This is a genomic window from Amycolatopsis sp. NPDC114505 (genome assembly GCF_055633615.1).
The window spans coordinates 393,624-451,294 of the sequence record NZ_JBVKDV010000006.1 but is presented as its reverse complement, the minus strand read 5'-3'; the positions used below and the strand labels follow the sequence as shown (position 1 = coordinate 451,294).

Here is a 57,671-nt window from a genome sequence, read left to right as displayed (position 1 = left end):
CGAAGGGTGATGTCGGCGCCGGGAGCGATGCCCAGTAGCGCGAACACGCGGCGCTGCTCGGCCGTCAGGGAGCGCAGGGACCAGGAAAGCACGTCGGGCAGGCTGGCCGTGGGGTCGGTGTCGCCCAGCGCGTCCAGGCCGGCGTCGGCGAGTTCGCCGACGAACTCGCCGACGCCGATCTCGGCGTTGAGCTGCGCGCGGCTGGCCACCACCGATAAGGCCAGCGGGTAGTGCCCGCACGAACGTATCAGCGCAGTGGTCGCTTCCGGCTCGGCCGCCAGCCGTTCCTGACCGAGCCTGTGTGCAAGCAGGGCGTGGGCCTCGTCCTCGGCCAAGATTCCCAGCCGCACGTGGCGGGCGCCGTGACGGTGCAACAACGCGCTCGGCACCAGCCTGCTCGTGATCAGCACGGTGCACCCGACCGTCCCCGGCAGCAGCGGCGTCACCTGGCCGGCATCGGCCGCGTTGTCCAGCACGATCAGCAGCCGCCTGCCCGAAACCCAGCTGCGGTACAGCGCGGCGAGCTCGTCCAGGTCCCCGGTCGCCTCCGCGGGGGCCACCCCGAGCGCGGCGAGGAACCTGCGTACCGCGGCTGTGGGGTCGACCGGATCGCTGTCCGGGCTGAAGCCCCGCAGATCGACGAATAGCTGCCCGTCCGGGAATCGGTCCAGATGATCGTGCGCCCATCGCAGCGCCAGCCAGGTCTTGCCGATGCCGCCGGCACCCCCGATCACGGTGATCGAGCCACTCCGCCCGGCACCGGTGTCCGCGAGCCGTTCGAGGGCGGCCAGTTCACCGGCCCGCCCGGCGAACCCGCGTGGCGCGGAAGGCAGTTGCCGGGGCACCAGCGGCGCCGCCGCACCCAGCGTCGTCAGCAGGTCGTCACGGTCGTCCGTCGAAAGCCCGAGCGCCTCCGCCAACTGCACCAGCGAGGCGAGCTGCGGATTACGCCGATTCCCGGTTTCGATCCGCCGAATGGTCCGGACCGACACGCCAGACCGTTCCGCCAGCCCCTCCTGTGTAAAGCCGGCCCGCAATCGCAGGCGCCGCACCACCGAGCCAGTGTCGTGCCCCATCCTCGTCCCCTCGACGGATCCACGCGCTCCCTCCCCTCGACGGTAGCGCACAACCGGTCACAGATGACCGGTCGATGACCTGGCTTCGGTGAATGACCGGACAACATCATGGACGCGCGATTCCGCGTGCTGACGCGGGAGCACGAGACGAGAGAGGGGATCGGAGATGTTCGGAAGCAATCGCGTGACGGCGGTCGCCGGAGCGGTGTTGTGCGCGCTGGCCGCAGGGGGTACCGGCACGCACGCCGACGCAAGCGCCCGCACGGGCGCGGTGGCCCAGGCCGCGCACGTCCGGCCGGCGGGCGAAGCCGCCACCGCGAGTATCGTCTGGAAATACGACGGGATGTTCCGCATTCACAACAGCGCTAACGGAAAATGCCTCGACGCCGACGAAGGCACTCTCGGCAGCAACGGCACCAAGGTACAGCTGTGGAATTGCGGCAACAATTCCGACACGAACCAGCTGTGGTACGTGCTCGAGTCCACCGACAACGTGTACGAGGCCTTCCAGAACGTTGCCAGTGGCCAGTGGCTGGACGCCGACTCGATCACCCTCGACCGGGATGGCACCAAGGTCCAACTGTGGGAAGAACTCAACGTGTGGAACCAGATATGGCGGAAGGACTGCGGCGCATACTGCCGCTTCGCCACCGCCGACGCCCGCGGCGGAAACCGCATCCTGGACGCCGACGCGAACTTCATCGACCAGAACGGCGTCAAGGTTCAGCTGTGGCGGGACCTCGGTGGCTCGAACCAGCACTGGCACTTCGAGCTGGTGCAGGCGCCGTAGCGAGGTGGTGCCCTCCTGAGAAATCGAACGGAAAGGAACATCGGTATGCGCAAACGGAGATTCCTATTCACCCTCGCCGCGCTCGTTTTCGGGGCCGGCATGCTGTCCGCGCCGGCTGCGAATGCAGCGAACAGCTCGTCGGCCTTGGTCAGCAGCCCCGCCAAGACGACCAAGATCGCCTGGGTGCACCAGTGCGCAGCGATGCACTGCGGGTACCATGAGATCGAGGCTGGCCAGTACGTCTTCACCTACTGCGCGGCGAACAACGAAGGTATCCTGTGGAACCTCATCGTCGCCCCGAGCCCGTGGAACCGATCCATCACCATCGCGGGCTACGTTTCCACCGACGCACTGGACAACCCGGAATCGAGTACCCGGTGCGGCAACTACCTCGGGAACCCGGCGCGGATCGAGTACTGGGCGCACAGCTGCCCGATGCCGAGCTGCGGCTACGGCGTGATCAGACAGGGTGACAGCTACAAGCGCCTCGACTCGGTGACCGCGCCGTCCGGCGAGGTCTGGAGCTTGGCCATCGATCTCAGCTCCTCGAACTACCTGCTCGCCGGGTACATCTACCCGTAGGTCGTCTGATCGGGCTGCTCCTCGTGGGGCAGCCCGATCGCGGCGCGGGCGTTGTGACCAAGGCGACCTGCCGTCTACCCATCAAGTGACCACCTTCGTCGGTGACCACAGCACCGGGCTGCTTCGCTCAGCCGTGGACGAGGAGGAAATACCCGACACCACAGCCAGCCGGAACCTGGTTTCGTCCTCGGTGCCCGGGAGCCGCGGCGAGAACGACGTTCTTGTGTTCGGCGTCACCGTCGGTCAGGACGTCGCAGTCCACAGCGAACGGTCTGGTCGCGGGATGGTGGACGATCTTGCGCTCTTCCCGGTCGGCGCCGATCACGCCGGAAGCCGACAGTTCGGCGAAGCGCGGCTTCCCGTCGTAAGGTTCCGGACCAGGCCATCCAGGCGGCCGTTTCCGGGGAACTGTCCCGTGGCGCAGCGCAGGTCGGCCACGATGGAAGCCTCGCGCACCCGCCAGATCGATCTCCCCGCCGATGGACAGCACCAGCGCGCCATCGACGCGTCTGCTCGACACAGAGACGCTCGCTGACGACGCGGCAGGAAGCCCCATCCGCCCGGACTCGGAGAAGCTCACCCACCCATCATGTCCCAGCCCACCTGCCGACGGCCGACCTCGATGGCGGATCGTAGCGACTACCTCTAGTAACTATTCACGGTCTGGCGGTTACCCGAGGTCCTCCGCGTCGCGCCCCGCCGACTTGAACAATCCCGCATGCGGTCAGCGTCCCAATGCATTCTGCAGCACACCACGGTCAAGGATCTGGAGTGCATTTCCATCCCGGCTGCGCCCACGCAGCTGGCCTTGTTGCACGGACAGCTCGGCGGGTGGGCCGGCCGCGCCGGGCTGACCCCGCCACGTCCCACCTGTGACGCGTTGTGACGCCGAAGCGCAGTCATCCCACTCGGTCTAGGAACCAGCTGTGTCGCAGCCGGAGTGCGCGCTCCATGCTGGCCAGCACTGTGCCGACGGTGAGCGAAGTGTTGAGCCACACCGGAAGCGCGACGGGTGAGACGAAGGTCCCGAAGCGCTCCGCGACCGGCGGAATCTTGAAAGCGACCTCGATGAGCTGCGGGATGAGCAGCAGCACCGAAACCACCAGCAGCGCGACCGACGTGACACCGATGACTCGGCTCGCCACGGGATGACTGCGGGCGAAGTGCGCCCGCCGCCCTTCGGCCGAGGTGCGATCCGGGACCAGCTGGCATTCTTCCCCTTCGTCGGTGACGTAGTGGCAGCGCTTCAGCCCGAACGGCGAATCGGCGACTTCGATCGTGCCGCCCGGAACAGGAAAGGCCGCGGGAAGCTTGGATTCGGCGTGATGCCGTCCGTCGAGGTAGAGGTCGGCCGTGCCCCTGCCGTCTTCGGAGAAGAATCGACGGCTATGGCGGACGTCGACGGTGTACAACTGCCGACCGAGGTCGATCGAGTACAGCGAGCGCGCGAAGGGCTGCCACCAGCGGAACGGCCGCAGTTCCCGTCCGGTGCCGGGCTTGACCCGCTTGGCCGCGCGACGTCGGCGCCACTCCCCCATGGTCAGACTCCCAGCACGCGAGGTACGAGGAAGTAGATCTCGAGGGCCTCGTACGCCGCGCCGATGACGAACAGCGCGAGTGCCGGCAGCCAGAGCGGGGCGAGCAGGTGCAGGCCTCGCCGATATCCCTGCCGGTGCGTGGTCACCTCGACCGTCGCCGGGCGGAGCCAGGACCGGCCGAGGAGGTACGCGCCGAACATCACGAGCACGTAAGCCTGGAACTCGATGAGCAGCGTCAGCGAATGCGGTATCAAGGTGAGCCTGCTCGTCCGGTCGACTGGAGCGAGTGTGATGCCCAGGTCGATCGCCTTGACCGCGAAGACCGCGAGCCCCGCGAAGGGGACCACGAGCGACGGCAGGGTGATCAACAGCAACGCGGTCGGAAACACGTTGACCAGGAAGATGACCACGGCGAACAGCCAGCCGTTGCCGACGACCGCGTCGACGAGCGCCCCCTGCGCACCGTCGGCGAACGACGCGGTTCGCGCGGCGTGCAGGTCCGGGAAGAGCACACCCAGCGCCATGCCGAGCAGGAACACTCCATTGACCAATAGGTTGACGAGAAGGTACGCGCGGCGGTCGGCGCGGATGATTTGAAACGGCCTTCGGAGGTGGTCCATGGATGTCACGTCCACTTCGTTTGTCGAGGTAGAAGCACTAACACACTGTGTTAGAAATGGTCGGCCGCGACTGTAGCACAGCGTGCTAGTACGGTGTGCGATAGGAGGTGGGGCCATGACGCAGGAGACCGGCAGCCGGGACAGGATCATCCAGGCGGCACTGGCGATGTTCGCGGAGAATCCGGCGGCGAAGCTCAGCGTCCGGGCGGTCGCGGCGCGGGCCGGGGTGAGCACCGGCTCCCTCAGGTACCACTTCCCGACGCAGCGGATCCTGCAGGACACCGTCCTCGCCGGCATCTACGACGCGATCATCCCCGGAGACCTGATCCACGACCGGTCCGCACCGGCCTCGGAACGACTACTCGGCTGCCTCCGCCAAGTGCTCGCGGCCGCAGGAGTGGGTGAACAGGCGCGAGCGGGCTGGAGTGAGATCTTCAAGACCTACATCGAGTCCGAACCGACTGAGGAAAACCGCGCCGCGTACTTCGCCATCGACCAGGAAGCGCACCGCCGCGTCGAGTACTGGCTGACCGTCCTCAACGACGAGGGCGCCCTCACCGCGGGAGACAACGCCCGGCGGGCTCGATACCTCGTTACCATCCTCAACGGACTCTCGATCGCGCGGGCCCTCCCCTCGGGCGAATCGATCCTGACCACCGAGACAGAGATCCTGCGGGAGGCCGTCGACCACGTCCTCGACCAGCGCTCCTGACGACAGGGCACGACCAATTCGACGCGATGGCGGCAGATCCAGCCCGCTGGGCTCCTGCCGTTCCCCGCTGGCCCCCACCGACGCCGATGGCACAGGTAGTCAGCACCAAGGCCCGACATCCGGCCGGCGGTGCCGGAGTACTGCCGCTGCACCCCGGCCGAGCGCGTGCCTTTTCTTCGGGAACCGGGGGGTCGTCCACGATCAGCACCCCGCCCAGCTCGCCGAGATGCTCGGTCACACAGTCCCGCACGTCGTCGCGGACGCCGTCGATGTCCCAGTCCGCCCAACGCAGCAGCCGCCCCGGCCGGGCCTGAACGCTAACGCCTTCGCCATGGTCGTACTCGCGCAGGCGAGGTTGGCCCACAGCCCGACCTCTATACCCGCCGTATCGGTTCACCCCCAGCGGGGCAACCCTCAACCGAGCCAGCTGCTCCATTCGGGGTAACTTCGGCCGGAAGTGAAACATACGCCCACCGAAAGCTGACTGTGCCTGCAACAGGGAGGAGGCAAGATCATTGAGACTCGCCGAGAACGTCGACACGTCCGTCTGGGTAAAGTCCACACGCAACGAGACAGAGTTTTCACCGGCTGGGTTCCGCCTTTTCAGCACCTGGGCAACGCCCAATCGACTGTCGCCCTCCTCGTCGATCAGCGGGTCTCTGCCAAGGTCACAGCTCGAGTTGCTCACGAGCTGGCCGACGGGGTAGCCGGTTTCCGCGTTCTCGCCTGTTGATTGGCAAGCATGCATGAAATCGGGAACGCGAGCCCGGCCTCCTGCTGTCGGCCACCGTGTCCGAACGGCGGCGCAAAGAAATGCCGACGGCCTACGACAGCGGCAATCGCATTTGCACTGGCGCCAGCAGTGCTCAGGGACAACGAACCGATGTTCATATTCGGCGTCGGCGTCGTCTGTTCTCCGGGTTTATCAGCGCCCGATACCCATGACCAGAAGCACACGATCACGCGGGGCACACCGTACGACACGTAGGAGTCAAAGTTGGCCAACGACGCCGGACACAATGCGGCATCCCCGCACGCCCGGCGGCTCGCCACTCTCGCCCTCGAGTACCTGCGCGCCCACCCTACGGCCAGCCTCGACGAGCTGCTCACGGCGGTCATGCGCCGTTTTGTTGGCCAACGCCGCGGGCGCTTGGTCGCACTACTCGACGAGGCCGTGGCTGCCGATCTTCTCCACCGCGACAGCTCCGGACGCATCAGCGCTCCTGGTGGCGCGACCGCCCAGGTCGACAGTTCACCCACTCACGATCCAACTGCCGACGCCACCACCGGCGTCACCATCTCCGGTCCGGCCGTCACCGCCTCAGCAGCAAGGACCACGCCCCTGCGCGCGCCCGACGGTCCGGCCGAGCAGCCGCTCGCAAACCCCCCGGCGGCCGCGGAAGCGCTCGGCGCCGCCGTGCGCGCCGTCCTAGTCGACCTCGAGTCCGTCGTCCACACCATCACCAGCGACCCGTACACCGACAAGCGGATATACCAGATTGGCGCCGTCCGGCTCAGTAACGACAGCGCCTGGGTTGCGGAGCAGCCGCGGTTCAGCTCCTACGTCGAACTGCCCGACGACACCTGGACCATCCGCTCCAAGCGCGTTCGCGAGGCGCACGCCGCAGCGGCCGTCAGCCCAAGGCAGGCGCTAGAGGACTTTTACGCCTATACCGAAGGCGCCGATCTGATCGTCACCTACAACGGCACTCAAGCCGACTTCCCGCTGCTGAGCGCCACTGCCGCCCGTGAGGACATGCCGGACCTGCGGGGCACCTACGTCGACGCCTTCTACCTCACCCTCGCGCTCTATCCGACCGCCACCCGGCACGCGCTCGCGCCGCTAGCTGACGACCTCGGCATCGACCGCGCAGGGCTGGGCTGGCACGACGCTGTCGACGACAGCGAGCTGCTCGCCCGCGTCCTACAGCGATGCGCACAGACATTCGCCGCGATGCCCTCCGACGTTCAAGACCTGCTCGCCAGCCTGACTGCCGACTCCCCCGCCTGGATGCTCGTGCGCTCGCTTGCCGCCAGGCACGCCGGCGCGCCGCAGAATGAGCTGCTCGGCGACGAGCGCGTCCACACCACCGCAGAGGTCGCCGGCGTCCTGAACTCCGGTCTGGCCGGGCACGCCCCGCGGCGGAGCCCCACCGGACCGGTCGGACGCTCGGCGGTCAGCGTCAGCGCGAGCCTGCGCGGAACCGACGGCAAGGTCGACGTCACCGCCCTTGCCCGCGCTGTCCGCCCCGGCGCCGCACTGCGCGAGCCGCAGACGCAGATGACCCAGCAGATGCACAGCTGGGTCGACGAGGCCAGCTCCGGCCTGGTCGAAGCGCCCACCGGCACCGGTAAGAGCTTCGCCGTGCTCGCCGTCGCCTTGGACTGGCTCACTGGCGCCCCCGATCGCACCGCGATCATCACCACCGCTACCAAGCAGCTGCAGGCGCAGCTGGCCGCCGACGTGGCGCGCCTCGAAGCGGCAATCCCAGGGCTGCTCAACGCCTCCGATGTCGTCAAAGGCAAAGCCAACCGGCTGTCGCTGCGCGCGCTGACGCTGTCGCTAGCTGACGCAACCGCGCTGCTCGCCACGCCGACCGCCCCACGGCGTAGCCGCAGCACCGGTCGCAACCGCTTTCTCGAGCGCGTCATCTTCCGCGAGCTGCTCGCCTACCTGATGCTGCGCTTGATCGCTTCCACTACCGTCGAGCAGTCCTGGACCGCCCACTCGGTTGACGCTGTTGACGTGCCACTGTTCTTCACCGACTACAGCAACAACACCGTCAGCATCTGGCTCGAGTCGCTGTCCCAGGCCACCACTGGCGAGTACGACGCGGCTGCCCTCACACCGCTGGCCGTCCACACCGACGGCGTCAAGGAGGCATTGCTCGGCCATCGGCTCATCCTGGCTAACCACGCGTTGCTGCTCGCCCACCTCGACGAGCTGTCCGACCTTGGCTCGAACACCCTGCTCATCCTCGACGAGGCCCACCAGCTCGAAGACAGCGCCACCAGCGCCTTGACCACCACACTGGACTACCGCCTAGTGGAAGATCTGTACAGCGAGCTCGACAGCTGGACCCGCGACGCTCGGTCCGGCGTCGAACGCGACCAGGCCGTAGAAGGAGTGCGCAACCTCGGCCTGCTACTCGACCACGAGACGCTGCCCAAAGTCGCAGGGCAGGCGTTCGATGCGCGCGGCACCGGCGTCGGCACTCTCGTCGGCTCACGCACCGTCACCTTGGCCAGCCCATACAGCGGCGCCAGCGGCACCGGACAGGTCCGCTACCTGATGGGCCTGTTGCTGCGCCTGTCTGGCATTTGCGAAGTGCTCGTCGGCACCCTGTCGGCCTACCGCGGCGCGCACGCCGCCACCTTGAGCTTCTACGACCTCGAACGGCTCAATTCCCTTGTCGTTGGCGCGGCCGAGATCAGCGCGACCGCTCAAAGGATCGTCGGCGACACCAACGCCGCCCTCGGCCTACCCGCCACTGGCACCCCCGACACCGTCCAAAGCAGCACGCCCGGTGGCAACCCCAGCACGGACGACACCGGCGACGGCGGCACCGAAAGAGGCACCGCAATCGACGCCGCCACAGATGATCAGGACGGCGACACGGACGAGACGCTGCCACTCGACGCGACCGACCCCGATGGCGAACCCGATTTTGACGACCTCGATCCCGCCGCAGCCGAAGGCCCCATCGGCAGGGTCGACGGCGACCTGACCGATCACGGCCTGATCGGCGAGAGGGCGACACCGGCGCTGGGTGCGTTGCCGCCCGGCACCACCAACCAGGCCGTCTACGCCGAGGAGGTCGAAGCGCTGAGCGCCGAGCTGCGCCGCTATCGCTTCCGCATCAGCACCAGCCCGATCGAGCTGCCCGCCGACGGCACCTGGCAGCAGTTCCTGGCCACCTTCGACCGTACCTACTATGTGTCCGCCACGCTGCGCGTCGCTGCGCAGTGGACCTTCATTCGAACCCGGCTTGGGTTGCGCAGCACCGTCCCGACCCTGCACCTGCCGACACCGTTCGACATGAAGAAACAGGCCGAGCTCGTCTGCCTGGCCGACTTCCCCTCGTGGGCCGAGCAGAGCGACGGCGCCATGCGCACTGTTGCCCACCAGCTCACCGGCTACACCCGAGAGATGATCCAGCCGGTCCTGGACGAGGCTGACGAACCCCAGGACTACAACACCCGCGGCGGCTACGACAGCGGCGCGATGGTCCTCACGACCGCCAAGAGCACCGCCGCCGGCATCAGCCAGCACCTGGCCGAGGGCCTGCGACGCTGCGGCGACACCACCCCGGTGCACAGTGCCGTCCTGCTCGGCAACCCCCGCGCCGTCCGACAGTTCGACAGCCACACCGACGGCGGCGGCATTTTGGTCGGCACCAAGGGCCTGTGGCAAGGCGTCGACATCGCCGACTCCAATAGGCTGCGCCTCGTCTGGATCAACAAGCTGCCGTTCGCACCGTTCGCGGCTCCCGTGATCGAAGCGCGCCGCGCCGCCGTGGTCGCTCGCGCCGACGCCGCCCACGCCGAGGACCCCGACGCGGTCGCCACTGAGACGTACTATCTGCCGCTGGCCGCGCTACAGCTGCGGCAGGCCGTCGGTCGACTCATCCGCTCCGAGCAGCACCGCGGCGTCATCATCATCAGCGACCGCAAGCTCGCCGGACACACTGTTCTGCGACGTGCCTACCGCGAGACGTTTCTGGGCAGCCTCGATGCCGACCTGCTGCGCCCCGACCCGGTGACCGGCGAGCGCACCGGCGGCAACGTCATGTCGATGGCCGACGCCTGGGCACGGATCTGGGACTTCTACGCCCGCAACGGCCTGCTCGACCCGGCGCGCGCCAGCGAGCTGTCCACGCCGCAGGCTCTGCTCGAGCACACCGTCCTGCCGCAGACCCGCCGCATCCGTGAGCTAGCGCTGACCGCCCAGGAGGTCTCGCAGCACCAGACGAGCGGCACACTCGTCGCCGAGGTGCTCGACCGGTGTGCCCAGGTCGGTGGGCTGCTTAAGCTGTCCGACGCTCCCACCGAGCTCAAGAGCTCCCAGCAGGCTGTCATCACGGCTGTTGCCGAGGGCCGCAACGTCCTCGGATTGCTGCCGACCGGCTTCGGCAAGAGTTACTGTTTCCAGCTGCCCGCGCTCGTCCTGCCCGGCGTCACCCTGATCATCAGCCCGCTCGTGGCCCTCATGCACGACCAAGCGCTCGAGCTCAACGCCAGCATCGGCGGAGCCGTTCGGGCCCTGGTCGCTCCGCTGCGCGAAAGCAGCAGCCGCGCCGGCAAGACCGAGATCGCCGATCAGCTACTCGGCCGCGCTGAACACCACATCAAGCTCATTTACGCCAGTCCCGAGCGCCTGGGACAGCGGCGCTTCCGGCAGATCGTCGCTGAAGCGGTTCGAACCGGCATCATCAGCCGCATCGTCATTGACGAGGCGCACACGGTCGTGCAGTGGGACGACTTCCGCCCGTCTATGCGCCGTGCGACGCAGTTTCTGACCCGGCTGCTTGCCGACTACGGGCTAGCCGTCACCGCGCTGACCGCCACTGCCAATCGCACCGTCCATGCCGGACTGCGCACCCAGGTGTTCGGCCTTGCCCCCGACATCCCCACAGCCAGCAGCTCCGAGGCACTCGCCGAGGCCAGCGCGGCCGGGCCGACCGGACTGGTCACTGTCCGGGAAAACCCGATCCGGCCTGAGCTGGCGCTGTTCCGCCGCTCGATCAGCCCCGCCGGGCCGGCCGTCAATGCTGGACTGGCCGAGGAGGTCGTCGACCACCTGGAGGACCACGCGATCTTCTACTGCCTCACCGTGCGAGACGTAGTCGCGCTGCACGCCCACCTGCGCGACTACGTGGGTGACGGCAACGTGCGGGTCCGGCGCTTCCACGGCCGGCTCACCGAGGCCGAAAAGCATGCTGTCATGACCGAGTTCCGCGAGGCGCCGCGGCGCGAAGACGACGGGTTCGCACCGATGCTCATCGTCGCGACCAGTGCCTTCGGGCTCGGCATCAACCGGCCCGACATTCGCACCGTGTTCTGCGTCAGTACCCCCACTGACCTGTCGCAGCTATACCAGCAGGTCGGACGAGCCGGCCGTGACGTCGCCGGAGCCGGCAGTGTGGGAGATACCGTAGCGGCAGCCGCGCCGCCGGCGAACGTCGGACTGGCCTTGCTCACACCGCGTGGACTGCGCACCGCCCGTTTTATGACCACCAGCGACCTGCCCGCGTCATTGCTCGCGCGGATGGGAAAAGCCGTCCTAGCCGTCCGTAACGGCGTCCTGGACGCGGGCACCATCGCCGACCGGCTCATTGCCGAAGACGTTGACGCCGGCCGGCTCAGTCAGGACGACGCCGCCAAGTCTCGCACCAGCGAGCAGTACACGTCCGGCGTTATGCGCGCGTTCGCCGCCTTGTCGGAGTTGGGCGTCGTCGACGACCTCGGCGACTTCCCACCGCTGTGCACCATAAAGCCTGGCGAGCTGCGCAACAGCTGCGACCAGGACAGCGACCCGACCGAGCAAGCCGTCGTCGACGCGATCCTGGCGCTGCCGGGCCGCACCGACGAACGCAGCGACCTACACCGGGCCCGGCTGCACGTCCCAAGCGTGCACCGGTACCTGAGTGCGACCGTCAAGCGCTATGCCGACCTCGCCGACGATCCGCCCAGCACATGGCAGCTGCTGGCAGATCTGCACGACCGAGGCCAGCTCGACGTGTCCGCAGCACCCAGTCGCAAGCTCGTCACCGGAATCGCGGTGCACACCCCGACGCTGCCTGCCGGGTACGCCGGTGCGCTAGCCGGCAAGTCTGCGCGCGCTGCCGAGGAGATCCGCCTCCTGCACGACTTCTTCACCGACCGCAATAGGTGCGCCAACCGCAAGTTCGCCGACTACTTCGGCGTCGACGCCCTACCCGACGGATGCTGCAGCACCGCCGCGAACCGATGCTCGGCCTGCTGGGACAACGACACCACGATCCCCATCGAGCAGAAGCCACCCGCCGCTGGTGACGCGCTCAACATGCCCAAGCCGCGGCTGGCTGGCGCCCGCACCGACAGCAGCGTCCGACAGAAGCGTCTCGACGAGCAGGTGTACCGGCTGGTCTGGGCCGACTACCGCGGCGTGCACGCGCGCGACGTGTACCGGGCGCTGCGCGGCGAGGACTCTTACTACCACCCAATCCGTCGACGTCGGGTACGCCTTCGACGTAACCTCGTCGTGTCGCGTTACTTCGGCGCCCAGCACATGGTGAAGCTTGACCAGATCGAGGACAGCTTTGCCCGGCTGGAAACCGACGGTCGGGTCGTACCGCTCGGACACGGAATGTGGCGCGAGCGCGGGCACGCCGACCGGGCCACTGCAGCAGCCGCCCGCGCCGCCGCGGCCGTCGTCACGCCGGTCCCCGCTGGGACGGCTCCGTGACAACCACTGTCCCGCCTAACAGCAGCACCACCACCCGCCCGGACGCTTTCGCGCAGCAGCTCGCACCGGCCGGACCCGAATCGGCGCAGCTCGCCGCTGCTCGCCCGTGGCGCCCGCACACCAACGACCCGTTGCTGACCCCGGCGATGACGTTGGGGCCTGAGCGCGTTCCGGCCAGCCAGATGCAGGTGCTGTGCCGCTACCTCGGCGCGCTCGTCGCCGCCCGCAGCACCCCAGTCCACGTCAACGTCGCCTTCAACGCCTGCTACTTCGGGTACGACCTGACCACAGGCTATGCCGGCGCCGCTGTGGACCCGGCCAGCTTCCCCACCGTCGCGCTCGGCGAGACGATCGACGCGCTGCCCGTTGGGGCTCTGATCAACGTGGCGTCCGGCGGCGACCCCATCTGGGCAGAAGTCGTCTATAAGGAGGGCGCACACGCCGAGCTCGGTGAAGACGGCGCCGTCCCATCCTGGCTGTCCGGCGCCCCCGCGGGCGCCACCGGCCCAGCGCAGACCGACCTGCACAGCCGGCCAATTTTGCACGAACGGCTCGTTCTCGACCTCAACGTGTTTGGGCTTGCGCCGACCGCCGCACAGATCGCCCGCCTCACCCGGCGCGGCCGCCTCGACGAGCTCGGCCACCTACTCGTCGGCTCCCGCTACGCCACCGCCGAACTCGCCGAGCTCGACGACGCCGGCTTCTACCGGCACTACCTGCTTGGCCCTGGCCGCGACCTACTGTTCAGCACCGCCGCCGTCGCGCCGCTGCCGCTGCTCCTCACCGAGGATGCCGGAACCGAACAGCACCAGGCAGCGCTCGACGGGCTGTTCGCGACCGTGACCGCCGCGCTCCACGAGCTCGACACCGTCCGCATGTGGCAGCCCTACGCCGTCTCCCGAGCCAGCCTGTCCACCCGGTTACGCAGTTGCGATGCGCTGGGCGCTGATGACATCGCTTCCCTGGCGAACTCCACCGCGCGCAGCGCACTTCCTGACCAGAGTCGCCGGCTTGGCACGGCCCGACAGGTGACATACACAGCGCTCGGGCCACGGCTGCGCTGCGTGGACGGCAGCGCCACCCCAATGCACGGGACCGGATACGCCAACGTCGTCCTGCACGCGAACCTCATCTTCGCCGACTACGTGCGCGGTGATGCCGAGGATGGACTGCTGTTCGACCAGGTGCACCTACGTCTGGACGACTACTGGCAAGGCGGTGGGCTCTGGCGAGCCGAAGCACCCGGCAGCGCCCATGCGCTGCTCGACCCGACCGTGCCCCGCGGCTTCGGCTGGGCCGAGACGCTCGCCCCGTCCTTGCCACCTGCCGCCACCGAACCGGCCGCTTTGGAGCCGGAGCCTGAGGATGGGTACGACGACGAGCTCGATGTCAGCGACTCGCAGATCAGCTGGACCGTCGCGCTGCGCGCCGCACACATCGACGCCGGACGGCTCACGTTGCCCCAACAAGCCGCACACGTTCTGATCAGCGACCGGCGCAACGGCACACGCATGCGCCTGCTGCTCAACCACGACGGCTACCAGCTCGACGTCACCGACGCTACCCAGATGGCCACCGCCGACCTGCACGGCTCACCGGCGGTGCTGACCGGCGTGTCCTGGCCGATGGACTACTTCCCCGGCATCCTGCTCACCGTCACCTGGCCACGCAACACCGCCACGCTGCGGATCACCAGCACGCTGCTGGACATGCCCGTCACCATCGACGACGAGCTCGACATCGAGCACTGTTATGACCCGCGCATCGTCACCCGAGACGCCCTCGACAGGACTGGCAGCACCAGCGCCCCCCTTGCGCAGCGCATCCTTCGCGCCGTCCGGCGCCTCGGCCTACTCGATCCCGACGGCGTCGCCCGCCTGGCACGTGACCAGCTGACCCAAGAGATATACGGCAGCAGCACCGAGCAAACAGAACAAGCCCTCGACACGGCCGTCGCCCAGCTTTTGGAGCGCGGCGCTCTGACCCAGGACACCGGCTCTCGTACTGCCGAGGGAATCACGTTCCCGGCCGTCGCCAGACAGCCGATCGTGTCGTTGCTCTGCTACACACCCGCCGTAGTCGCTGGCCCGCCCCGGCCACGCCGGTTCCAACGCCTGGACACACGGTTCGTCAGCAAACACGTCGTCGCCGGCTTCCTGCGCCGCATCGACCACCTAGGTAAAAGCGCCACCCCGCGTGCCCGTGCCGACTACCGGGAATACCGGGCGCAGCACGGGCTGACGGGTCCCGCCGAGCTGCCCGATGGCTGGACGTTCGTGCGTCCGCACGAGCGCGGTAGCTGAGTCCCGACGTGAGTTGACCGCAACATCCGACCGCACTCCTGGTCCTGCGGCTGGGACAGAATGCCCCGATTGACCACGAGCTGTCAGACCCGTGCGAGGTGCTCGCCGCCCGCATCCGACTTCCTACTCACCCATTACCCGCGGCGAACCACCGAGGAGATCCATGGCTCGCACTCGATCAGGCTGCCCCGACGATGCCTACACCGGCTACATCGTCCAGCCGCTCACCCGTGACATCAGCGACGAGCTGCGCGCCGCGCTCGATCAGCTGGCCAAGGTGCTCAACACAGTCGACAGACCGATCGGCGACGTCGTTGAGGAGCTGACCACCCGAGACGTCCTCAACGCCCTGTCAAGCCTGCCAATCCGCGCCCGGCAGCACGCTCTTGAGCCACTCGGCATCCACCTCACCCCCAAAACGCTGTCGCAGGGGCTGTGCCGCGACGTAGTTGGCAGGCTTCGGCGCGCCGAAGAATCAACAGCTTGGCACGCGGCGTTCCACCTGACCGCCGGAGCGCTCTACGGCAGCCTGCGCACCCATGCCGTGCGATCCGTGGCCACCACCACCGGCGGACCCGACGAGCGCAGCGCCGACCAGCTCCTCGACAAGTTTGAGAGCCGCTGGACGCCCGCCCTGTTGCGCCTGGCGCTTTGGTCCCCCATCGTCCAGGACGAGATGTCAGCCCGCGTGTGGGCTTGGGCGGTCGAACGGCCCTGGTTTGTCCACGGCGCGATCGACAGCTCCACAGCCGCGAAGATTCGCACGGCGGCCGAGCAGGTCATCGCCCACTCCACTCACCCCGAAGCCGTCGTCGAGGTCCGCGACGACGCACCCAACGACCAGCCTGCCGCCTCCGATTCGTCCAGCCAGCCGGTCACGACGCCAGATTATTGCGAAATCTTGTCCAACTCCCGTATCTCCCCAACCAGCATGCCCGTAGCCAGCATCGTCCGGCCCGCAGACCAGCGGACCTCACCTGCGGCAGATCCGGATGCTCCAGCCGACGCCACGCAGGCATTGCACGCCGCCCGCCAGTGCTTCGCATTGGCCGTCGTCTCCGCTGAGCAGATCCTGGCCGACCTGCGGGCCGGCCGTGGGCCCGCTGCCGACGACATCTCTGCCGTGCGCGCCGCCCAAAGCACCTACAACCACGTCTGCTCCGCTGTCCTGGAGGCAGGCGAGGAGGACCCGCGCGCCGCGTCCGATGAGCGGCCGACGCTGGACGAGATCGCTCGGCTGCTCACTCTGCGCGCCGCGCGTGATGCTGACGCACCGCTGCGCCAGAACATCGCCGCAGCGGTCGGCATTTCCAGCGACGCCCCTGGCATCTCCGAGCATGTCGCGCAGCTGCGGACTCTAACCGCGGAGCTGCTGGCAGCGCACGACTGGACCGACACTGAGCGCACGCTGGCACTCGCGATCGCCGCACTGGTCGACCTCGTCCGCACCCCACAGGCAGCGCCAGAGAGCCGACTGGAGCTGCAGGCCCGCGTCAGCGGAGCAGTGGCTTCGCTGCCTGCCCTCGCCGTCCTCAGCATGCTCGCCAGCCAGCTAATGCTCGAAGCCCCCTTCAGTGGCACAGCTTCGCCGCCTACCGGTCAGGCCCCCCAACCGCCTACCGGACAGGAGTCGACTGCCGCCGTCGCCACACCGCCGCCCGTAGTCGCAGCCGATGTGTCGGCGCGGCAGGCCCCAGCCGCCACTGTCACCGGGCACACTGCCGACGTCAGCGTGCCGACCGAAGCCTCGGAACCGACCCCTCAGTTGCCTGACCTGCACCCGGCTCGTGACGTCTCGGAGGCGGGGGCCGACCCAGCTGTCCAGGTCCCCGGCCAACCCGTAGGTACCGCGAACCTCGCCGTGCCTCAGGAGGCCATGCCGGCCTCGACCACTGCGCAGACCAACAGCGTCCCGACGCGACCCACCGGTACAACGGCCGTCTCGGGCAGCGCCACCGAGCGCAGCGCAAATCAGAGCGACACCGAGCACGCGCCCACTCCTAGTGACGTCCAGCGGGCCGTCACCACGCTGCTGTCCACCTGCCGCTACGGGATGGCCTCTCATCTGGCCGCCCGAGCTGAGTGGGACGACACCCGCATCCGAACCTTCCGGATGGCTGGGCTGGCCCAAGCTGTCCGCAGCGACACGGGCCCCTGCGGCGCGATGCTCCGCCAAGAGCTGGCCGACCTGGACAGCAATCAAGTCGCCGAGGACAACGTCAGTCTGCTCACCGCCGTGAGCAGCCTCGTGCGGGTCGCGCTCGTTACCGGCGAGCCCGCAGCCGGCGCGCTGCTAGGCGAGCTCAGCATCAGGCTCGACCCCCACCTGGCGACTATCGCCGACGAGATCGGCAGGCGCGCGCTGCGCGGCGTCCTGAACGCCACTCCGGCCCTCAACGTCCTTGCCGACGTCAGCGACGCTGAGCGTGACCTGGAGCTCATCATCGAGCAGGCCAGCGCGGCCCGACGGCCACGGACCCTGCGTTTCAAGCGGGGCAGCGACATCGCCAAGCGCTGGCTCGACAGCAATGGCGCTCTCGGCCGGCTGCTTGACATCGTCGTCGCCAACGACGCTGACCGCCTCGTCGAAGTGCAGACCGAGGTCCAGCACCTGTCCGACGCCTCGGTCCGCGAGCGGCAGATCGACGAGCTCGACGCCTACTTCCGCGGGCATAGCGGCAAGCCGATCGAAGGATCCGGGCGGCAGGACCTGCACGCGCTGATCCTTGAGACATTGCGGCCCGTCCGCACCTGGATCGAGTTGACCAGTGCTCTGACCCGCGGCCGCATCGGACGCGACGAGTGGACCACAGGCGAGGTCGCCGACATGCGCAGCGCTGTGCTCGCCCAACGCAACGCCGCCTTGGCCGGCCTGCTGGCGCAGACCCAAACCGCCGACTCACTGCTGGTCGCCGCTGCACAGGCCGCACACGACAGCCTGCGGCATACCTTCACCATGCTCGACGGGATTGAGCCGCTGCAGGCCGGCGAGCCACGCGTCACGGTCGCGCTGGACCTCGAGCTGCTTAAGGCTGAGGATGTCTTCGTCACCGACACCGGTACCCTTCAGCTCCGCAGCACCGACCCGCTTCCCGCGCTCATCGCTGCTGTCCCGCGCGGCTGGGCCGAAGCGTTCACGTTGCAGCTGGAGCGTGAGAACTATCCCGCTGCGTCGTACATGCTCAAGATGCAGGACGTCGGCATCCTGGCCCACGACGCCCTCGGCAACGATGCCCGCACGCGCTACACCATGGCGTTGGAGCGCAGCCGCGCCGAAATGGTCGCCGAACGTAATACCGTCGACACTGACCTGCGTCGCGCCCGCCGCAGCAACGTCGTTACCGAGGAGGCAGACGGCGAGCTCACCGCGCTGCTGGCCAGCGCCGACCCCACCCACGACCACCTCGGCCAAGTCCGCGCCACCCTTGCCAAGATCAGCAAACTGCTGCCGGCTTACCGCGAACAGGCCGCGCAGCGCCTGCGCGACCGGCTTGCCGCGCTGAGCATCGACGACGAAGAGCGGGCCCGCATCAGCGACCCGATCGAGAAGGGCGACCTACTCACCGCCGAGGAGCTGTTGTACTTCCAAGACGTCGGCGAGCCGGTTCCCCGTACTGACCACAGCCGCCGTGACCTTCGCGCGTTCTTCCCTGTTATCCCGGACATACTGCCCAAGGGCATCACCACCGAGCTGGTCACCGCAGTCCGCAAGCGGACGAGCTACGCGGGCAGCGACGTGCTCGACTACAGCCACCTGTCACCCGACGCCGCCGAGCAGATCGCCGAGGCGCTCGGCGCCTGGCGTCAAGCCGCGACCGCGCCGGTGACCGGCCGACGCAGCCTCACCGAACGCGATCTGCTGTTGCCGGCGATCCGCCTCATGGGCTACGAGTGCTCCAAGATCCGGCGCCTGGACGACATGCCCAAGAGTGGCGAGCGCCGGTTCATCGAGATCACCGACGTCCGCCCCAACAGGGACGCGCAGATCCCGGCGTTCGGCAGCAAGCTTGGCGGACGACTGCGCGTCCTGCTCGTGTGGGGCCAGCCCACCGAGGACTTGCTGATGACCTACGCCGACCACGACCAGTCCGGTGACAGCCTGCTCATCGCGCACTTCGGCACCATGAGCGCCGCCGCGCGGGCGAAGTTCGCCGCCCGCGTCGAGCGCACCGGCGGTCCTGTTGCGATCCTCGACGACGCCGCCCTGGCCTACCTTGCTGCCCGCGGCAACCGTCAGCTCGGTGTGGCCATGTCGATCCTCATGCCGTTCGCCGCCGTCAACCCCTACATCCGGATGAAGCGCGGCGCGGTCGCCGAGGAAATGTTCTACGGCCGCGACCTTGAGCGCGTGCAGGTCATCGACCCTGACGGCACGCAGGTGCTCTACGGCGGTCGCGGCCTGGGCAAGTCCGCGCTGCTGCGCTACGCCGCCGAGAAGTTCGAGTCCTCCGCCGAGCCCGGACAGCGCGTCGCGGTCTACCTGAGCCTGGACTCGGTCGCTGCCGGTGCCGCGTTCAGCAAGGACGCCCTGTGGGTCGGGCTGCGCAACGAGCTGACCAAGCGCGAGGTGCTGCCTGTCCCGACCGGCAAGGCGAAGAAGACCGGCGACGTGTACGACCAGGTCCGCGCCGGGATGCTCGACTGGCGCAATAAGGACAGTCGCAACCGGCTGCTCATCCTGCTCGACGAGTCCGACCAGTTCTTCGAGGCCGACGCACCGGCGTTCCTGGACACCAAGCGGCTGCGCGACATCGGTGTGGTGACCGACAACAACATCAAGGTCGTTTTCGCCGGTCTCCACTCGGTGCAGCGGTACGCCAAGAGCGCTCGCAACGGTCCGTTCAGCCATCTCGCGCAGCGCCCCACCGTCATCGGGCCGTTGCGCCCGCAGTTTGCCGCCGACCTGTTGACCGTGCCTTTGGGTGTGCTCGGATACGAGTTCGCCGACGACAATCTCGTCAACCGGGTCCTGGGCTACTGTTCTTACCAGCCGTTCTTGCTCCAAATGTTCGGCCATCGGCTAGTCGAAGCGTTGCACGCCAAGCGGCGCGACGGCCTGGCTGTCGACCAGCCGCCGTACATGATCAGCGACGACGACGTCGCCGTGGTCGAGCGCAACCGTGACCTGCGCGCCGACATCACCTCGGCGTTCCAGGACACTCTGAACCTGGACCCTCGGTACAACGTCATCGCCAACGTGCTGGCCGACCACGCTTTCCGGTTCGGCTTCGACGCACGCCTACAAGACGCAGAACTGCGCGAGGAGTGTCTGAGCTGGTGGCGTGCGGGCTTCGAGTCGCTCGACAGCGAGAGCTTCCGCGCCTACCTCAACGAGATGGACGGCCTCGGGGTCGTCGCACCGAACACTGACGGGCGCGGGTGGCGGCTGCGTAGCCCGAACGTGCTCAACATGATCGGCAACCGTTCCGAGGTTGAGCGGCAGCTGCTTATGGCCGAGTCCGAGGCGGTGCCCGAGACTTTCTTGGCACTGGAGGGCAGGCCGCAGCTGTCCGACAACAGCAGCGCGCCCCTGACCGCTGCGCAGCTCGACGACATCCTCGGCGACCACAGCACGCACGTCCGCGTCGTCGTCGGGTCGCGCGCAACCGGTCTGTACCGCGTTGATGAGGCGCTGCGTGAGGTTACCGGCAAGGCCGGCGACTTCGACATCCCGACGATCAACGGTCGACGCGCGTTCGAGGAGGAGCTGCGCGGCGGACAGGCCGGACGGCGGCGGGTCATCATCGATGACCTGGCCAACGTCCAACCGCAGGCATCGGCGTGCCTGGAGGCGCTCGAGCTGGCACTCAGGCACGTGCCGACCGCTCCGGGCGTCACCCGCGCCGCAGTCCTGATCTCCAGCCCGGAGCAGGCCGCGCTCTGGGACAGCGCCTTCGAGCATGGCGTCGCTGTCGCGCTACGCCGCTACGACCAGCAGACCCTACGCGTCTGGACGATCACGCGGCAGATGTTCAGCCATGACCAGCGTCTGCAACGGCTTTGGGGCCTCACCAGCGGGTGGCCGATGCTCGTCGAGCACGCCGCCACTCTCGCTGACAGCGAGGGCGCGCAGGAGCCCACCGCCCTGGACGAGCTCGAGGCGTACGTCAACAGCCCGACTGGCTTCCGCGACCTGCTCGATGGTGTCGGTCTCACTCGCGATCCCGACCTAACGCGCGCCTACGCCTCGATCGTCGCGCTCGTCGACGACCAAAAAGTCAGTTGGGTTGACTTGCAGGCGGCCGCCGACATGGACGGCTCCGCCACAAATGTCATTGAGCGGCTGATGGCGCTGCAGGTGTTCGACACCCACAGCGATGGCCTATATAGCGTCGAGCCGCGCCTGCTGTCTGCCTGGCAGGCGTCGCTGACCTGACCGGTGCCGCCTTCGGCCGATTCGGATACCCAGCAGCCCCGACCGTCTCGGTTGGGGCTGCTGGCTTCGCAACGTCAGGTGCGGGAAATTCGGTGACTTACCAGCAGAAAGTCCGCGATCTGAGTCAATCGCGGTCACCTTCAGGACCCTCTAGCTTGCTCGGCCATGTGTGGCGATCACATCCGCCTCGTCGCATAGGTCGTTATACGGCCGACGTGCACCCGATCCGCTGCGCCGAACGGGCGAACGAACTCGGCCACGCCGTCATAAGACGTCAGCTTCGCCATCGGTCCAACGTGCATCCGCATCAACCACACCCGGCTCAGTTTCCTCCAACGGACGACGCCTCGGACTTACTCGCGCAGTGGATGAGCAGAAAGAACCAAATCGGGACTGTATCCACAGACGTCCAAGTGAACGGCATACGGTTCGCGTTCTACGGCCGCACGTCGACCACCCGTCACCAAGACCGCGTGTCATCGCAGGGCTGGCAACGCGACATGGCCGACGAGTTAGTCGCGGGCCACGGCCAGATCATCGCCGCCTACTTCGACGCCGGCACCTCACGCCGCGTCCCATGGCGACAGCGACCACAGGCCGCCCAGCTCATGACCGAGATCTCCAGTCCGGAGTCCGTGATCGATGCGATCGTGGTCGGCGAATACGAACGCGCCTTCACCGGCACCCAGTTCGGCACCCTCTACACCTGGTGCATCCGGCACGGCATCCAGCTGTGGCTGCCCGAAACCGGAGGCCCGGTCGATCTCGCCAACCGGGACCACCGGGCACTCATGGCGCTGCTGGCCACCCAGTCCCAGCGCGAAGTGCTCCGCGCCCGCCACCGAGTCATGGCGGCGATGCACAACCAGGCCACCCAGCAAGGCCGCTACCTCGGCGGCCGACCGCCCTACGGCTACCGTCTCGTCGACGCCGGCCCGCACCCCAACCCCGCCGACGCCCGCTGGGGCCGACGCCTTCAGCGGCTTGCGCCCGACCCACGAACCGCGCCACACGTAGCGTGGATGTTCCAGCAGCGCCTGGCCGGGCACAGCGTCGCCAGCATCGCCCGAGACCTCAACGAGCGCGGCGTCCCGTGCCCGTCCATCGCCGATCCGGACCGCAACCGAAACCGCACCCGCGGTTCCTGGACCTTGCGTACCGTTGCGGTGATCCTGGCCAACCCGCGCTACACCGGACGCCAAATCTGGAACCGCCGCGCCACCGACACCAGCGGCCCAGCCGCAACGCCAGCACTGTCAGCGAAGGCCGCACATTCAGCGCTGGTCACGGAGCAAGACTTCCTCACTGCTCAGCAGATCCGAGCAGCGCGACCGACCGATGGCCCGCCGGTTCGCCCTCGCCGGCCTCATCCGCTGCGGTGTCTGCGATCGGCGGCTGGACTCGCACTGGAACCACGGGCGCCCGACCTACCGCTGCCGCCACGGCCACACCAGCACCCAACGCGCGGAACAGCCTCGGCCGAAGACGCTCTACATCCGCGAGGACCACCTCGTCGACGAGCTCAACATCCGACTTGGAGATAAAGGCAACGACGGCCACGCCACGCCGGAGATTGACCGCCCACGACGCAGACGTGTGGCGTCGGCGCTGCGCGACTCAGGAAAGATCATTGTCTACGACGGCGCCGGATGGCGGCTCAAGGAGATCGATTCGAGCTGAGCTACGGTCGCCCAGCTTCAAGATCGCGGTTCGCGATCCGTGGGGTAATACTGTGTCCGAGGGGGGACTTGAACCCCCACACGTGGGATATCTCCCGTGTTCGGGGAGATCATGCGATCATGATAGCGCAGAGTTACCGGGCCTGCTCTTCCATCGACGGCCTCCTCGATCGCGGTTCGGGACACCGTCGCATCCGTCCTCGGGAGCTTCAGCGGAGCCAGCAGCAGCCACTTCTGACAGTCGCAGCGATCAATCGAGCAGCGGTAGACCGGTGCGGACGAGGTTGAGGGGCGGACCCGAACCGTCTCGATCTCCGCATCCGCCGATCCTGCGCTCCAAGGGATTGATGGCTCGCGATTTCCCAGTTCGGAAACCGGTTCCGTCAGAGTAGAGTCGGCGGGACGACACTGGTCAGCCATTCCTCCGCGACGCCTAAGGGGTCGGCCGAAGTGGCCGCCGAGGACCTCGCCGGCACCGATCACCGGGATCCGGGTCGCACTCGACACCTCGGTGCCGGCTTCAAGTAGGTGATGGCCGCCGGCCGGAGCTGATTCGCCGGGAGCAGGCGCGGCGGTTTCACGCACCGCGTGCCTGGCCAGGTCCACGCGAAGGGCGCGCGATTGCCCTGATGACCTACCCTCTCCCCGCGTCGGCGGGGCCACCGACGAGCCCCTCGCCGGCCGATCCTTCAGTGTCCGTACTCCGGGAGAGTGGTATTCGCCGGTCGCCAGTGGTGAACTCGCCGCAGACGGAGACACTGGCCGTTGTGGTGGACAATCGGGAGATAACCTCGGCGCCATCGGCGGCTCAGATCGTGGTGCCGCGGCAGCTACCCGGCGCGGTACGAGACTTCACGGGGCGGGCCGAGCAGGTCGCGGCGCTGGACGCGCAACTCTCCGGATATGACGAACCACCGGCCGCGGTGGTCGTGTCCGCCGTCGGTGGCACGGCAGGAATCGGTAAGACCACGCTGGCGGTGTGGTGGGCACACCGGGTGCAGCATCGGTTTCCCGACGGAACTCTGTTCTTCAACCTGAGCGGTTACGGTCCCGGCGACCCTGCCGCTCCAGAAGAGGTGCTGGACGGATTCCTTCGTGCCTTGGGGCTGCCAGGTGAGGCAATTCCTGCTGGGGTCGAGGCGCGCTCCGGGTTGTTCCGGTCGTTGCTGGCGGGGCGGCGGATGCTGCTGGTGCTCGACAACGCGAACAGCGCGGGCCAGGTCCGTCCGCTGCTTCCCGGCTCACCGGGCTCAGTGGTGGTGGTGACCAGCCGGGACAGCCTGAACGGCCTGATTGTCGCCGACGGTGCCTGCCGGCTGTCCCTGGATCTGCTGACGTACGACGAATCTTGCGCGTTGGTCGCGGGGGTAGTCGGCCGGGAACTCGCCGACGCTGAGTCGGCCGCGGTGACCGAGTTGGTCGGCCTCTGCGCCCGGTTGCCGCTGGCGTTGCGCATTGCGGCCAGCCGGATCGCCTCGGCGCAGGCGACCGTCGGCGAGGTCGTCGCCGGCCTGGCCGATGAGCACTCCCGACTGGACGTCCTCAGCCGGACCGGGGATGAGCGCACGGCGGTCCGGGCGGTCTTCGACTGGTCCTATCGTCGCCTCGCGCCTGATCAGGCCCGGATGTTCCGGAGGCTCGGGCTCCATGTCGGCCCCGAGGTAGGTGTGCCTGCTGCAGCGGCCTTGTGTGGTTGTGAACTATCGCAGGCGCGCCGGCTGCTGGAGGAGCTGGCGATCGTTCACCTGATCGAACCCAGGCCTGCCGGCAGGTTCAGGTTCCACGACCTTCTGCGAACGTACGCCGCCGAGCAGGTCATCCGGGACGACAGCAGACGTGAACGCGACCAAGCCGTTGTCGATCACCTGGAATGGTACGCGCACAATGCGGTCGTTTGTGACGAAATGGTACATCAAGGCCAGCGCAAACTGCCCCGGTCCGCGACATCGCCAGCGCACCCAGTGGCAGTGCCCGACCGTCGGAGCGCACTGGAATGGCTGCAAGCCGAGCAGGTCAACCTGCTTGCGGCCCTGGAATTCGCCGCTCGGTGCGGCTGGGATCGCTGTGCGATATCTCTTGCGTCGGCCACTCGTTTCCTTGGCGTGAGAGGCCTGCAGGATGAGCGAGAGAAAGCCGTTGCAGAAGGCCTTGGTGTTGCACAACGGTGTGGTGACCGCGCTGCGGAAGCCTGGTTCTTCAGTGAGCGCGGTATGGCACTTGCCGAGTTGCATCGTTTCGAAGAGGCCAAGGCCAACTGTCATCGATCCTTCGCCATCGCCCGCGAACGTGATGATTTCACCCAATGCGCTTGGGTACTCAACCTGCTTGCGTTGCAATGTCTTGAGCAAATGGAATTCGAGGAAGGAAAGGAATTACTACTGAAGGCGTTGCCATGGACTCGCAACGTCGACACTGGGCGGATGGAAGCTATGGTCGAAGGCAATTTGAGTTCGGCCTGCACCGACCTCGGCCAACATGAAGAGGCGATACTGCACGGTGAACGGAACCTGCTCCTGCGTCGACAGAGCGGCGATAGGGACGGCGAGGCGGCCGCGTACTTCCACCTGGCCCGGGCTTGGCACGGCCTGGGTGACCAGCCACAGGCCATGAAATTCTGCGCGGACGCCATCAACAGCGCGCGCGGCGGTTGTTACCTGACCCGAGGCTTGTCCGAAGCGTTGGCCCTTCGCGCCGAGTGCCTGCTGTCCGTCGGGCACAAGGCCGAGGCTCTCGCTTCATGGCGAGAAGCCTTGCAAATATTCGAAGACTACGGCGAGCCGAGGCACGCCGCGGCGATTCGGGAGCGTTTGCGTCAGCTTTGACTCGACAGTGTTCGAAGCGGCGGTTGCGGCCTCAGCGGGTCGACGATGCCGACCGCGTCAGTGCCCGGCGGGCGCTGGCCAACGGGTTCTCTCTGATGCTGAACACCGCGACCTTGACAGCCGCCAGTGCGTAGTGAGGCTCGAAGTGCGTCACGCCGTGGCTGCTGTTCGTGCCCCTGTGCCCCACCGCCGATCTGCAACCCGAGCGCGAGCTGCCCGGCCGGCAGGGCGGTCACCCGCAACTGCCCGTCGTCCCCGGTTTCCGGTTCGACCTTGCCGACCTTGCGGCCGACCACGTCGGCGGTCTGCCGGTCCAGCAGGTGGAAGTCGACACGCGGCGGGGTCATCGGCCGGCTCCGGTGATGACCATCAAGGTGATCGCGGCGATAACCGCGATCAGGATGACAACGAGGTAGATGAGGCCCAGTACGTTGCGGATCTTGCCGTTGACCTGGTCGCCGCGGTGGACGGCGGTCATGTGCGACCACGAGGATCGCCAGGCACGTCAACGGCAGCGCCACCACCGACAGCAGCAACCTGTATTCGGTGAGCTGAACCGGGTCGATGGTCCGACTCACCAAAACCCGGGCGCCCCCTGGGGGCCTGACCCAGTGTGTCGACCGGGGTCTTTCACGGGCGCGAATCGCACGAGCGGGTTGCCATGCTGGTGCACATCCCACAGAGCGGGTCGCGGGCGAGGGGCATACCGCCTCCGTACCTGGATCTGTTCGTGCCGGAATTCGATGGAAAGGCCGTGCATGAGATGACCACGCTCGAGCAGCAAACGAGCCACGCGATCCGACCGTTCACCGTGTCCTTCCGCAAGGAGGCGCTCGACGACCTGCGCCACCGGCTGGCGGCGACGCGCTGGCCGAGCCGGGAGCTCGTGGGCGATCGCTCCCAGGGGGTGCAGTTGGCGACGGTCCGGGCGCTGGCCCAGTACTGGGCGAACGGGTACGACCTCGGCCGGGTGCAGTCCCGGCTGAACGCGCTGCCACAGTTCACCACCGAAATCGACGGGGTGAGCATCCATTTCGTCCACGTGAAATCGAAGCATGCGGGTGCGCTGCCGCTGATCATGACGCACGGCTGGCCCGGCTCGGTCATCGAGATGATCGACTCGATCGGCCCGCTGACCGATCCGACCGCGCATGGTGGCACTGCGGCGGACGCCTTCCACCTCGTGCTTCCGTCCCTGCCCGGCTACGGCTTCTCGAGCGAGCCCGCCGAGGTCGGGTGGGATCTCGTGCGTACGGCCCGGGCGTGGGCGGAGCTGATGAGCCGGCTCGGCTACGGCCGGTATGTGGCCCAGGGTGGTGACGTCGGCGCCGGTGTGACCGACGCCATGGGACGGCTGGGTCCGGCGGGCCTGGTCGGCATCCACACGAATCTGCTGGTGCCTGCGCTCAACGACCCGGCGTCGCTGCCGAACGACACCGAGGAGGAACGCGCGGCGCTCGCCGCGATCAAGGTTTTCCAGACCACCGGGAACGGCTACTTCGTGGAGATGGCCACCCGGCCGGAGACGATCGGCTACGCGTTGCTGGATTCGCCGGCCGCGCTCGCCGGGTGGATGATCGACCACGACACGGACGCCTACTACAAGATCGCAAGCGCGTTCGTCGACGGCAAGCCGTCGGGGGGTCTCACGCGGGATCACCTCCTCGACGACATCACGACCTACTGGCTGACCGGCACCGGGGCGTCCACGGCCCGGTCGTACTGGGAGGCGTACGGGCCGGATGCACCGGCTGCGGGCCGCCCGCCGCTGCCGGATCCACGCGTTCCGGTCGGTTTCAGCACGTTCCCCGGGGAGATCTGGCGGACGCCGCGCAGCTGGGCCGAGACGGCCTATCCGACGCTCAACTACTTCGGGGTCGCGGCCCGCGGCGGCCATTTCGCAGCCTGGGAAGAGCCTGAGCTGTTCGCGGACCAGGTGCGGGCCGCGTTCCGGCCACTGCGATAGGACACGGCCGCGGCAAACGCCCGTATGTCCGCGCCGCGAACTCCGACGAATCCAGAAGTGGAGAGACCAACCATGACTCCGTCCGCGTCCCAACCCACTCGACGGCAAGTACTCCAGGCAGGTGTCGCGGCCGGCCTCACCGTCGCCGCGTCCACCGTGCTGGGGCAGGCGCCGGCCATCGCCGCGCTGCCTACCGACCCGAACGGGGTCCGCCCGTTCCGGGTCGCGGTCCGGCGCGAACAGCTGGCGGAGTTACACCGCCGCATCGAAGCAACCCGCTGGCCGACCCGCGAGCTCGTCTCCGACCGCTCGCAAGGCGTGCAGCTGGCGACCGCTCAGGCGCTCGCCCGGTTCTGGACGACCGGCTACGACTGGCGGCGGTTCGAGGCGAAGCTCAACGCGCTACCCCAGTTCAAGACACAGATCGACGGCGTCGACATCCACTTCGTTCACGTACGCTCCCGCCACCGCGACGCACTGCCGCTCATCATGACCCATGGCTGGCCGGGCTCGATCGTCGAGCTGCTCGAGACCGTCGGTCCGCTGACGAATCCGACCGCGCACGGCGGTACGGCGGCGGACGCCTTCCACCTCGTACTACCGTCAATCCCCGGCTACGGCTTCTCCGGCAAACCGGACGAGATCGGCTGGGACTACAACCGAACGGCGCGAGCCTGGGCGGAGCTCATGCACCGCCTCGGCTACACCCGCTGGGTCGCTCAGGGCGGAGATGTCGGCGCCGCCGTAACCGATAGCATCGGCCGCCTGGCTCCGGCCGGTTTGCTCGGCATCCACGTGAACCTGCTGGCGCCGGCGTTGGGCAGCAACGCCTCCCTGCCGAAGAACACCGATGAGGAGAAGGCCGCGGCCACCGCCCTCCAGGTCTTTTCGACGAGTGGCCGTGGGTACATCGTCGAGCAGTCGACGCGGCCGCAGACAATCGGCTACGCACTTCTGGATTCGCCCGTCGCCCTGGCGGCCTGGATGCTCGATCACGACACGGACAGCTATCGCAAGATCTCCCGCGCCTTCCTCGGCGGACCGCCGTCGGGCGGCCTCACCCGGGAGCACGTCCTCGACAACGTGTCGGTCTACTGGCTGACCGGGACCGGCGAGTCGGCCGCCCGGCTGTACTGGGAGAGAGCGCGAACCGCCGGCGCCGGCCAGAACTCTCCGGCGGTGAGCGTGCCGGTCGCGTTCAGCGCCTTCCCCTGCGAAATCTTCCAGGCTCCCCGTAGCTGGGCCGAGGCCATCTACCCGACCCTCGGCTACTACCACCAGCCCACGCGGGGCGGACACTTCGCGGCTTGGGAGGAGCCCGGGCTGTTCACCCGGGAACTCCGTGCCGCCTTTCGCCCGCTTCGATGACCGGATGCCGGAGGAGGCACCATGTCCAATCACTACAGCGCGGCCAATCTGAAATTCCCGGGCGATGACGCGCGTCTGGACCTCACCGACCTTTTCGTGTTCGCCGCGCCTGATGATCCCGCCAAGACGGTGCTGATCATCAACCTGAACCCCTACACGGCCGGCATGAGCGCGATGCCCCCGTTTCTCATGAAATCGGAATTCCACCCAGACGGGATTTATCGGATCAACGTCGACACCGACGCGGATGCGCAAGCCGACGTCGCATTCACATTTGTATTCTCCGAGCTGAAGAACGGTGCACAGACCGCGACCGCCTACTACGCCACCGGCCCGCAGGCCAGCCAGGCCGAACCGTCCGGCGACATCCTCATCGCCGGTACCCCCGTCGGGTTCGATGCCACGGCGGGGGCGATCCAGTCCGGCCCGGTCCGGCTGTTCATCGGGGTGCGCAGCGACCCTTTCTTCGCCGACGCGGACGGCGCGTTTCACGGCTTCAAGTGGACCGGGCAGGACGCATTCGCCGACCGCAACATCCTGTCCATCGCGTTGGAGGTGCCCAACGACATGCTCAGCCCAGACCCGGTGATCGGCGTGTGGGCCTCGGTCAGCGTGCGCTGTGACGGCGCGATCGTCCAAGTGGACCGCGGTGGACACCCGACGATCAACCCGTTCGTCAGCCCGAACAACACCAAGAACGAATACAACCGCAGACAGCCGGCCGACGACGTGGTGAACTACCTCGAGATCTGGTCCAAGTTCCTGGAAGACAACGGTGGCTACTCGCCGGAGGAGGCCAGAGCAGCCGCCTTGATCGTGCTCCCTGACATACTTCGCTACGACCGCAGCCGGCCGGCCGGCTATCCGAACGGCCGCACCCTCACCGGCGACGCCTTCAGCGCCCGCTTCGCCTGGATGAGCAAGGGGAAGATCGGCTCCCAAGGCCTCCAGCCGCACGACGACCTGCTGAGCGAGTTCCCCTACCTCGGCGTACCCAACCTTTACCCGGTCTGATCGCCACCACTGCAGGTCGAGATCGGCCTGCGTACTCAGGCTGGCAGGACGTCCCGGAGTTTCCGGCGGGAGTCGATGTCCAGCTTCGCGAAGATCCTCCGGAGGTGCCATTCGACGGTGCGCGGGGAGAGGTAGAGCCGCTCGCCGACCTCACGGTTGGAGTAGCCATCGCGGACCAGCAACGCGATCTGCCGCTCCTGGGCGGTGAGCTCGACCCCCGGCGCCCGGGCGGCCGTGCGTTTGCGCACGGTTTCCCCGGTGGCCAGAAGCTCGCGGCGGGCGCGTTCGGCGAACGCTTCCATCCCGATGGCGACCAGCATTTCGTACGCGGTCCGCAGCTGCTCGCGGGCCCGGACGCGCTGTCTGCGGCGGCGCAGCCACTCGCCGTACACCAGATGGGCCCGCGCCGCCTCCGGCTGCAGGCGGGTCCGGTCGAGTCGCTCGACGGCTTCGCGGTAGAGATCCTCGGCCTCCGGTCCGTCGGTGACCAGTGCCTGGGTCCGGGCCTCGACGCCGCGGGCGAAGTCGGTGTCGAACGACCGCGTCTTCTCGGTCAGCCGGTCGAGCGCCTCCCGGGCGACGTCCGGCTCGCCGGAGCGGCTGGCCGCCTCCACCAGCTCGGGCAGCAGCCAGGTGGAGATCCCCGGCTCGGAGACGTAGGTGGTGGCCAGGGCCGCACGCATCGCCTCGGGATAGCGCCCGAGTCCGTTGTAGAGCACGGCGGCCGCCCACTGCGCGGCCGTGTTGCCCATGCCGAGGCCCGCAGCGGCCGAGGCGTGAATCGTTGCTGTGATCAGATCGGCAGCCTCTGGCTCCCGGCCGCGCAGCGAGAGCAGTCGCAGTTCGCCGTACGGTGGCAGTGGGTTGCCCGTCGCGGCGGCGACGGCATCGGCCTCGGCGATCGAGGCGGCTGTCGCCTCGAAGTCACCGGTCCAGGAGCTGGCGAAGCTGGACGTGGTGAGCAGGAAGGGCAGTTCGCGCAGCGCGTGGGCGTCGCGCGCCACGCGCAGCCACCGGTCGCAGAGTTCGCGCATGCCTTCGTCGTCCCAGACGGCGGCGATGCCCCCGGTCGCTACCCAGCCCCACCGCAACACCTGCTCCGCGGGCAGGTTCACGAGCGCCGCCGCAGCCCGCCGCAGCGTGCCCGCAGCGGCTGCCGTGCCGTCCGTGACCAGTTGGGCGTAGCCGTCGAGCAGCAGGTCCAGCGGGCCGGGGTCGGCCGGCGGCGGGAGGAGCCGGACGGCCTGCGACACCTTGAGCAACGATGCCGGATCGGTGAAGGTGACAGCGATGCCCCACGCGGTCAGGTAGGTCTCGCGTGCGGCTTGCGGTGCCACCGGCGCCAGCTGCCGCGCGGCCTCGATCGTCCGTGCGGTGGCGTTGGCGCCATCGAGGGTGGCGAAGGCAACCTGACCGCGCAGCACCGCCGCCTGTCCCCGCTGCAAGGCGTCGAGTGGGTAGACGCCGACGGCGCTCAGGAGCCGGCCGGCGTCCTCCACGTCGCCGGCCTGGAAACTCGCCTCGGCCGCCGAGAGCATGCGGTCGGTGCGCCGGGCCGGGTCGACGGTCAGGACGACGGACCGTTGCAGGAACGCCGCCGCCGCGGCCATTCCGCCGCGTCCCTGCGCCCGGGCGGCGGACCGTTCCAGTTCCGCGGCGACGGCCTCGTCGGGCCCGGCGGCGGCCGAGGCGAGGTGCCAGGCACGCCGGTCGGGGGCGGACCGCGGATCCGTGACCTCGGCCAGGGCCAGGTGTGCGGCTCGCCGGGCGGTGGGGGACGCCGCGCGATAGATCGCAGATCGCACCAGCGGATGGCGGAAGGTCACCCGATCGTCGATGGTCAGCAGGCCGTCGATGCCGCTCATCGTGGAGGGCACGCCGAGCCGCTCCGCGGCGTGCCGGACCAGGTCCGGGTCGCCGACCGGTTCCACGGCGGCGACCAGGAGCAGCAGCCGTGTCTGCTGCGGAAGTGAGCCGATCCGGTTGAGGAAGCTCTTCTCGATCTGGCCGGGCAGTGTGTCGGCGCTCAGCAGGCCGAGGCCGCCGACCATCTGACTTGTGGTCAGGCCGCGAGGCAACTCGATGAGGGCGAGCGGGTTGCCGTGCGTCTCCGCGACGATGCGATCGCGGATGCCGCCGTCCAGAGGCGCGGCGGCGACCGAGTCGAGCAGTGTGCGCGCATCGGTGTGGCGCAGGCCGGTGATCTCCATCGACGGGAGGCCGTTCAACTCGGGGCCGGGGACCCTGGACGCGATCACCAGGGCGATCGACTCGGCCAGCAGCCGGCGGGCGACGAAGCCCAGGACCTGGGCCGAGGTCCGATCGAGCCATTGCGCGTCGTCGATGACGCAGAGCAGCGGCTGATCCTCGGAGGCGCCGGACAGGAGGTCGAGGATCGCCAGGCCGACCAGGAACGGGTCCGGCCGGGCACCGTCGCGCAAGCGGAACACCGTCTCGAGTGCGGCACGACGGGGTGCCGGCAGGTCCTTCAACCGGGCCAGCATCGGCAGGCAGAACTGGTGCAAGGCGGCGAAGTCCAGCTCCATGTCGGACTCGATGCCGACGGTGTGCAGCCTGCGAAACCCGCTCGCGGCGCTCTCCGCGTAGTTCAGAAGCGCGGATTTACCGATCCCGGGCGCCCCGCGGAGCACGAGCACGCGGCTTTCCCCGGCCTGGACGGCGGCGATCATCTCGTCCAGAGCGGCGCGTTCCGCCTCTCGATCCACCAGGCCGGGCCCGGTCATGCGAACCGCCTCTGCCTCATGACTGTCTCCCCGGCCGCTGACCAGGACCAGCGTGACGTGATACGGCACCAGTCTCGCTGGGTGCCGGCGCCCTGTCCAACAATCACGAGCCGGGTCGAACGTCGCTACCATCACTCGAAGCCGCTCGCAGCAGGTGACCGGCTCAGCGAGGCCAGTCGAATGCCGCATTGGACACCTAGAGGACACCATGTCCCGCAAGGTCGGAAGTGCCGCGCCGGAACTCCTCGGTCGTAAGCGCGAATGTCAGGCCCTCGATCGCCTGGTGACCTCTGCGCTGGGCGGCACGAGCCAGGTGCTGGTCTTGCGCGGCGACGCGGGTGTGGGCAAGAGTGCGCTACTGGAGTACCTGTCCGGGAAAATCGGCGACTGGCACGTCGCGTCGGCGGTCGGGGTCGAGTCATCGATGGAGCTCGCCTACAGCGGCCTGTATCAGCTCTGTGCGCCGATGCTCGACCACAGCGAGCGCCTGCCGGGGCCGCAACGCGACGCACTGGCGACCGTGTTCGGACTCAGCGCCGGCCCGCCGCCGGACCGCTTCCTGGTCGGGCTGGCCACGTTGACGCTGTTCGCCGAGGTGGCCGAGGACCGGCCTCTGATCTGCATCGTCGACGACGTCCAGTGGCTGGACCAGGCCTCGGCGCAGATCCTCGCGTTCGTCACCCGGCGGCTCTTGGCCGAGCGGATCGCGATCGTGTGCGTCGCGCGCCGGGGAATCGGCGATCAGGTCCTCGCCGGGTTGCCGGAGTTGCCGGTGGGCGGGCTGGATGACCGCGACTCGCGAGCGCTGCTGCGGAGAAACATCCGAGGCCCCGTGGACATCGACCTGACCCACCGGATCATCGCGGAGAGCCAAGGGAATCCGCTCGCGCTCATCGAGCTTCCTCGTGCCTGGAAGGACGGCGATCTCGCCGGTGGCTTCGGGTTGCCGGACAGCCAGCCGATCAACGACAAGATCGAGGAGAGCTATGCCCGGCGGGCCTCCTCACTGCCCGCCGACACTCAGCTGCTCGTACTCACCGCCGCGGCGGAATCCGTCGGCGACACCAGGCTGTTGCATCGCGCGGCCACTGCGCTCGGTGTCGACATCACGGCGCTCGCCCCGGCGGCCGACGCCGGTCTGATCAGGCTCGACGGCCGGGTGCAGTTCACGCACCCGCTTGCCCGCTCGGCCGTCTACCGGTCCGCCGCGCCGGAGGACCGGCGCCGGGTGCACGGCGTCCTGGCCGACGTCACGGACGCCGGCACCGATCCGGATCGCCGCGCTTGGCACCGGGCCGGCGCAGCCTCGGGACCCGACGAACAGGTCGCCATCGAGCTCGAACAGGCCGCGGAGCGCGCCCGGGCGCGTGGCGGTCTCGCCGCGGTGGCAGCGCTGCTTCAGCGGGCGGTGGGGCTCAGCGGCGACCCGGCGCGGCGCACGGAGCGCGCTCTGGTCGCGGCGCGAGCAACGCTGAACGCGGGTGGGTTCGACGCGGCGCGCCGGATCCTGTCGGTTGCCGAGATCGGGGCGCTCGAGGACGAGTACCAGCACGCCCAGGCGGATATTCTGCGTGGGCAGATCGCCATGTTTTCCGTCATGTCCGGCGACGCGTCCGCTTCGCTGCTGAAGGCCGCCCAACGCCTCGAACGGGTCGACGTCGGCCTTGCCCGGGAAACCTACCTCGACGCCTGGTCCGCCGCGTTCGTCGCCGGCGACGGCTCCGCGGGGGAAGGCCGCCTCGCCGTGTCTCGCTCGGCACGGGCCGCACCTCACCCGGACGGCCCTGTCCGGCCGGCGGATCTGCTGCTGGACAGCCTCGCCACCCTGACGATCGACGGGCCCCGGGCCGCTGCTGCCCAGCTTCAGCGGACGATAGCCGCCTTCACCGACGACGCATGCCCGGACGACGCGATCATCCGCTGGACCTGGCTGGCGGTGTTGGTGGCGTGGACGGCCTGGGACGACGAAAGCGTCTTCGCCCTGTGCGCGCGGACCTTGAAGATTTCGCGCGACAGCGGGGCGCTCGCCCGGCTCCAGTACGAACTGGGTGTCTTCGGGCAAGCCGCGGTGCGGTGCGGTGACTTCGCCGACGTCGCGCAAGCGATCGCGGAAATCGATGCGGCCAGCGGTGGCACCCGTACCATCGTCGGGTCGTACCTTCCGATGAGGCTCGCCGCTGCCGGCGGGCGGGAAGCGGAGGCCCGGACGGTGATCGAGGCCGTCATGGCGCAAGCATCGGCAGGCGGCCAGGGAGCGGTGATCGAGCGCTGCAACTATTCCCGTGCCGTGCTGTGCAACGGGCTCGGCCAGTACGAGGAAGCGCTGATCGCCGCGCGGGCGGCCGCCGACCACGACCCCCAGATGTATCTGTCCGGCTGGGCCGCGGTGGAGCTGCTGGAAGCCGCGACACGAGCCGGCCGGACGGCAGTCGCCGAGGAAGCCCTCCAACGCGTGCTCGACGCCACGGCTCATCTGGCCACCACCGCGGCACAGGGCATCGTCGCCCGGTCCCGGGCGACGATGACGACCGGCGAGCGGGCTGACGGCCTGTACCGGGACGCCATCGAGCGGCTCGGCCGGAGCCTGCTGCGACCCGAGCTGGCCCGCGCACACCTGCTCTACGGTGAGTGGCTGCGCCGCGAGGGCCGGCAGCTTGATGCGCGTGGGCACCTGCGCGACGCTCATGAGCAGTTCACCGCGATCGGGATGGAAGCGTTCGCGGAACGCGCCCGCGCCGAGCTGGCGGCGACCGGTGAGACCGTGCGCAAACGGTCTGACGACACCCGTACCCAGCTGACGGCGCAGGAGCTGCAGATCGCCCGGATGGCGCGCGACGGGCTCTCCAACCCGGAGATCGGTGCCCGGCTCTTCCTCAGCCCGCGTACCGTCGAATGGCATCTGCGCAAGGTGTTCGGGGTCCTCGGCATCAGCTCCCGCCGGTAGCTTCGTACCAGCCTGCCGGCGCTGGACACAGCACTCGTGGAGGAATAGTCGGGGTCTCCGGCCTGGATGCCTCGTCAGGCCCAGATGATCTTCCTTCCCGGCATGGGCTCCGCGAGTGCTGCCCGCGATGCGGGTGCGCCGAAGGGATCCGTGAAGTACTGCGTCTCGTGCGCCACCTGGTCGTCGGCGAATTCCATGACGCTCACCGAGTAGGTGGGTACGCCGTCATAGGTGATCACGCACTCACTCACCCACAGATTCCGGCCACCGACGATTCGCAGGACGGTGAAGTGCCGCTCAGCGGGGTGACCGCCGCGTTGGCTCGAAATCGTCGCACGGCCTCGGAACCGCTCCCCGGACTGCGGGTAGTCCAGGATCGCATCCACGGCGTCGATGACGTGTTCGGCTTCGGTGTCCCCGTCCTCCGATGCTTGCCAGTGCTGCTCGATCGCTGCTTTGGTTCGAGCGTCAAGGTCCATCGTGTTGGCCTTTCTCGGACGCGATGAGCTGCTGGCCGCCGTCGCCAGCAGCCCGATCACCAGGATGCGGCGCCGGCCGAAGTGGTCGGCGAGCGCCGGCGACCAGCAGCAGCGAGGCGACGGTGACCAGGTAACCGGTCAGCACCCACTGCAGCTGGCTGATGCTCCCGTGCAGGTCGCGGCGACGAGCGCGGCCCCGGCCGGAGTGCGCAGCGCCACCGACGCCGGCCCGCTCGTGCCCGTGGTCGGCTCGGCGGTCATGGCGTCGCTCCCGCGTTCACCGGGTCACTGGGGTGCCGGGTCAGCGACACCGTTTCGACGCCGAGCCAGTCGCCCAGTGGGAGGGCCCGCAGGATCTCCCGCAGCCGCGTGGCACCGTTGGCCCGCCAGAGCCCGAGGTTGCGGCCTTCGCCGGGCAGCTTCCACAGGCGAACCAGGTACCCGTCGGCGGCCAGCTCACGAGCACGGCCGGCCTCGCGGGCGAACCTCTCGTCGACGGCCTCCGGGCTCGTCCCGGCCGGAACGCCGACGACGAACGTGACCAGGTACTCCTCGTTGCCCGCCGCGAACGGCACCTTGCCGGGACCGGGATCGTTGGGGTGCGCGCCGAGCGCGGTGACCTCGTCGGTCCGCCAGACGCGCAACGGCATCGAGGCGAGAACCCGTTCGAGGTCGCCGGCATCGTCGGCGGCGAACAGCCCGATCGTGCGCCATTCGCCCGGCGCCAGCGGGGGACGCCACAGCCGCAGCACCCGTCCCTGGGCGGCGAGGTCGCGGGTGTGCGCGGCCTCCCGTGCCCGGATGTCGTCCACCTCCTGCGCCGGCGTTCCGTCCGGCACCCGGGTGGTCATGGTGACCAGGTACTCCATCTCCAGCCTCCTCGTCGGTCGGCCCGTCCAGGGTGCGGCCGGCCGGTGGCCGCTCGCGCCCGTGACTCCCACTGGCCGGCGGAACCAGTGAGAGTCACGGGCGCGAGCCGGCGGCGGGCCGGACGAAACTCGGCACGTCGGATTCCCCACGAGCGCAGGAGGCGCCAGCCATGGACATGAAGCTCGAGGTCGTCGTGGTTCCGGTCGCCGGCGTCGACCGCGCGAAGGCCTTCTACACGGCGCTGGGCTGGCGGCTCGACGCCGACGTCGCCACCGACGAGAACTTCCGCGTGGTGCAGGTGACCCCCGCCCGGGTCGCCGGCGTCGGTCATCTTCGGCACCTCGGTCACGGCCCAGACACCCGGCTCGGCCCAGGGCCTGCACCTGGTCGTCGACGACGTCGAAGTCGCGCGCGACGAGCTGAAGCGGCTCGGCGCCGATCCGAGCGAGGTGTTCCACGACGCCGGCGGCGTCTTCCACCACGCCGGGACCGACGCCCGGGTGCCCGGCCCGGATCCGCGGCGCGCCAGCTACGGCTCCTTCCTTTCGTTCGACGACCCGGACGGCAACGGCTGGGTCCTGCAGGAGATCACCACCCGGCTCCCGGGGCGGGTCGACCCGGCGGTCACCACGTTCGCCTCGGCCGCCGACCTCGCGGGCGCGCTGCGCCGGGCCGCCGCGGCGCACGGCGAGCACGAGGCACGCACCGGCGCGGCGGACCCGGACTGGCCGGACTGGTACGCGCAGCACATGGTGCGTGAACAGTCCGGAGCAGAACTGTCCACCTGAGGCGCGTGGACGCTGCCGGCCGGCCCGCTCGAGTGCCGCCCCCGACACGGAAGGATGAGAGGCTCATGTCCGAGAAGTCGCTGGCCGGAGCCGTCGCGCTCGTCACCGGCGCCAGCAGCGGGATCGGAGCCGCGACCGCACGCCACCTCGCCCGCGAGGGCGCGGCGGTCGCGCTGGTGGCACGTCGCCGCGACCGCCTGGACCAGGTCGTGAACGACATCGCCGGACTCGGCGGCCACGCGGTCGCCGTCACGGCCGACATCACGGAGCCCGAACGCGCCTACGAGGCGGTGCAGGCCACGCTGGAGCGGTTCGGGCGGCTCGACGTCCTGGTCAACAACGCCGGGATCATGCTGCTCGGCTCGGCGCTGCAGACCTCCGTCGAGGATTGGGACCGGATGCTCTCTCTCAACGTCGCGGCGCTGCTGCACGTCACGCACGCCGCGGTTCCGTACCTGATCGACGCCGCATCGACATCGCCGCGGCAGGTGGCGGATCTGGTGAACGTCAGCTCGACGGCCGGGCGGGTCGCCCGGCCGAGCAGCAGCGGCTACACCCTGACCAAGTTCGGCCTCACCGGGTTCACCGAATCGCTCCGCCAGGAACTGCTCGGCGAAGGCGTCCGGGTCAGCGTGGTGGAGCCCGGCACCGTGGACACCGAACTGGTGGACCACCTCGGCGACGCCGTCCGGGACGCGGCCCGACGGCAGGTCGGCGGGATCGAAGCGTTGCGGGCGGACGACGTCGCCGACGCGATCGGCTACATCGTCACGCGTGACCGGCGCGTGGCCGTCAACGAAATGCTGGTCCGAGCCGGCGAGCAGACCTGGTAGGCGGGAGTCGGAAGATGAACAGCGGTTACGACGTCATCGTGCTCGGCGGCGGGTCGCCGGGCGAGCACTGCGCCGGCGCTCTCGCCGAGGGCGGCCTGCGCGTCGCGCTGGTCGAGCGGGAACTCGTCGGCGGGGAATGTTCCTACTGGGCGTGCATTCCGTCGAAGACGCTGCTGCGCCCGGGCGAAGCAGTACACGGCGCACTCGACGCCGAGTCCACCGCCGAGGTCGATGCCGAGCGGGCCCTCGCGTGGCGCGACTTCATGGTGTCGGACTACTCCGACGCGGGACAGGAGCGATGGCTGGCGGGCAACGGCATCGACCTGCTGCGCGGCACCGGCCGGCTGGCCGGACCGGGTGTCGTCGAGGTGGCCGGCACCCGGTACACCGCAACCCACGTCGTCGTCGCCACCGGCGCCTCGCCGATCATCCCGGACATCCCTGGCCTCCCGGAACTGGCGGGCCTCTGGACCAACCGCGAGGCCACCGCGATGAAAGCGGTACCGCGCCGGCTGATCGTGCTCGGCGGCGGCCCCGTCGGCGTCGAGCTGGCCCAGGCGGTCCGGCGGCTGGGCGGCGAGGTGGTCCTCACCGCACACGGCGGGCGCGTCCTGCCGCGTGAACCCGCCCCGCTGGGCCAGGCGCTCGGCGAAGTCCTGCGCCGCGACGGGATCGAGCTCGTGCTCGGCCCGAAGGCGATCAAGGCCCGGCGCGAGGACGACGTCTACGTCCTGACCCTCGACGACGGGCAGGAACTACGCGGCGACAAGCTCCTCGTCGCCACCGGGCGCCGTCCGCGGGTGCACGATCTCGGACTCGAGACGGTCGGTGTGACGGCGGGTGACAAGGGCATCCCGGTCGACCGGCGGCTGCGTGCCGCCGAGAACCTCTGGGTCGTCGGCGACGCCACCGGCCTGGAAATGCTCACACATGTGGGCAAGTACCAGGGCGACGTGGTCGCGGACAACATCCTCGGCACCCCAAGGGAAGTCGATTACACGGCCGTGCCCCGCGTGGTCTTCACCGACCCGCAGGCGGCGTCGGTGGGCGCGAGCACGGCACGGTTCAGTGCTACTGCCCGGATCTCCGAGGTGGCCAAGACGGCGACCTACACCCGGGCCTACGCCGAGGCCAACGGCTTCCTGACGCTGCTCAGCGACGGCGAAACGCTCATCGGCGCCTACGCCCTCGGCCCGGAGGCCGGGGAATGGCTGCAACAGGCGACGCTGGCCATCCGCGCCCGGATCCCGCTCGACGTCCTGCGCGACACGATCCAGCCGTTCCCGACGTTCTCCGAAATCTACGTCGCCGCGCTCAAAGGCCTGCGCGAGCAGATCACCGCGGCCCGGCAACCGACCGCCAAGGGGTCTCCTGAAGCGAGGGAAGGATCTCCATGATCATCAAGCGGATCTTCGCCAAGCTCGTGCGCGCCGGAGCAGTCGCGTCCTCACTGGCCGGCATGCCCCCGACGGCCTCCGCCGCTGATGTCCTTCTGGGGAACAGAATGCGGAAGGGAACGGGCCCCGGCGATGGGCCGGGGTGCCGGTGGCGGCCCAGCCGGTTTCTTCGACAGCGCTCATCGCCAGGGTGTTTCACGGGCGCGACCGACTGCTTCGCACGGGGACCATGAATCCGGCGGAGGTTCCGCGGACGAAGGAGTGATCAACCATGGCGAAGATCCTGTTCGTGGTTTCCGGAGCGACGTACCTGACGTTGAAGGACGGCACCAGGTACGCCACCGGGTACTGGGCCGAAGAGTTCGCGGCCCCGTACAAAGCGCTTACCGAGGCCGGCCACCAGGTCGTGGTCGCGACACCCCGTGGTGTGACCCCGAACGTCGACATGATGAGCCTGCGCCCCGAGATGGCGGGTGGTGTGGAGGGAGCCCTGGAACTCGAGGCGATCATCCGCTCGGCGGAGGTCATGCGCCGGCCGCTCAAGCTGTCCGACGTGCGCATCGAGGACTACGACGCGGTGTACCTGCCCGGCGGCCACGGTCCGATGGAGGACCTGTGGGTGGACGCCGACGCGGGACGGATCCTCACCGGACAGCTCGCGTCGGGCAGGCCGCTCGCGATCGTGTGCCACGCCCCCGCCGCGATGCTGGCCACCAGGATCCACGGCGTGTCGCCCTTCAAGGATTACCGGGTCACGTGCTTCACCAACGACGAAGAGGAGGCCGTCGGGCTCGCCTCCAGGACCCGGTGGCTGCTGGAGGACGAGCTGAAGGAACTCGGCGTCGAGTTCAGCCGCGGCGAGATCTGGAAGCCGTACATGGTGGAGGACCGCAACCTGATCACCGGGCAGAACCCGCACTCGGCCGCGATCCTGGCGGACCGGCTGATGCAGATCCTCGAGTAGGGTGCCCGGCAAGAAGGTCGCCGTCATCACCGGCGCCTCACAGGGTATCGGTGCCGCCCTGGTGGCGGGGTACCGCAAGCTCGGCTACGCCGTCGTCGCGACGTCGCGGAGCATCGCGCCCGGGGCGGACCCGGACGTCCTCGCCGTCCGGGGCGACGTCGTGGACCCCGACACGGCCGAGCGCGTGGCCGCCGCCGCGATCGAGCGGTTCGGCCGCATCGACACCCTGGTCAACAACGCCGGTATCTTCATCGCCAAGCCGTTCACCGAGTACACCCGGGACGACTACGAGGCCGTCACCGGCGTCAACCTGACCGGGTTCTTCCGCGTCACCCAGCTGGCGGTCGAACAGATGCTCCGCCAAGGCAGTGGTCACCTCGTGCAGATCAGCAGCAGCCTGGCCGACCACGCCGACGCCTCGGTCAATGCGGTGCTGGCGTCGCTGACCAAGGGCGGCCTGCAGTCCGCCACCAAGGCGCTGGCCATCGAGTACGCGGCCCGCGGCATCCGCAGCAACGCGGTCGCGCTGGGCGTCATCAAGACCTCGGATCCGGCTGCGTACGAGGATTCTCTCGCCCGGCTTCACCCACTCGGAAGGCTGGGTGAGATCAGCGACGTCGTCGACGCGATCGTCTACCTCGAGAACGCCCCGTTCGTCACCGGCGAAATCTTGCACGTCGACGGCGGCCAAAGCGCCGGCCACTGATCGCGCAATGCCTCGAAGGCCTGGGTTTCGGCCATCAGTGAAAGGTACGTCATGGACCGATACCGGACGGTTGCGTCCTCCGCGGTCGCGAATCTCAACGCGGGGGCGTGCGCGTTCGTCATGGGCCCTAAGCTGGAGCAAGATCGAACACGAAGCGCGCGCGTCGCCACGGCGCTACGAGGCTCAGGACAGTTCATCATCTGCGACCGCGCTGGATGGCGACTGGAGGAGATCGATTCGAGCTAGGCTACGATCGCCCCGGCTTCAAGATCGCGTTTCGCGATCCGTGGGGAGATCATGCAGTCATAGTAGCGGCGCTCGCTTTGAACATCTGTAGACGCAAGACGATGTTCGACAATCGCCCGAGGCCGCCGGACATCGTGCCGTCACGCATGTCCGCCGCCCTCCACCGGGCCGATGAACGTGATGCTGATGGACGGCCCGAACTTCACCGCCTACAGCGACGGCAGCGAGTACCACTTCTTCGGCGGTTATTACAACACCACCCCGATCGTGCTGCAGGCTCCCGAGGACGGCTGGTGGTACATCGTCGTCGACAACGGCGACGCCGAAGATCTCGGCCAGATCGACGCCTACGTGCAGGCTCTGTAGCCCATTTACGAGGATGGAGCGCCTCGGCCGTGACTCCGCCGAGCTGACCGCTGGCCGATCACCCCACCGTCCAGGGCATCGTGCTGGAGATGCTCGCCTTTCCAGTGTGGAATCGCGGATGTTCTGGCGGTCGGTATCGGCCATCGCGGCGAAGAACGCGAACAGCACACGGTCGGCGCCGGAGGGTCGTAGATCCCGGCCGGCGGCCCGGCGAGCACCTCCAACGGTAGCCGCTCAGGCAGGATGCGGATCGTGGTCTTGAATCCGGTCAGTTCTCACCGGGCGGCGACCTGCTCGACCGCCGCGTCAGCGGGGCACGGGTCGATCAGCTTGTCGTAGGGCACGTCGGTGCTGACGAGGCCGTCCTCGACCATGATCCGCCGCCATTCCTCGTAGCCGCCGCGATCGATGCGGATGTCCTCCCAGATGCCCCGTGCGCGCAGGTCGTCGACGATCTCGATCAGGTGGCCGGTGTCGAGGTCCGGCCACTCGCGGGCGAGCAGGTCGGCGACGCCCGCCGCCGAGTTTCCGCGGAGCCAGCCGTATGCCCGTTGCAGCGCAACGCAAAACCGCCGGATCACGTCGCTGCTCTCGAGCGTTTCCGGCAGCGTGTAGTAGACGCTGTTCGGCATCGGGCCGCCGTCGACGTCGTGCCGGGCGACGATCGCCGCGGTGCCGGCGCGCTCCAGCAGCGCGCCGTTGATCGCGTCGGTCACCAGCGCGTCGCCGTGGCCGCCCAGAAAGAGGTCGAGCATCATCGGCCCGCCCAGGTCGCGGACCCAGCGCACCGTCGCCATGTCCACTCCGGACCTGCGCATGAGACCGGCCGTGTGGACGTAGGGTGCGGTCCCGCCCGCGCCCGGCGCCAGCACGATCTTGTTCTCCAGCAGTGACCACGTGAAGCCCTCGACAGGCTCCCGCATCACGAGAACCTTCGGGTTGCGCGAATTGAGCGCCGCGAAGGGTACGTAATGCTGCCCGCGGCCGTAGTACATGGCCGGCACCCAGATCCCGCCGAGCGCCACCGCGCAAGTGCCGTCGTGGAGATCGGAGAGCACTTTCGTCCAGTCCGGCGGCGCGCTGCGTCCGAAGTCCAGGCCTTCGTCGGCGAAGTAGCCGTGCTCGCGGGCGATGTACTCGGGCAGGTAGTTGGGCCAGTGGGACGTCGCCGACACGTGCATGCGATCCATCGATCCTCCTCGACCAGCTTCGGGCAGTCGATCACCACCCGCAAGAAGGGTTCACATTGTATACGCGCGCCGCCGAGCGCGGCAGCCTCGACGCCGCTGAGGTCGCCGTTCGTTAAGACGATGTAACGGCTCTGATCTGGGATGATTCGGCCGCCAACGCGAGCTACGCTCTGTCCACACCTCTTGACTCACCATTCGCAGGTCGTATACAAACACTGCGAGGGGATGAGGTGCGTCACACACCTCTCCGCTGCGCGAGCCGCAGCCCATCCGAGGAGGACGGTCGTGTCAGATCCAGATCCCCACCAGCCGGTTGCGCAACGCGCCCGGTATCGCTCCGTCGCCGATGCTCTCGACGCCATCCCGCTGACCCGCGCCCAGCTCTGGGTCATGGGCCTGGTGATGGCAGGCATGTTCTTCGACACCCTGCAGCAGGACGCCCCCGGGGCCATCGGCCCCATGCTCAAGGAAACCCTGGGCATCGGAAACGACGAGCTCGTCACGATCAACACGCTCACCGTGGTCGGCGGCATCGTCGGCCGCCTGGTCGGCGGCTACCTCGCCGACCGGAAAGGCCGACGCTTCTCCCTCAGCTTCAACCTGCTGATCTACACCATCGGCGGCCTGCTCAGCGCCTTCGCCCCCAATTACGAAGTCCTGCTGGTCAGCCGGTTCATCGTCGGCATCGGCCTCGGCGGAGAGTTCACCATCGGCCTCACGCTCGTCTCCGAGATCGTCGCGACCCGACGCCGTGGCACCGCCGTCGGCGCGATGGGCTTCGCCTCCGGCGGAATCGGCAACTTCGCGGCGTACGGGCTGTTCGTGGTCGTCCTCGGGCCGCTCAACGACGTCCTCGGCGGCAACCTGCTCTCCTGGCGGTGGCTGCTCGGCTTCCTCGCGATCCCGGCCGTGCTCGTCGTGGTCTACCGCCGGTACCTGCCCGAGTCGCCGCGTTTCCTGGTCGACTCCGGGCGCATCCACGAGGCGAACCGGGCGCTGACGATCCTCGCGTCGGACACCATCCGCAAACGGCCCACCGACGCGGAGGTCATCCCGTTCCTCGACACGAGCTCAGCGGTGGAGGTCCAGCCGCGCGTGTCGCCGGTCGAGATCTTCAAGCGCCCGCTGCTCAAGCGGACCGTCGCGATCGGGGTCGCGTCGTGGATGGCGTTCGGCGCGCAGGTCACGCTCCTGGTCCTGCTGCCCACCCTGCTGGTGTCCAAAGGCTACTCGGTGTCCAGCAGCCTGATCTTCACCCTGATCATGTACGCGGGCAGCATGTTCGGCGCATTGGCCGCCGCGCTCGTCGCGGCGAAACTGCCCCGGCGCACCACGGTCGTCATCGCGGGCGTCCTCGGCTGCCTGTCCGCCGTCGCCTTCGCGGAACTGGCGAACGGCGCCGCCGGCATCCTGATCCTCGGCTCGATCTTCCAGTTCTTCTCGCTGTTCCTCAATTCCACGCTCGCCCTCTGGTCACCCGAGCTGTATCCGACGCGGGTCCGCGCGCTCGGCTGCTCGACCGTGAACGGGGTCGGCAACGTCGCCGGTGCGCTCATGCCGTTCGCGGCCGTGTTCGCCTTCGACCACGCCGGGGTGGCGGGCGTGTTCCTGATGATCGCCGCCATGTACACGATCCTGGCGGTCTCCGCCCGCTTCGCGCCCGAGACGCTCGGCCGGTCGCTGGAGGACATCAACGAGAGCACGGAAACCGCTCCCCTCCCCCACGAGCGCACCGCCTGACGGCGCGCCCCCTCGGAAGGAAAGGCACCCCCTGATGGAAACCCTGGCGATCAGCGCGACCGCGCACGGCGTGAACTACCTGCCGGAGTACGTCGCCCGCGAGCACGGCATCTTCTCCTGCAACGGCCTGAACGTGCCCTACCGGCCGCGCAACCCGTGGGACGGCGTCATGCACGACCTCGCCGACGGGTCGGCCGACATCGCGCTGGGCGGGCTGTGGGTCCCGGCGATGTACGCCGGGAACGGACGCGACTTCGTCGCGGTCGCCCAGCTGAACGACCGGTTCCCCATGGCCGTGGTGACCCGCGAGCCGGTCCCGGACTTCACGCTGGACTGGTTGCCGGGCAAGACCGTGCTCGCCCCGGGCCAGGGCGGCGGCGCCCCCGGCGAGTTCACCCGCGGGCTGATGCGCGAAGCCGGTCTGCAGCCCTACGATGCCCGGTTCGTCCACGACCTGTCGATGCCGATGTTCCGCGAGCTGTTCGTCGCCGGTCTCGGCGACGCCTTCGTCACCGACCTGGGCACCGCGGCCGAGCTGGCGCGGGCCGGTACCGGCCACATCGTGTTCCGGCACGCGGAGTCCGGCGGGCGGATGCCCAACAGCGTCTACTACGTCCTGCGGGAGCGGATCGACGAGCTGCTACCCCGGCTGGTGCCGTTCGTGCGATCGATCGACGAGGCGATGCGCCTGCTGCGGTCCGGCGCCGCGGGCGACCTCACCCCGCTGTTCGAAAAGGAATGGCCCGAGGCCGACCCGGCGGTGCTGGCCGACGTGGCCGGGCAGATCGCCGGGAACGGCACCTGGGCCGGGGTGCGGCTCGACCCCGAGCCCGTCGAACGGTGGACCTCGATCCTGCATACCGCCGGCCTGACCACGGCACACGTCCGGTTCGAGTCCATTGTCGACACCCGCGCGCTGGACGCCGCGGAAAAGCCGGTCTGAGCAACCACTTCGTCAAAGGAGACGTGCGTGACGTTCACATTCGACGCGGCGACGGTCCGGCAGTCGCTCGATCTCGGCAAGCTCATCGAAGTCGTCGAGCAGCTGCACATCGAGCTCGCCGCGGGCCGCGCCGTCCAGCCGCCCCGCCTGCCGCTGGCCGTCCCCGACAGCCGGGCGGTGATCATCCCGATGCTCGCCGCGTCGACGGTCAGCGACATCGTGTGCTTCAAGCTGCTGATCGACAACCCGGACAACGACCGGGGCCGCCAGCGCTCGACCATCGTCGCGATGAAGATCGACACCGGCGAGTGCGTCGCGACCTTGCAGGGCGCCGTCGTGACCCAGCTTCGCACGGCGGCGGCCTCCGCCGTGGCCACCCGCGCGCTGGCCCGGCCCGACGCGCGGGTGCTCGGCCTGATCGGCGCGGGTGCGCAGGCTCGCAGCCACCTGCGGGCCATCGCGGCGGTGCGTGAGCTGCGCGAGGTGATCGTGTGGAACCGGACGCCGGAGAACGCCGAGCGGCTCGTCGACGAAGCCGCGTCGCTCGGCCTGCCCTGCACGATCGCCCCCGAGGTCCGCGCCGTCGTCGAGGCGAGCGACATCGTGTGCACCCTGACGCCCAGCCGGGAACCGATCGTGCGCGGCGACTGGCTGCGGCCCGGCCAGCACCTCAACGTGGTCGGGTCGCCGCCCCGACCCGACCACCGCGAGATCGACTCGGAGGTCCTGCGGCGGTCCACGGTCGTCGTCGACGCGCTCGACGTCGCCCTCGCCGAATCCGGCGCCGTCGTCCAGGCCATCGCCGACGGCGCGATCTCCGCCGGCGACCTCCGGCTCGAACTCGGGCAGGTCCTGCTCGATCACCCCTTCGAGCGAACACCCGGGCAGATCACGGTGTTCACCTCGGTCGGCCTCCCGATCCAGGACCTGGCCGCGGTGACGGCACTGCTGGCCTCGACCGAACACCCCACGCTGTGACCGGCCCGGAACCGGTGTCCGGCCGCGCGCCGACGGTAGGCTCGGCGCATGGCCGGGAGCAGGAAGGTCCGCGATCCACACCGGGACGTGATCGCCGACGAGGTGCGGCGGGCGATCATCGCCGGCCGCTACAAGTCCGGCGAGCGGCTGCTCGAAGAAGCGCTGGCCGAGGAACACGGTGTGTCGCGGGTCCCGGTCCGGGAAGCGCTGCGACGGCTGGAGACCGAAGGCTTCGTCACACTCACCCCGTACCGCGGCGCGACCGTGTCCGCCGGATCGTTCCGCGACAGCTTCGAACTCATGCAGGTGCGCCGAGCCCTCGAGACCATGGCGGCGCGGCTGGCCGCCCAACAGCGCGGCGGCGACGCGGCCGACGACCTGGCGACAGTCGTCGCCCGAGGCCGAGAAGCCGCGCGGTCCCACCAGGTCACCGCGCTGCCGCCGCTGATCATGGAGTTCCACGAGCTGGTCGCACGGGCGTCGGGGAACCAGCAGCTGCAGCTGGCGATCGATCGCGTCCTGCAGCGGGTTTCGTGGGGTTTCGAGCTCGATCTGGAGGAGCGGATCGACTCGGCCTGGACCGACCACGCGGCCATCGCCGCCGCAATCCTCAACGGCTCGCCGATCCAGGCCGGCTACCTCATGGACGAACACATCGCCAAGGACGAGCAGATCTACCGGTCGCAGCTCGATCATCCCGGCGAATAGTCCCGGCCGCGCCGGGCTCAGCGCAGCGAAACCCGGCGGAGGAGAAATCGTGACCAGGCTGCTCGTCGTCAACTGCAACGTCAGCGAATCGATCACCTCGGTGATCAACGCGGCGGCCCGCGCCGCCGCTCCGGCGGCCGACGTCGTCACCATCGCGCCGACCTGGGGCGTCGCCTCAGCCGAGGGCTACCTCGACGGGCAGCTCGCGTCGGTCGCGATGCTCGACGTCGTCCGCCGCTACGAAGAGCCCTACGACGCGGTCGTCCTGGCCGGCTTCGGCGAGCCCGGCCGGGAAGCATTCCGGGAACTCCTCGACGTCCCGGTCGTGGACATCACCGACGCCGCCGCCCACGTGGCCCTGATGCTCGGACCGCGGTTCGGCGTGGTGACCAGCCTCCCCCGCGCGATCGTGCAGATCCAGGACAGCCTGCACGCAGCCGGAGTCGCGGCCAACTGCGTCGGGGTGCGCGCCGCCGACCTCCCGGTCCTCAAGGTCGGCACCCTCGAGATCGGCCCGGGCAGCCCCCTGGTGACCCAAGCCCGCGCACTGGTGGATCAGGGCGCCGAAACGCTGGTCCTCGGCTGCGCCGGCCTCGCCGGCATGGACACGGCGCTGTCGGCTCACCTCGACGTCCCGGTGATCGACCCGGTGGCCGCCGGCGTCGCGCTGGCCGAGGCACTGGTCCGGCTCGGCCAGCGCACCAGCAAGATCCGCACCTACGCACCGCCTCGGGACAAGATCCGTCCCGGCTGGGACACCGGACTCGAAAAGGTCCTCGCCACTTCCTGACGCCGGCCGGGAGCCGAAACGCCCCGCCGCCCTGAAGTATCGGCGTAATACCGTGCCGCAGAGAGAACCTCGTCCACCGACCAGCGCTCGTTCACCGGCACCAGCGTGTCCCGCAGCTCGTCGTCCGGCGTGTGCGGCGACACCGCCCGCCGCACCTGCGTCTTCTCGTCCGCCAGCTTCCGGATCGCCGGCGCGAGACCCACCGTCACCGACCGCTGACCGATCCCCAGCCCGCCCGGCGCCGGATCGGTGATCCGCCGGCCCGCCGCCACCACGCGCTTGTAGTTGACCAGGAGCTCGCCCATACCCACTCTTTTACAACCAAGCCCCCATGGAGAAGTTTCCGCTGTCACAACGCCTGCGAGCAGCTGTTGTGGCTCCTGCCGCAGCAGCCGGACGTCATCACGCGTGCCGTCGGAAAATGGGGTGGAGTCCTCCCACAACCGGCCTGACCACTCGTGGCGGCCAGAGCACCAGCTCCACGTCGCTTACACGCGCGCTCATGTCGATACCGCTACCGCCCGCCGTCGCCCAGCACGGCTGAACGCCATGACCCAGTTGCGAGCAGCGATCGAGCACACGATCTTCGCCGAGGTCGAGTATCTGTTCGGCCGAGCACTTTCGGCGATCAGCCGGGCCTGAGTTTCGTGCTTCCCGGAGGCTCGTCGACCACTCCCATGACTCCAACGCGGTCGCCGACCGACGGTGCGTTCTTCGCCAGCGTGGTGCGCCAGTCCGGGCGGCGCAGGTGCTGGAGGTGGCCGATGACGACAATGCGCGGAACGCCGAGCTCGGCGGCTACCTGGTCGACCCACGGCCCGGGTCGGATTCTCAGTTCTGGTCGTGTTCCGGGACCAGGCCCGGCCGGCACGGCAGCACCGCGACGGTCTCGCCGGCCACGGACGACGGCCAATGCGAGGTCGAAACCGTCCCTGGGCGGCTCACCCATCCCTCGATCACGGGCTGAAACCAGCCGTCAGCGTGGCGGCCCGAGGATGACGTTCCCGAACTTCTCCGCCGCCTCGGCCATCCGGGCCGGCGAGATCTCGAAACCATCCGGGCGAGGTTCGGCCCGGTCGCGGCCGGCGTGACGGAACATGCCCTCGATGCCCGCCGGCGTGTTGATCATCAGCAGGTCCGCCGTCGCGGACGTGATGCGGTAGGCGTGCGGGATGTTCTTGGGCAGGAAGACGATGCCCCCCTCCGCGAGCTCCATCTCCTCCTCGCCCACCCAGACCAGCGCGGTGCCCTTGATGAGCATGAAGACTTCGTCTTCCCTGGTGTGCAGGTGAAACGGTGGCGCCTCCCCCTTGGCGACGTCGAACCGGCCGACCATCAGCTGGCCGTCGGTGGCCGCGCTGTCGAGCAGGATCGACAGCGTGCCGCCGTCGAGCCACTCCAGTTTCTGCTGCTGGTCGGGCTGGGCGAGGTAGGCCATGCTCATCGGGTGGCTCCGTTCGAAGTGGACAGTCAGAGGGAACCGAGGACACGCAGGCGGTCGGCGACCGCGCGGCGGGCGACGTCGGTGTCCCAGGCGAACGTTTCGAACTCGTGCGGCACCCCGGGGTGCAGGTGGAACTCCACGTCGACCCCGGCCGCACCGAGCCGCCGGGCGTAGTCGAGGTCTTCGTCGCGGAAGATGTCGAGCTGGCCCACCTCGAGGTACGTCGGCGGCAAGTCCGACAGGTCGTTCGCCCGCGCCGCGGCGGCGTACGGCGAGACGTCGGGGCCGCCGGCCCGGTCACCGAGCAGCGCCGACCACCCGGTGACGTTGTCCTCGTAGGTCCAGGTCGCGAACGGGACCAGCTCCGGGTCCGGCGTCGTCGTGCGGTCGTCGAGCATCGGGAAGACGAGGATCTGGCGCGCCACCGCCGGGCCGCCGCGGTCGCGGGCCAGCAGTGTCACCCCGGCGGCCAGGCCGCCACCGGCGCTGTCCCCCATCACCGCGATCCGGGCCGGGTCGACGCCGAGTTCGGCGGCGTGGTCGTTGAGCCACTTCAGTCCGGTGTAGACGTCCTCGACCGGGGTGGGGTCGGGGTGTTCGGGCGCGAGCCGGTAGTCGACGGCCAGCATCGGCACGCCGCTCGCGGACACGTACCGGGCGATCGGCGCGTCGTAGAGCGCGACGCTGCCCAGGATCATCCCGCCGCCGTGCAGGTACAACGCGGCCGGACCGGGGGTGGCGCCGTCCTTGGCGTACCAGCGCAGCAGCACCTTCGTGCCGTCCTCGGCGACCACGTGGAAGTCGGTGGCCGTCACGTCGGCCGGGGTGGGCTGCAGCGCTGCCGTCTCGGCCATCATCGCTTCCAACGCGACGCGCCGGGTCGCGATGTTCCCGACGGCGGGGTGCGGTGCGGAGGCCATGGCTTCGGCCATCGGCGCCAGGATCGTGGCGACCTGAAGGTCGACGGTGAATGTCACGAAGGTCCTTCTTCCTGGCACTCGTGCGCCTTAAACGGACGATATCGTCCGGCTAACGGGGCTGTCAACGACGCCTGCGGGCCCTCGAGCTGCGATGATCAGTGCCGTGACCGATGAACAGGACAAGGTCGTCCGGCGACGGGGGCCACGACGGGACGCGGCCGACAACCGCGACCGGGTCCTCGCGGCCGCCGCCGTCGCGGTCCGCCGGGAAGGGACCGCGGTCCCGATGGCCACCATCGCGGCGGACGCCGGGGTCGGCGTCGGAACCGTGTATCGCCACTACCCCTCGCGGGACGCGCTGCTCGGCGCCTTGACGCACCGGTCCTTCCAGCTGGTGCTGGACACCGCCCGCCGGGCGGCGGCATTCGACGGACCACCGATCGAGCGGATCCGCTTTTTTCTCGAACGAACCATCGAGCACGGATCGGACCTCGTGCTCCCGATGCACGGTGGCCCGGCACCCGGCGACCAGGCCACCCTCGCGCTCCGGGACGAGGCCCACCGCACGCTGGGCTCGATCCTCGAACAAGGACGAGACGACGGCACGATCCGGGCCGACGTGACCAGAGCCGACATCGTCAGCTTCGGCGCGTTGCTGGCACAGGGCCTCCCCCACGTCCCGGAGTGGAAGCCGACGGCTCGCCGTCAAGCCGACATCTACCTGGCCGGTCTCCTGAACCGGGCCGGCCGGCCGGATCCCGGCCGCTGAACCGGCGGGGGCAACGTGCTTGACCGGCGCGGCCATACCGCGCGATTGCCCGCACCAGGTACGGCCACCCGCCTGTCTGGGCGCCTGCGGGAGCTCTGCCGCAATCGATCACCAGGGTCGTGGCCGTGAGTGGATCCTGCTCGCCGGCCAGGACGGACTCATTCAGCGTGGCTCGCCGAACCAAGTGGTCAGCGCTTCGCGAAGGAAGCCGCGTCCGGAGTGCCGTCCACGGCCCAGCAGGTCGGTCAGAGTTACGTCGGCCTCGAGCAGCTGTGCGAACAGAGCCCGCATCGCGCGGCAGTGCGGGTCCGGTCGCATCAGCGCGATCTGCGCGCGGGTGTTCTCCAGTACCTTCGAGAATCAGGGAAGATCATCGTCTACGACGGCGCCGGGTGGCGTTTGAAGGCGATCGGTCCGAGCTAGGGGGCCGGTCAGGTCCAAAGCGTCGGTGGACGACACCACCTGCTGCTACGCGGTGCAGGACAAGGTCTGGGTGCACGGCCCGGCAAGGAGCCGTGGGAGGTGTACACGGCGAAGGGCGACTCGGACGCCGAGACCGGCCGCTGCACCTGAAGCCCCGGAGCCGGTGCGCGATCGAGGGACGCACCGGCTCCGCTCAGCTGCCGACCCGCCAGCTGCGGCGCTCGATCATGACGACATCCCGCCACACCCAGGACGGCCCAACCTCGGCGCCGTGGTCACTCGGCGGGCAGCAGTGGTGACTCGCTCCGCGACGCCGTTCGCGGCCGGCCGGACAGGGTTGATCCGTTGGTCTCGCGCAAGGCGAACGTGCACAGCAGCGAGAGCACCGCGGTGCCGACCATGTACCACGCCACCGCCATGACGCCGCCGGTGCGGTCCAGCAGCCAGGTGGCGATGATCGGCGCGAGCGCGCTGCTGGCCAGCGTGCCGAGGGTGTAGCCGAACGAGATGCCCGAATACCGGATCTTCGTCTCGAACGCCTCGGCGAAGAACGCGGCGAGTGGACCGAACGCGGCGGAGAAACCGGTGCAGATCAACAGATACCCGACGATGGCGAGCAGGAACGAACCGGTGCCGAGCAGCCAGAACCAGGGAAACGCCAGCACACCCATCGCCACCGTCCCCGCGGCGAAGACCGGCTTGCGGCCGATGCGGTCGGAAAGGGCGCCGAAGAGCGGCAGGGTGACGAAGGTGAGCGCCATCGCCGCCAGCACGATCCACAGCATCGAGTTCCGGCTGAACCCGATCTGCTGGGCACCGTAGCTCAGGCCGAACACGGTGGTCAGGTAGAACGTGACCCCGATCGAGAGGTAGGCACCGCCGGTCAGCAGGACCTGCTTCGGATAGTGCCGGAGCACGACGGCGATCGGCAGCTTGACCACGTCCTCCTTGCCCTTCAGCCGGTCGAAGGTGGGGCTTTCGCCGAGCTTCAGCCGCACGACGAGTCCGGCGAGGACGAACACGCCGCCGATCAGGAACGGCACGCGCCAGCCCCAGGACAGGAAGCTCTCGGGCGACATCGCGCCGAAGGCGAGGAACACCGCGTTGCCGAGCATGAGCCCCGCCGGCACCCCCATCTGGACCCAGCTCCCGTAGTAGCCGCGGCGGTGGGACGGCGCGTGCTCGACCGTCATGAGCACCGCGCCACCGTACTCACCGCCGAGCGAGAGTCCCTGGATGAACCGCAGCGTGACGAGGATGATCGGGGCGGCCACCCCGATCGTCCCGTAGCTGGGCAGCACGCCGACGGCGAAGGTCGTGGTCCCCATGATGCTCAGGGTCAGCACCAGCATGGACTTGCGGCCGATCCGGTCGCCGAAGTGTCCGAACAGGACTCCGCCGATCGGCCGCGCGACGAAGGCCGCGGAGAACGTCGCGAACGACAGCAACGTGCCGACCACGGCGTCGAACTGGGGGAAGAACAATTTGTTGAAGACGAGTCCGGCCGCGGTGCCGTAGATGAAGAAGTCGTACCATTCCACGGTCGTGCCGACAGCGCTGGCGAATCCTGCTTTTCCGCTGCGCGAGATCAGGGACATCGGTGTTCCTTTTCAACGGAGGTTTTCCGAAAGCCTCTTCGCGACAGGCATTTCGTGGTACCTCCACCTGGAGAGGTCAGAACGCGCCCGGAAAAGTCGCGCAGCTCGTCAGCTCCGCGGCGGACGCGGGGCCGGGATGGATCCAGAGTCCCGTCTGCCGGAACCACGTCCGAGCGGCGTCGGCATCCGGCTGCGTGCCGGTGGCGAGCACGCGGCGCAGCGACGAGTTCCGCAGACCACGCGCACCCGTTGCCGCGAGCTCCACATAGGACGCTCCGGGGGCGGACATCGTCGTCACCGGAAACCGGGCCAGCAGGCCGCGGACCCGCGTGGGGTCACCACCGGTTTCCTCGACCAGGATCGCCGCCCCCGCCGACCACGGCTCGATCAAGCCGAGCAGGACGCCGGTGGCCGTGTGCCGCGGGGTGAGACTCCAGTGCAGATCGTCGTGGCTCCGATCCAGCCACGCCAGGCCGAGTCCGTCCGCCAGCCGTCCCAACTCGGCGTGGCTGTGTCTCTCGTCGCCGGTCAGCAGGACCGGGCCGGCCGCGGGTACCGGTTCGTGGTGCGGCTCCGTCAGGAACATCATGGCCCGGTAGTTCATCGCTTCGGCGTGCGGCAGGCCGCCGACGCAGAGCACGTGCCGGACCGCGCCCACCCGCCGGAGTGCCAGCGCGGGTTCGAGGTGTGCCTCGTCGACCACCACCACCGCCGCTCCGGCGGCGCGCACCCGGTCGCCGTCCGGTTCGCCGCACGGCATCGGCGCGAACGGAACCCCGGCCCGCAGCGTCCCGGCGGCGACCTCCCACCATTCGGGCACCGGCGGCAGCAGTACCGCGACCGAATCCCCCGTCTCGAGTCCGAGGTCGTCCAGCAGGCCGGCGAACCGCGCGGCGCGGTCGGCGAAATGCGAGTAAGGGAGCAGGCGATGGCGCCCGGCCCGGTCCACCCAGACCATCGCCGGCCTGCCTTCGTGTTTTCCCCAATAGTCCAGGAACGCACTCATGACGAAACACCTCACCGAATTCGTGACAATACGGCGACACACGAAAATCGCCGGGAAAAGGGAACCGGCTAGAGCAGCCTGAGCTCGTGCGCCTTGGCGATGGCCTCGACCCGGTTCCGCGCGTTCAGTTTCTGCATCGCGGTCTGCAGGTACGTCTTCACGGTGTTCCGGGCAAGCGTGAGCTGATCGGCGATCTCCGGATTGCTGTGTCCCATCGCGGCGAGCCGCAGCACCTCGTACTCGCGCTTGGTGAGCCCGACCCGGAACAGCAGTTCCGGCGTCGCGGAGGCGTGCCGGCCGGCCAGCCGGGGATCGACGACCCGGACCCCGCGGGCCACCCGCCGCACCGCCGTGGCGAAGTCGCCGCCGGTGATGTCTTTGACCAGGCAGCCGTCCGCACCCGCCTCGATCAGCACATCGATCGCGCCGTGGTCGGCGAACGCGGTGAACAGCAGGATCTTGACGCGCGGTGCGACCCGCCGCAGCTGGGTGACCAGCTCGGGCGCCGGTATGTCCGGCAGGCGCAGGTCCAGCAGGATCACGTCGGCGGCAACCTCCCGTGCGACCTTGATCGCCTCGTGCCCCGTGCTCGCGCCGCCCACCACGGTGATCGCCGGGTCCTCGGCGGCGAGCAGCTCGACGCCGCCGCGGATCACCGGGTGGTCGTCCACCACGAGCACCCGGACGTCGGTGTGCTCACACATCGTCGGTGCCCTCCGCCTCGCAGGGCACCCAGGCCCGCACGGTCGTGCCGCCGTCTTCGTTGCCGACGACCGACACGCCGCCGCCCACCCGTTCCATCCGGCGCACGGACAGCGGCAGGCCGAGGTGTCCCGCCTTGGCCAGGTCACCGGTGGCCCAGCCCTGCCCGTCATCGGCCACCACGACGGTGAGCCGCCCGCCCGCGACCACGACGCTGACGACGACGGTGGAAGCCTGGGCGTGCTTTTCGACGTTGACCAGCGCCTCGCGCACGACGCTGGTCAACGCCTCGGTCCGCCCCGGCGCCAGCTCCGGGATCTCCGCGAGCGCCACGAACGAGGCCGGCAGGCCGGTCCGCTCCTCGAAGGCTTCGCAGTCCTCCTGGATGGCCACCGCGAGCCGGCGCTCCGGGGGCTGTTCGTTGAGGCGGGCCAGCGAGTTGCGCAACAGCGCGCTCACCGACGTGACCTGCCGTTGCACCTCGTCGAGCCGGTCCCGGATCCGGTCGAGGTCGTCCATCGACCGCAGGCTGCGGAGCTCGGCGCCGATGCGGAAGAGCACCGGGCTGACCGAGTCGTGCAGGTCGGCCGCCATCCGCCGCCGCTCGGCCTCCAGCGCCACTCCGGTCTGCAGCTTCGCCCGCTCGGAGCTGACCAGGGTCACCGAGGCGACGGCCGCCACCTCTTCCACCCGCGCGATGACCTGGTCGCCGAAGGACGCCTCGTCGCGGATGCCGACGTACACGGCACCGAGCACTTCCCCGCCGTAGATCATCGGGACGGCCAGCATGGCGCCGAGACCCTCCCGCGCGACCAGCTCGTCGAAGTCGTGCGTGATCGCGTCCGACGTGCGGTAGTCGCGCACCCAGACCGGCCGTCGCTCGGCGATGCTCTTGCCGCCCAGCCCGACGCCCTCGGGCACGACGAGCCGGTGCAGGGCCGTGCTCATCGTGCCCTGCCAGCTCCGGTGCACCAGCCGGCGCCCCGGCTCCAGCCGGCCGACCAGGGACATGTCGAACTCGCCCAGCTCCCGGATGCGGCGGGCCACCGACTTCATCGCGAGTGACCCCTCCGACAGGACGAGCAACTCGGAATGCCGCGAAGCGAGCTGCTCCAGCAGCGCTTCCACGGGGGTGTCCCGCGCATCCGTCATGGCGATCTCTCCTGGTCCACGTGTGATCATGATAACCGGGGCGAGCTACAGCTCCGCCGGTTCGAGCACGCCCCGCAGCGCCAGGAGGCTCTCCAGCAGGAAGTAGTCGCCCCAGACCAGCTCCGCGTCGGTGGCGACCCCACGGCGGGGGTCGAAACAGCCCCCGGTGAGCATGCCCGGCCGCCGGTGGTCCCCCACGCCGGTCGGCGTGACGAACGTGGTAAGGGTGTCCACCATCGCGGCGGCGTGCTCCCGGTACCACGGGCGGTCCGGGAGGAGCGCGGCCAGCTTGAGCAGTGCGGCCGCGGCGATGGCGGTCGCGGAGGTGTCCCGCGGCTCGTCCGATCCGGCGCTGAAGTCCCACGGTGCGACGCGGTCGGCGGGCAGCCGGTCGAGCCACCAGTCCGCGGCCGTCGTCGCCGGCCCGGCGAACTCGGGACCCACCCAGCGGGCGGCCTGGGCGAAGCCGAGCATCGCCCAGGCCTGGGCGCGGGCCCACGTGCTGTCGTCGGAGCGTCCCTTGTGGGTGTAGCGCCGCAGCAAGGTCCCGTCCCATTGGTCGAACTCAGCGGACTGGCACACGGAACCGTCGTCGCGCAGGCAGTACTCGACGTGGCGCTGCGCGTGCGCGCGGGCCAGGTCCGCCAGCTCCGGCCGGTCCGTCTCCCGCGCGGCCCA

Annotated in this window: 42 protein-coding genes and 4 pseudogenes (2 of these 46 cut by a window edge); 26 read left to right on the top strand and 20 right to left on the bottom strand. The window is 69.1% G+C overall.

The annotated features are described in order from the left end of the window. On the bottom strand, positions 1–1,076 hold the beginning of the coding sequence (locus ACZ7OU_RS48545) for an ATP-binding protein (RefSeq protein WP_470260510.1). It extends 1,252 nt beyond the left edge of the window; 1,076 of the gene's 2,328 nt are visible here — the first part of the coding sequence; it begins with the start codon at positions 1,074–1,076; the stop codon falls past the left edge of the window. 166 nt (positions 1,077–1,242) lie between these two features. On the opposite strand from ACZ7OU_RS48545, the gene ACZ7OU_RS48540 reads away from it, so the two are divergent. Continuing rightward, complete coding sequence (locus tag ACZ7OU_RS48540) at positions 1,243–1,866, top strand: RICIN domain-containing protein (RefSeq protein ID WP_470260509.1); 624 nt, start codon at positions 1,243–1,245, stop codon at positions 1,864–1,866. A 45-nt stretch (positions 1,867–1,911) separates the two neighbouring features. Beyond that, the gene (locus ACZ7OU_RS48535) at positions 1,912–2,448 is read left to right on the top strand and encodes a hypothetical protein (protein ID WP_470260508.1); all 537 of its coding nucleotides are present in this window, start codon (positions 1,912–1,914) and stop codon (positions 2,446–2,448) included. A gap of 127 nt (positions 2,449–2,575) precedes the next feature. On the opposite strand, the gene ACZ7OU_RS48530 is transcribed toward ACZ7OU_RS48535, so the two are convergent. The 3 genes from ACZ7OU_RS48530 to ACZ7OU_RS48520 form a co-directional block, all read right to left on the bottom strand. After that, entirely contained in the window at positions 2,576–3,028 is a 453-nt protein-coding gene (locus ACZ7OU_RS48530; RefSeq protein WP_470260507.1) for a hypothetical protein, read from the bottom strand. A gap of 319 nt (positions 3,029–3,347) precedes the next feature. Further along, complete coding sequence (locus ACZ7OU_RS48525) at positions 3,348–3,986, bottom strand: hypothetical protein (protein WP_470260506.1); 639 nt, start codon at positions 3,984–3,986, stop codon at positions 3,348–3,350. Positions 3,987–3,988: 2 nt separating this feature from the next. Continuing rightward, the gene (locus ACZ7OU_RS48520) at positions 3,989–4,537 is read right to left on the bottom strand and encodes a stage II sporulation protein M (protein WP_470260505.1); all 549 of its coding nucleotides are present in this window, start codon (positions 4,535–4,537) and stop codon (positions 3,989–3,991) included. Between the two features lie 184 nt (positions 4,538–4,721). On the opposite strand from ACZ7OU_RS48520, the gene ACZ7OU_RS48515 reads away from it, so the two are divergent. After that, on the top strand, positions 4,722–5,318 hold the full coding sequence (locus ACZ7OU_RS48515) for a TetR/AcrR family transcriptional regulator (RefSeq protein ID WP_470260504.1): 597 nt from the start codon (positions 4,722–4,724) through the stop codon (positions 5,316–5,318). A gap of 116 nt (positions 5,319–5,434) precedes the next feature. Here ACZ7OU_RS48515 and ACZ7OU_RS48510 read toward each other — a convergent pair. Continuing rightward, positions 5,435–5,754 (bottom strand): annotated as a pseudogene (locus ACZ7OU_RS48510) (transposase); the annotation flags it as partial. A 561-nt stretch (positions 5,755–6,315) separates the two neighbouring features. Here ACZ7OU_RS48510 and ACZ7OU_RS48505 point away from each other — a divergent pair. From ACZ7OU_RS48505 to ACZ7OU_RS48480, 6 genes and pseudogenes are all read left to right on the top strand, one after another. Next, positions 6,316–12,765: a DEAD/DEAH box helicase gene (locus tag ACZ7OU_RS48505; protein WP_470260503.1), complete on the top strand. Its 6,450-nt coding sequence runs from the start codon at positions 6,316–6,318 to the stop codon at positions 12,763–12,765. Next, the gene (locus tag ACZ7OU_RS48500; protein ID WP_470260502.1) at positions 12,762–15,068 is read left to right on the top strand and encodes a hypothetical protein; all 2,307 of its coding nucleotides are present in this window, start codon (positions 12,762–12,764) and stop codon (positions 15,066–15,068) included. Before ACZ7OU_RS48505 ends, ACZ7OU_RS48500 begins: the two co-directional genes overlap by 4 nt. A gap of 163 nt (positions 15,069–15,231) precedes the next feature. Beyond that, a complete protein-coding gene (locus tag ACZ7OU_RS48495) occupies positions 15,232–21,444 on the top strand; it encodes a P-loop NTPase family protein (protein ID WP_470260501.1) in 6,213 nt (2,070 codons plus the stop codon). A 368-nt stretch (positions 21,445–21,812) separates the two neighbouring features. After that, a pseudogene (locus ACZ7OU_RS48490) lies at positions 21,813–22,712 on the top strand (recombinase family protein); the annotation flags it as partial. 70 nt (positions 22,713–22,782) lie between these two features. Further along, a complete protein-coding gene (locus ACZ7OU_RS48485) occupies positions 22,783–23,124 on the top strand; it encodes a recombinase zinc ribbon domain-containing protein (protein WP_470260500.1) in 342 nt (113 codons plus the stop codon). A gap of 733 nt (positions 23,125–23,857) precedes the next feature. Beyond that, positions 23,858–25,945: an ATP-binding protein gene (locus tag ACZ7OU_RS48480; RefSeq protein WP_470260499.1), complete on the top strand. Its 2,088-nt coding sequence runs from the start codon at positions 23,858–23,860 to the stop codon at positions 25,943–25,945. On the opposite strand, the gene ACZ7OU_RS48475 is transcribed toward ACZ7OU_RS48480, so the two are convergent. Further along, a complete protein-coding gene (locus ACZ7OU_RS48475) occupies positions 25,936–26,292 on the bottom strand; it encodes a hypothetical protein (RefSeq protein ID WP_470260498.1) in 357 nt (118 codons plus the stop codon). The genes ACZ7OU_RS48480 and ACZ7OU_RS48475 overlap by 10 nt on opposite strands. Then, entirely contained in the window at positions 26,289–26,423 is a 135-nt protein-coding gene (locus ACZ7OU_RS48470) for a hypothetical protein (protein ID WP_470260497.1), read from the bottom strand. The genes ACZ7OU_RS48475 and ACZ7OU_RS48470 overlap by 4 nt, the downstream gene beginning before the upstream one ends. A gap of 135 nt (positions 26,424–26,558) precedes the next feature. Between ACZ7OU_RS48470 and ACZ7OU_RS48465 the strand changes: the two genes are divergently transcribed. The 3 genes from ACZ7OU_RS48465 to ACZ7OU_RS48455 all read left to right on the top strand — a co-directional run bounded on the left by ACZ7OU_RS48465 (position 26,559) and on the right by ACZ7OU_RS48455 (position 30,293). Beyond that, positions 26,559–27,911 (top strand): epoxide hydrolase family protein, encoded by a 1,353-nt coding sequence (locus ACZ7OU_RS48465; RefSeq protein ID WP_470260496.1) that lies wholly within the window; start codon positions 26,559–26,561, stop codon positions 27,909–27,911. A 72-nt stretch (positions 27,912–27,983) separates the two neighbouring features. Beyond that, positions 27,984–29,279: an epoxide hydrolase family protein gene (locus ACZ7OU_RS48460; protein ID WP_470260494.1), complete on the top strand. Its 1,296-nt coding sequence runs from the start codon at positions 27,984–27,986 to the stop codon at positions 29,277–29,279. A 21-nt stretch (positions 29,280–29,300) separates the two neighbouring features. Then, on the top strand, positions 29,301–30,293 hold the full coding sequence (locus tag ACZ7OU_RS48455) for a DUF4331 family protein (protein WP_470260493.1): 993 nt from the start codon (positions 29,301–29,303) through the stop codon (positions 30,291–30,293). A 35-nt stretch (positions 30,294–30,328) separates the two neighbouring features. Here ACZ7OU_RS48455 and ACZ7OU_RS48450 read toward each other — a convergent pair whose 3' ends face one another. Beyond that, on the bottom strand, positions 30,329–33,247 hold the full coding sequence (locus tag ACZ7OU_RS48450; protein WP_470260584.1) for an ATP-binding protein: 2,919 nt from the start codon (positions 33,245–33,247) through the stop codon (positions 30,329–30,331). Between ACZ7OU_RS48450 and ACZ7OU_RS48445 the strand changes: the two genes are divergently transcribed. Further along, a complete protein-coding gene (locus ACZ7OU_RS48445; RefSeq protein ID WP_470260492.1) occupies positions 33,246–35,981 on the top strand; it encodes a helix-turn-helix transcriptional regulator in 2,736 nt (911 codons plus the stop codon). The two genes, ACZ7OU_RS48450 and ACZ7OU_RS48445, sit on opposite strands and share 2 nt — an antisense overlap. A gap of 74 nt (positions 35,982–36,055) precedes the next feature. Here ACZ7OU_RS48445 and ACZ7OU_RS48440 read toward each other — a convergent pair whose 3' ends face one another. The 3 genes from ACZ7OU_RS48440 to ACZ7OU_RS48430 all read right to left on the bottom strand — a co-directional run bounded on the left by ACZ7OU_RS48440 (position 36,056) and on the right by ACZ7OU_RS48430 (position 37,329). Further along, entirely contained in the window at positions 36,056–36,520 is a 465-nt protein-coding gene (locus tag ACZ7OU_RS48440) for a nuclear transport factor 2-like protein (RefSeq protein WP_470260491.1), read from the bottom strand. Between the two features lie 78 nt (positions 36,521–36,598). After that, entirely contained in the window at positions 36,599–36,721 is a 123-nt protein-coding gene (locus ACZ7OU_RS48435; protein ID WP_470260490.1) for a hypothetical protein, read from the bottom strand. Beyond that, positions 36,718–37,329 (bottom strand): muconolactone Delta-isomerase family protein, encoded by a 612-nt coding sequence (locus tag ACZ7OU_RS48430; RefSeq protein WP_470260489.1) that lies wholly within the window; start codon positions 37,327–37,329, stop codon positions 36,718–36,720. The genes ACZ7OU_RS48435 and ACZ7OU_RS48430 overlap by 4 nt, the downstream gene beginning before the upstream one ends. Positions 37,330–37,779: 450 nt before the next feature. Between ACZ7OU_RS48430 and ACZ7OU_RS48425 the strand changes: the two genes are divergently transcribed. The 6 genes from ACZ7OU_RS48425 to ACZ7OU_RS48400 all read left to right on the top strand — a co-directional run bounded on the left by ACZ7OU_RS48425 (position 37,780) and on the right by ACZ7OU_RS48400 (position 42,630). Further along, positions 37,780–38,118 carry a hypothetical protein gene (locus ACZ7OU_RS48425; protein WP_470260488.1) on the top strand — a complete coding sequence of 113 codons (339 nt, stop codon included), beginning with the start codon at positions 37,780–37,782 and terminating at the stop codon, positions 38,116–38,118. A gap of 65 nt (positions 38,119–38,183) precedes the next feature. Next, positions 38,184–38,951 carry an SDR family oxidoreductase gene (locus tag ACZ7OU_RS48420; RefSeq protein ID WP_470260487.1) on the top strand — a complete coding sequence of 256 codons (768 nt, stop codon included), beginning with the start codon at positions 38,184–38,186 and terminating at the stop codon, positions 38,949–38,951. A gap of 14 nt (positions 38,952–38,965) precedes the next feature. Next, positions 38,966–40,348, top strand: coding sequence for a dihydrolipoyl dehydrogenase family protein (locus tag ACZ7OU_RS48415; protein WP_470260486.1), 1,383 nt, complete (start codon positions 38,966–38,968; stop codon positions 40,346–40,348). Between the two features lie 271 nt (positions 40,349–40,619). Further along, positions 40,620–41,312 (top strand): type 1 glutamine amidotransferase domain-containing protein, encoded by a 693-nt coding sequence (locus tag ACZ7OU_RS48410; protein WP_470260485.1) that lies wholly within the window; start codon positions 40,620–40,622, stop codon positions 41,310–41,312. A 1-nt stretch (position 41,313) separates the two neighbouring features. Beyond that, entirely contained in the window at positions 41,314–42,018 is a 705-nt protein-coding gene (locus ACZ7OU_RS48405) for an SDR family NAD(P)-dependent oxidoreductase (RefSeq protein ID WP_470260484.1), read from the top strand. Positions 42,019–42,435: 417 nt separating this feature from the next. After that, positions 42,436–42,630, top strand: coding sequence for a DUF1883 domain-containing protein (locus ACZ7OU_RS48400; protein ID WP_470260483.1), 195 nt, complete (start codon positions 42,436–42,438; stop codon positions 42,628–42,630). A gap of 275 nt (positions 42,631–42,905) precedes the next feature. Here ACZ7OU_RS48400 and ACZ7OU_RS48395 read toward each other — a convergent pair whose 3' ends face one another. Continuing rightward, on the bottom strand, positions 42,906–43,820 hold the full coding sequence (locus ACZ7OU_RS48395; protein ID WP_470260482.1) for an ABC transporter substrate-binding protein: 915 nt from the start codon (positions 43,818–43,820) through the stop codon (positions 42,906–42,908). A 285-nt stretch (positions 43,821–44,105) separates the two neighbouring features. On the opposite strand from ACZ7OU_RS48395, the gene ACZ7OU_RS48390 reads away from it, so the two are divergent. The 5 genes from ACZ7OU_RS48390 to ACZ7OU_RS48370 are packed head-to-tail and all read left to right on the top strand — an operon-like array spanning position 44,106 to position 48,979. Then, a complete protein-coding gene (locus ACZ7OU_RS48390; protein WP_470260481.1) occupies positions 44,106–45,560 on the top strand; it encodes an MFS transporter in 1,455 nt (484 codons plus the stop codon). Positions 45,561–45,594: 34 nt separating this feature from the next. Next, positions 45,595–46,503 carry an ABC transporter substrate-binding protein gene (locus tag ACZ7OU_RS48385; RefSeq protein ID WP_470260480.1) on the top strand — a complete coding sequence of 303 codons (909 nt, stop codon included), beginning with the start codon at positions 45,595–45,597 and terminating at the stop codon, positions 46,501–46,503. 27 nt (positions 46,504–46,530) lie between these two features. After that, positions 46,531–47,481, top strand: coding sequence for an ornithine cyclodeaminase family protein (locus ACZ7OU_RS48380; RefSeq protein WP_470260479.1), 951 nt, complete (start codon positions 46,531–46,533; stop codon positions 47,479–47,481). Positions 47,482–47,529: 48 nt separating this feature from the next. Next, on the top strand, positions 47,530–48,189 hold the full coding sequence (locus tag ACZ7OU_RS48375; protein ID WP_470260478.1) for a GntR family transcriptional regulator: 660 nt from the start codon (positions 47,530–47,532) through the stop codon (positions 48,187–48,189). 49 nt (positions 48,190–48,238) lie between these two features. Continuing rightward, positions 48,239–48,979 (top strand): aspartate/glutamate racemase family protein, encoded by a 741-nt coding sequence (locus ACZ7OU_RS48370; protein ID WP_470260477.1) that lies wholly within the window; start codon positions 48,239–48,241, stop codon positions 48,977–48,979. Between the two features lie 23 nt (positions 48,980–49,002). Here the strand turns inward: ACZ7OU_RS48370 and ACZ7OU_RS48365 are convergent. The 3 genes and pseudogenes from ACZ7OU_RS48365 to ACZ7OU_RS48355 form a co-directional block, all read right to left on the bottom strand. Next, a pseudogene (locus ACZ7OU_RS48365) lies at positions 49,003–49,290 on the bottom strand (dual-specificity RNA methyltransferase RlmN); the annotation flags it as partial. Between the two features lie 665 nt (positions 49,291–49,955). Continuing rightward, positions 49,956–50,423: a cupin domain-containing protein gene (locus ACZ7OU_RS48360; RefSeq protein WP_470260476.1), complete on the bottom strand. Its 468-nt coding sequence runs from the start codon at positions 50,421–50,423 to the stop codon at positions 49,956–49,958. A 26-nt stretch (positions 50,424–50,449) separates the two neighbouring features. Continuing rightward, positions 50,450–51,400, bottom strand: coding sequence for an alpha/beta hydrolase (locus tag ACZ7OU_RS48355; protein WP_470260475.1), 951 nt, complete (start codon positions 51,398–51,400; stop codon positions 50,450–50,452). A 106-nt stretch (positions 51,401–51,506) separates the two neighbouring features. Here ACZ7OU_RS48355 and ACZ7OU_RS48350 point away from each other — a divergent pair, with 106 nt between their 5' ends. Together ACZ7OU_RS48350 and ACZ7OU_RS48345 are read left to right on the top strand one after the other, a co-directional pair. Further along, positions 51,507–52,112: a TetR/AcrR family transcriptional regulator gene (locus ACZ7OU_RS48350; protein ID WP_470260474.1), complete on the top strand. Its 606-nt coding sequence runs from the start codon at positions 51,507–51,509 to the stop codon at positions 52,110–52,112. Positions 52,113–52,563: 451 nt separating this feature from the next. After that, positions 52,564–52,685 (top strand): annotated as a pseudogene (locus ACZ7OU_RS48345) (glyoxalase/bleomycin resistance/dioxygenase family protein); the annotation flags it as partial. Positions 52,686–52,810: 125 nt separating this feature from the next. Here ACZ7OU_RS48345 and ACZ7OU_RS48340 read toward each other — a convergent pair. From ACZ7OU_RS48340 to ACZ7OU_RS48320, 5 genes are all read right to left on the bottom strand, one after another. Beyond that, complete coding sequence (locus tag ACZ7OU_RS48340; RefSeq protein WP_470260473.1) at positions 52,811–54,133, bottom strand: MFS transporter; 1,323 nt, start codon at positions 54,131–54,133, stop codon at positions 52,811–52,813. A gap of 76 nt (positions 54,134–54,209) precedes the next feature. Beyond that, complete coding sequence (locus tag ACZ7OU_RS48335; RefSeq protein ID WP_470260472.1) at positions 54,210–55,139, bottom strand: AMP-binding protein; 930 nt, start codon at positions 55,137–55,139, stop codon at positions 54,210–54,212. 68 nt (positions 55,140–55,207) lie between these two features. Further along, positions 55,208–55,843, bottom strand: coding sequence for a response regulator transcription factor (locus ACZ7OU_RS48330; RefSeq protein ID WP_470260471.1), 636 nt, complete (start codon positions 55,841–55,843; stop codon positions 55,208–55,210). After that, entirely contained in the window at positions 55,836–56,993 is a 1,158-nt protein-coding gene (locus ACZ7OU_RS48325) for a GAF domain-containing sensor histidine kinase (protein ID WP_470260470.1), read from the bottom strand. The genes ACZ7OU_RS48330 and ACZ7OU_RS48325 overlap by 8 nt, the downstream gene beginning before the upstream one ends. Before the next feature lie 45 nt (positions 56,994–57,038). Continuing rightward, positions 57,039–57,671, bottom strand: the 3' portion of a protein-coding gene (locus ACZ7OU_RS48320; RefSeq protein ID WP_470260469.1) for a glucuronyl hydrolase. It continues 483 nt past the right edge of the window; 633 of the gene's 1,116 nt are visible here — the last part of the coding sequence; its start codon lies beyond the right edge, outside the window; its stop codon occupies positions 57,039–57,041.

What these genes read in the sequence shown, in the direction of transcription:
- ACZ7OU_RS48450 (WP_470260584.1), bottom strand. Translation starts at nt 33,247, where the DNA reads ATGGTGTCCTCTAGGTGTCCAATGCGGCATTCGACTGGCCTCGCTGAG.
- ACZ7OU_RS48430 (WP_470260489.1), bottom strand. Translation starts at nt 37,329, where the DNA reads ATGGAGTACCTGGTCACCATGACCACCCGGGTGCCGGACGGAACGCCG.
- ACZ7OU_RS48435 (WP_470260490.1), bottom strand. Translation starts at nt 36,721, where the DNA reads ATGACCGCCGAGCCGACCACGGGCACGAGCGGGCCGGCGTCGGTGGCG.
- ACZ7OU_RS48525 (WP_470260506.1), bottom strand. Translation starts at nt 3,986, where the DNA reads ATGGGGGAGTGGCGCCGACGTCGCGCGGCCAAGCGGGTCAAGCCCGGC.
- ACZ7OU_RS48445 (WP_470260492.1), top strand. Translation starts at nt 33,246, where the DNA reads ATGTCCCGCAAGGTCGGAAGTGCCGCGCCGGAACTCCTCGGTCGTAAG.
- ACZ7OU_RS48400 (WP_470260483.1), top strand. Translation starts at nt 42,436, where the DNA reads ATGAACGTGATGCTGATGGACGGCCCGAACTTCACCGCCTACAGCGAC.
- ACZ7OU_RS48535 (WP_470260508.1), top strand. Translation starts at nt 1,912, where the DNA reads ATGCGCAAACGGAGATTCCTATTCACCCTCGCCGCGCTCGTTTTCGGG.
- ACZ7OU_RS48475 (WP_470260498.1), bottom strand. Translation starts at nt 26,292, where the DNA reads ATGACCCCGCCGCGTGTCGACTTCCACCTGCTGGACCGGCAGACCGCC.
- ACZ7OU_RS48340 (WP_470260473.1), bottom strand. Translation starts at nt 54,133, where the DNA reads ATGTCCCTGATCTCGCGCAGCGGAAAAGCAGGATTCGCCAGCGCTGTC.
- ACZ7OU_RS48540 (WP_470260509.1), top strand. Translation starts at nt 1,243, where the DNA reads ATGTTCGGAAGCAATCGCGTGACGGCGGTCGCCGGAGCGGTGTTGTGC.
- ACZ7OU_RS48410 (WP_470260485.1), top strand. Translation starts at nt 40,620, where the DNA reads ATGGCGAAGATCCTGTTCGTGGTTTCCGGAGCGACGTACCTGACGTTG.
- ACZ7OU_RS48375 (WP_470260478.1), top strand. Translation starts at nt 47,530, where the DNA reads ATGGCCGGGAGCAGGAAGGTCCGCGATCCACACCGGGACGTGATCGCC.
- ACZ7OU_RS48395 (WP_470260482.1), bottom strand. Translation starts at nt 43,820, where the DNA reads ATGGATCGCATGCACGTGTCGGCGACGTCCCACTGGCCCAACTACCTG.
- ACZ7OU_RS48385 (WP_470260480.1), top strand. Translation starts at nt 45,595, where the DNA reads ATGGAAACCCTGGCGATCAGCGCGACCGCGCACGGCGTGAACTACCTG.
- ACZ7OU_RS48420 (WP_470260487.1), top strand. Translation starts at nt 38,184, where the DNA reads ATGTCCGAGAAGTCGCTGGCCGGAGCCGTCGCGCTCGTCACCGGCGCC.
- ACZ7OU_RS48330 (WP_470260471.1), bottom strand. Translation starts at nt 55,843, where the DNA reads ATGTGTGAGCACACCGACGTCCGGGTGCTCGTGGTGGACGACCACCCG.
- ACZ7OU_RS48515 (WP_470260504.1), top strand. Translation starts at nt 4,722, where the DNA reads ATGACGCAGGAGACCGGCAGCCGGGACAGGATCATCCAGGCGGCACTG.
- ACZ7OU_RS48495 (WP_470260501.1), top strand. Translation starts at nt 15,232, where the DNA reads ATGGCTCGCACTCGATCAGGCTGCCCCGACGATGCCTACACCGGCTAC.
- ACZ7OU_RS48460 (WP_470260494.1), top strand. Translation starts at nt 27,984, where the DNA reads ATGACTCCGTCCGCGTCCCAACCCACTCGACGGCAAGTACTCCAGGCA.
- ACZ7OU_RS48415 (WP_470260486.1), top strand. Translation starts at nt 38,966, where the DNA reads ATGAACAGCGGTTACGACGTCATCGTGCTCGGCGGCGGGTCGCCGGGC.
- ACZ7OU_RS48470 (WP_470260497.1), bottom strand. Translation starts at nt 26,423, where the DNA reads ATGACCGCCGTCCACCGCGGCGACCAGGTCAACGGCAAGATCCGCAAC.
- ACZ7OU_RS48455 (WP_470260493.1), top strand. Translation starts at nt 29,301, where the DNA reads ATGTCCAATCACTACAGCGCGGCCAATCTGAAATTCCCGGGCGATGAC.
- ACZ7OU_RS48335 (WP_470260472.1), bottom strand. Translation starts at nt 55,139, where the DNA reads ATGAGTGCGTTCCTGGACTATTGGGGAAAACACGAAGGCAGGCCGGCG.
- ACZ7OU_RS48360 (WP_470260476.1), bottom strand. Translation starts at nt 50,423, where the DNA reads ATGAGCATGGCCTACCTCGCCCAGCCCGACCAGCAGCAGAAACTGGAG.
- ACZ7OU_RS48485 (WP_470260500.1), top strand. Translation starts at nt 22,783, where the DNA reads ATGGCCCGCCGGTTCGCCCTCGCCGGCCTCATCCGCTGCGGTGTCTGC.
- ACZ7OU_RS48325 (WP_470260470.1), bottom strand. Translation starts at nt 56,993, where the DNA reads ATGACGGATGCGCGGGACACCCCCGTGGAAGCGCTGCTGGAGCAGCTC.